Genomic DNA, 56,409 nt, shown 5'->3' with positions numbered 1-56,409 from the left:
GTACTGGACCCCATGCTCGCGGACGAGATCGACCATGACCACTGCGGTGGCGGCGGTGGCGGCCGAGATCATCGCCGGGCGCCCGCCCGTGAAGGCGATCGTGCAGGCGATGACCACCGAGGCGTAGAGCCCGACCTTGGGATCGACTCCGGCGATGACCGAGAAGCCGATCGCCTCCGGGATCAGCGCGAGGGCGACGACGATCCCCGACAAGGTATCGCCGCGGATGTTGGAGACCCACGGCCCGAGAAGGCCGGCGGTTCCGGAGGTGTTGCGTGGCATGAAAAATCCGCACGAGACGCGCGTCCGCACCGATGGCGGAGGAGGGAGCGTCTCGGATGCGTGGTCCGGCGGATCGGCGGCCGGAAGAGCCACCCGGGCTTTCACCGGGTCCTAGCGAATGCCGCGATCCTACGAAGCATCGCGCTGCGACGCAACATCGTCTCGTGTCAGGCCGCTCGCACCTGCGCCACGAAGCCCGCGACCTCGCTGCCCAGCCCGTCGGAGCGTCGGGCGATGTCGGCTGCGGCGTCGAGGACCTGGTCGGCGCTGGCTCCGGTCTCATGCGCGGCGTCGAGCACCTGCGACATCGTCTCGGTCACCGCGCGGGTGCCGCTCGCCGCCTCGGCGACGCTCCGGGCGATCTCCTGGGTGGCGACCTGCTGCTGCTCCACGGCCGCGGCAACGCCGATCGCGATGCCGTGGACCTGCTCGATCGTGCCGCCAATCGCCTCGATGGCGGTGACCGCTTCATGGGTCGCGGCGCGCATCGCGGCGATCTGCCCGGCAATCTCGTCCGTGGCCCGGCCCGTCTGGGTCGCCAGCGCCTTCACCTCAGTTGCGACCACCGCGAAGCCACGTCCGGCCTCGCCGGCGCGCGCCGCCTCGATCGTGGCGTTGAGGGCGAGCAGATTGGTCTGTCCCGCGATGGTCGAGATCAGCGACACCACCTGCCCGATGCCGTCGGCGCTGCGGGCGAGCGCCTGGACGCTGGCGCGGGTCCGCCTGGTCGCTTCCACGGCGCTCGCCGCTGCCTCCGAAGTCTGCGTCACCTGGACGCCGATCTCGCTGGCTGTCGCGGCGAGCTCTTCGGTGGCGGCCGCCACCGCCTCGACATTGTGCGCGGTGGTCTCAGCGGCGCGGGTCACGGCCCTGGATTGCTGATCGGAGCGCTCGGCATTGCCGGCCATCGCGGCGGCGGCCCGCTCCATGCCGGTGGCGGCATTGGCAAGGTGACCGACCAAGCCGCCGATGCTGCCCTCGAACTGGTCGGCGAGCCCGATCATTTCGGCACGCTTCAGGGTCGCTGCCTCCGCACCCGTGCGCTCGCGCTCCAGTCGCAGGTCTTCAGCCTCTCGCATCGTCCCGGCAAAGACCGTCATGCTTGCCCAGATCGCCCCGATCTCGTCACGGCCGGCCTTGACGGCCGGAAGCGTCAGATCGCCCCGGGAGAGGCGCTGGATCGCCTCGGAGACAGCCCGCAGCGGCCGGGCGATCTGGCGCTGCCCCACCAGGAGACCGAGGGCCCCGCAAGCGAGGGTGCCCAACAGGGCGAGCGCCAGCAGCAGGCGCATGCGGGCCTGGAAGAGATCCTGGGTTTCGGCTCTGATCGTGGCCATCTCGGTGCGGCCGTGGCTCACCAGCGCGTCGATGCTGGCCTGGAATGCCTTGCGGTTGGCCCGATTCACGTCGTTGAAGCCGAGATCGGCTGCAGCGCGGGGGCTTATCGTTTCGCCCGCTTTGGCGATGGCAGTCCGCATCGTCCGATAGGCATCGGCGTGACGCGCCATCGCGTCGAAGAGCGGCCGCTCGTCCTCGGTCACCAGGGGCGCCCAGGCCGCACGGAGCGCGTCCATGTCGGCGAGGCCCTTGCGGACGCCCGCGGCATATTTCGCCGCGTCGGACGTGTCGGCGGCGGCGTAGACCCCGCGCGAATCCATCGTCACCTCGGCGGCGAGGCGATTGAAGTTCGCGGCGTCGAGGGCGCGGGTCGATGCGCCCTCGACCTGCGTCAGAGCCTGCTCGAAGCTCCGAAGCGTGGCGACGCTCACACCCGCCACAACCAATGTCGTGAGACTGCAGGCGCCCACAAAGGCCAGGAGTTTCCCGCCGATTTTCATTTTAGGTCCAGGCCAAGCGTTTATTGGTCTGAGACTAGGCAAGATTGTTCAATGTGGCGTTAATCATCGCTCGGGGCCGATCAATCTCGAACCGCGGGCGACAGATGCGCTCAAGACTGGCAGATGCAGGCTAAGCCTGATCGAGCGCCTCGATGACGAGATTGCCGTTGGTGTAGACGCAGATCTCGGCGGCGATCGCCATGGCCTTGCGCACGATCGCCTCCGCGTCGAGGTCGCCGTCCTCGAGGGCGCGGGCGGCTGCCAGGGCATAGTTGCCGCCAGAGCCGATCGCCATCACGCCGCTCTCCGGCTCCAGCACGTCGCCCGAGCCCGACAGCAGCAGGCTGACCTCGCGGTCGGCCACCACCATCATCGCCTCGAGGCGGCGCAGGTAGCGGTCGGTGCGCCAATCCTTGGTCAGCTCGACGCACGCCCGGGTGAGCTGGCCGGGATACTGCTCCAGCTTGGCTTCGAGCCGCTCGAACAGCGTAAAGGCGTCGGCAGTGGCGCCCGCGAAGCCGCCGATCACCGCGCCCTTGGCCAGGCGGCGGACCTTGCGGGCATTGCCCTTCACGATGGTCTGGCCGAGGCTGACCTGCCCGTCGCCGCCGACGACGACGCGGCCGCCCTTGCGGACCATGAGGATCGTGGTGGCGTGCATCTGGGGCACGGAGCCCCTGTCGTCGTACCTGAAGGCGTCCTGGCTCACGATGGGGCTCCGATCTCGGTCCGGCCGAGATGGGGAGCTTTGCCGGCCGCGTCCAGCCGCAGGCTACTCGGCGACCGCCTCGGCGGTCTGCACCGTGCCGGCATCGTGCAGGATCGATTCGGCTGCGGCCTGGGCCAGCAGGGCGTAGCCGCCATCGGCCATGTGCAGGCCGTCCGAAGCGAAGAGCTGCTTGGCCGTCAGTTTTCCTTCACGAACCCAACCATGCATCAGGTCGGCCCGGCGAATCACCGGCACGTCGAGCTCGTCGCCGATCGCCCGCACCGCATCGCGGAACCGCGACGAGCCCGGCGTCGAATCGAGCTTCGGGCACCATTGCGGCTCCATCAGCACCACGTCGATACCGGCCTCGCGGATCCGCCGGATGGCGGCGGCAGTGGCCTCGTGAAAATGCTCGATCGAGACACCGCGCAGCGGATCGTTGCTGCCGGTCTGCCAGATGACGAGTTGCGGCTCGGCCGCGATCACGTCGCGGTCCAAGCGCTTCAGCATGTCGTCCACATGCTCGCCGCCGATGCCGCGGTTGATCACGGCCACATCTAAACCGTGCAGCTTCTTGCGCAAATCAACCTGAAGGCGCGCCGGGTAGGAATAGGCTGGGCTCGACGCGCCGATTCCCTCCGTGGAGGACGAGCCAAAGGCCACGATCTTGAGCGGCGCACCGATGGCGATCTGACGGGCGACGTGCGGCAAGTCCGGGCTGTCGTTCAGGTCGATGCCGAGGAGATCCAGGGAATCAGGCAGCAAATCCGTGTAGGCGAGCACCGCGGTAGGCACCAGCAGCAGGCTGCACACCATCAAGACATCGCGCAGCCGCTTGCGGCGCGGCCTGGCGGGACTGACGGATGTCGAATTCTGGGACACAGGACCGATTGCTCCGCCGCTCGTCGACGATAGATACAATCTGACACAGGGGCCTGAAAAGAGCGGTTCCGCGCGCGTGTTGAAGTCGAACTGAATTCGTAACACAAAATTAAGTCTGGGACGCCGCGCGGCCGGAACCACCTGGCGAATCCAGCAACGATGCCCGGATCAGCCGGCCGGCGGCGACAGGACCAACTTGCCGACGAACGGTGCGTCGCGCCTGTTATTAGCGGTGCAGGCGTAGCTGTGCTCCCCGGCATCGAGGGTACGCAGCTTGAGTGTCCCGTGGCCATTGGCTTTCACCGTGTAGCCCTTCTCGCTCATCACGTGCACGAGGTCGCCGTCGGCGTGCAGCAGGTGGCCCTGCTCGAACTGGCCTGCCGCCGTGATCGTCACCGGAACGTTGGCCTGGCTGACGACCTGCAGAACCACGTCGGTGTTGGCCGGCAGGCGCAGATCCGCCGGCGCGCAGACCGGCTTGCCGTCCTGAAGGGTAACGGTCAGCTCGACCGGCGGTATCGCGTCGCTCGCGGGCTTACCGAGCTGCGGGTTGTCGGCGGCGCCTGCCGAACCTGTGCACAGCGTGGCCAGAGCGGCGGCGATCAGGATGTTACGCACGGCTCGGGTTCTCCAACAGCTTCAGCGACAACGCTTTCAACGTCCGGGTATCTCGGCGGCAATGATGCGGCGGGAGACCCGTTCCGGTACGCGACGCCGTGGCTCAGATCAGGCGGACGCGCGTCGGCGATCGCGGCAGATACAAAACCGACGTTTTATTGCGCAGGCGGCGCGGCAGCGCAGTTTTCGGCATGATCGATGCGACCCGGGCGGCGCGGATCACCGAGCGGGCGGCGGGGATCCTGGTCCGGGACTTCACATGCGAAGTTCCGACCGGCTACGGGCCTCGGTGAGCCGTCCCATGGTCGACCGCTTGCGCATCGCGATCCTCACGCACTCGACCAATCCCCGTGGCGGCGTGGTCCATGCCCTGGCGCTCGGTGAAGCCCTGTGCAACCTCGGGCACGAGGCGGTGGTGCATGCGCCGGACCCAACTGGCCGCGGCTTCTTCCGCGATGCGCGCTGCCCGGTGGTCTCGGTAGCGGCCAAGCCGGTCAATGAACCGACCGTAGCGCTGGTCCGGTCCCGGATCGCCGATTACCTGTCGCATTTCTCGACGCCGGCCGCCTGCGACTTCGACATCTTCCATGCCCATTGCAGCATCAGCGGCAACGCGCTGGCGACCCTGACGCGCCGTCGCCTGATCCCGAGCTTCGTCCGTACGGTCCACCACATCGACACGCTGACCGACCCGCAACTCCGCCAGTGGCAGGAGCGGGCGATCGTGGATGCCGGGCGGCTGCTCTGCGTCAGCCGGACTTGGGCCGCGACCCTCGCGGCGGAATATGGGGCGCAGGCCGATGTCGTCGGCAACGGCGTCGACGGATCCGTCTACACGCCGGAGCCGGAACCCGGCGATGCGGAACTGCGCGTGCGCCTGGGGCTCGGCACCGGACCGGTCTACCTGAGCGTCGGCGGCTTCGAGGCGCGCAAGAACACGCTGACTATCATCGAAGCCTTCGCGCGCCTGCGCCGGCATATCCCTACGGCACAGCTGATCGTGGCCGGCGGTGCCTCGCTCCTCGACCACGCCGGCTACGAAGCCCGATGCTGTGCCGCCCTGGAGCGCGAGGGCCTTGAGGTCGGCCCGGGCAAGCCCGTGATTCGGACCGGGCCGATGGCGCAAGGCGACATGCCGGGTCTCTACCGGATCGCCGACACCCTGGTCTTCCCGTCACTGAACGAGGGCTATGGTCTGTGCGTGCTGGAGGCAATGGCCTGCGGCACGCCGGTCATCGTCTCGGCGCGGCCGCCGTTCACCGAGTACCTCGCCCCCGGCGAGGCTCTCTCGGTCGAACCTGACGATCCCGAGGTGATCGCCGCCGCCATGGAGACCAGCCTGGATCCGGCCCGGCGCGTCCGCCTGCGGGCCGGAGGCCTGGACGTTGCCCGGTCGCATGCCTGGGATGCCTGCGCTGCTCGCCACCTGACGACCTATGCGTCCCTGGTTCCCGGACCCGCGCCGGTCGCGACGATCGCCACGGGGTCGGCCGCCTGGAACACCACACGGATCCCCGGCGATGCCTGAGATGCGCTTCCACATCCGCTGGCCCGATGGCAGCCGCGACGCCTGCTACTCGCCGACCCTGGTGATCAAGGACCACCTCGCCGTCGGCCAGGATTACGCGCTCGACGAGTTTCTGGCGCTGACCCGCCTCGCGCTCGGCAGCGCCAGCGAGAAGGTGCGCGCGCGCTACGGCTTCCCCTGCGGACGGGCGGAGGCGCAGCTCGCCCGGATCGAGGAGGCCGCCCGCCGCCAGGTTCCGGGCACCGTGCATGTCGAGGCGTTCGAGGAGTGATTTTTTCGGATCGGAGCGCTGGGTGATTGCGGGACGATCCGCCCGGACCGGATCGCTTGGCGTGCGTGTATCCGTGTCGAACCGACACAGCGAGGATCCCCGCCCCGGCGGCGTTGTCCTCCGACACGATCGCTTCGAACCAGGCACACAGATGAACTTCCGGATCGCCACGGCTCTCATGGTGATCGCGGCGCCCGCCGTCGCGCAGACGCGCCCGTCGAGCACCGCGATGACCTGCCAGCAGACGGTGAGGCTGATTCAGACAAGCGGCGCCCTGGTCCTCGGGACCGGTGGCCAGACCTATGACCGCTTCGTTCGGGACCGGTCGTTCTGCGAAGTCACCGAGATCGCCCGGCGGGCCTTCCGACCGACCCGCGACAACTCGAACTGCCTGATCGGCTATACCTGCTACGAGCCCGGCACCGACGATTGGCTGGGCGAGGGCTTCTAGCTCCGGCGCGAGCGGTGCCGGACACTCAGTGTCTGGCGCCTTCCAGCGCCACGATCACCCGGCGGTCCCCGGTCCGGCGGCTGAAGCCGACGGCGTCGAGATGCTCCAGGAGCGGGATCGAGAATTTGCGCGAGATCCCCAACGCGGCACCGGCCTCCCGGGCCAGAAAGCCTGTCTCCGGCGTGGTGGCGTTGGGGAAGGCTTCCGCGAGGCGCGTCCGGGCGACCGCCACGGCCTCGCGGTGGAACAGCACCGCCCGGCGCTGCACCCGGTCGATCGCGCGGATCACCGTGCCGGCGCCCACCAAATAGGTCAGTGCTTCGCGTCGGCGGACGTCGCGGCCGACCGCCTCGGCCTCGTCGGGAGGGGTGAGGCCGGCCCGGCGAAACAACTGCTCGAGCTTGCGCGCGGTCTCGCTCTCGTTGCGGGCCGGATCGAAATCGGACCGGCGCCAGAGCGCGCCGGTCTGGACCGTGCCGCCCGTGCCCGCGAGGTCGCGCAGGACCAGGCCGGTCAGGGCTTCCGGCAGCGACAGCAGCTTGGCCAGACGCTCCACCGCGATGCCGTGCTCCATCGGGTTGTCGCGGTGATGCGCGGTCAGCGCCGCCAGGGCGCCGGTGCGCAGCGCCGCGAAGGCCGGGGCGCCGATATAGCGGTCGCCGATCTCGCGGGCGCCGGAGGCGGCGAGCATCTGCTGGGCGCGCTCGGTTCCGGTGCCGGCCGCGCGGGCGAGATCCGGCAGCGTCGCCCCGGCTGCAGCGGCCTGCGACAGGCGGACCGCCATGGCGTCCGTCGGCCTCCCGCTCGTCAAGGCGATGAAGTCGGCCAGCACGCGTGCATCGTGCCGCCGCCTGCGGCGGCTGACCGGGTCGAGGACGCGGCCGCCGGCCACGGTCTCGGCCGGGGAGTCGAGCCGGAGCACGAAGGGCTCGCGGGCGGGCACAGTGACCGGCTCGGCGAGGTGCAACTGTGCCGGCGCGGTCGCGCCCGGTTCCAGGACATCGCGATCGAGCAGACGCAGGCGAGCCTCGACCTCGGTGGTGCCGAACAGCAGCCGGCAGGCGCTGCCGCCGGCCAGGGGGGACCCGGCGCTGGCCGCTGCGGTCAGCACGACATCGAGCCATTGCGACGGCGCCAACAAGCCGGGTCCCGTGAGCGCGTCGCCGCGGGCGATCTCGTCGAGGCCGACGCCGCGCAGGGCCACGGCGGTCCGGCGTCCCGGCTCGGCGCGCGCGACCGGGCGGCCGTGGATCTGCAGGCTGCGCACCACCGCGCTGCGGCCGCCGGGGACGATCTCCAGGGTGTCGCCGACCGCCAGCGGACCGCGCCGCAGGGTCCCGGTGACCACCGTGCCGAAACCCGGCCGGGTGAAGACCCGGTCCACCGGCAGGTACGGGAAGCCGTCGTCGGTTCCGGGTTCCGCATCGGCCAGCAACGCGGAGAGAGCGCGCGCGAGATCCGGGACACCGGCGCCGGTGAGCGTGGAGGTGGCGATCACCGGCCCCGCGGCGATCCCGGCGCGCGACGCGGCGGCGGTGATCTCGGCGGCGCGCGCGGCGATCGTTTCGGGCGTTGCCAGATCCGCCTTGGTCAGCGCCAGCACGCCGCGGCGGACGCCGATCAGCCGTGCGATCTCGAGGTGCTCGACCGTCTGCGGCTTGATGCCTTCGTTGGCGTCGACCGCCAGCAGGACGGCGCGCATGCCGGTGGCGCCGGAAATCATGGCGCGGACGAAGCGCTCGTGGCCGGGCAGGTCGACCAGATCGATCTCACCCTGCTCGGAGGTCAGCAGCGCGAACCCCGGGACGATCGAGACGCCGCGGTCCCGCTCCTCCTTAAGCCTGTCGGTCTCGACTCCCGTGAGCGCCCGGACCAAGGCCGTCTTGCCATGGTCCACATGCCCGATCACACCGACCAGAAGTGTCTTCAAGGGAGCCACCGACCCGACGATCTCCGCGGCGCAACCGTCCACGCTGGGCGCACCGCATTCTCAGCTAGGGATTCCGTCTCGCTGGCACGGCGTCGTGCGGATCGCCGCCGAGCGGTCGGGGCCGGGGCGCAGGAGGCAGATGAATTGTGGACAATCGGTCTTGCCACGGCATCCCGGATTGGGAAAGTGGAAATGTGACGCGACTCTTTACGCAGGCTACGGGCCAGTCGGCTGCCGCCGTATGACGTGTCGACAAGGTCTTGCGTTCCTGTCGCTTCCGATTGCGGCGTCCTGGGGCGTGCGCCGTCGCAGTCGCGATCGGTTCGGCGGCAACCGTGCGGGTTGTATCAAGGACTTAGAGCCAGTCCCGATTGCATCGCCGCGGGGATCGGCCCTAGACCGTCTTTCAAGACGCTCGGATGCAACCCGGCGGGCGCCCAGCCGAGTTATGAACCGGACGTTTCTGAAGAGGAGAGCATGAGCGAGACCGATAGCCACGCCGTGGCAGCCCCCCGTGAGATCGAGCTGAAGCTCGACTGCGCGGGCCCCGATCTGACGGCACTCGCGGCACACCCGCGGCTTCAGGGAGCGGACAGCTCCAAGCCCGAACTCCTCGTCACCACCTATTACGACACACCGAATCAGGATTTGCGCGCGGCCGGGCTGACCCTGCGGGTCCGAGCCCAGGGCGGTCGGCACATCCAGACCGTGAAGGCCGGCAAGGGCGGAATCGGCCTGTTCGACCGGGCCGAGTGGGAGACCGAGATCGCGGGCGAGTCGCCGGATCCGGCGGCCTGGGCCGAAACGGCGGCGGACAAGGTTCTGCGCAAGGCGGGCGCGCCCCTGGAAAAGCTGTTCTCCACCGTGATCACGCGCCGGGTGGTCCCGGTGGAACAGGGCGCATCGCGGATCCTCGTCACCCTCGACGAGGGACGGGTCGAGAGCCCGGCCGGCGATACGCCGTTCTGCGAGCTTGAGCTGGAACTCGCGGAGGGCACGGCCGCCGACCTGTTCGCCCTGGCGCAGACGCTCGCCGAGACCGTGCCGCTGCGCTTGAGCGCGACCGCCAAGAGTGCCCGCGGCTACGCCCTGGTGGACGGGACCGGACCATCGGTGGTCAAAGCCGAGCCGATCGAGCTGCCCGAGGGCGCGAGCGCCGGAGACGTCTTCGGCCTGGTGGCCCTTGCCTGCCTGCGCCATCTGCACCTCAACGAAACCGTGTTCCTGGCGAGCCATGCGCCGGAGGCGCTGCACCAGATGCGCGTGTCGCTGCGGCGGCTGCGCTCGGCGCTGTCGCTGTTCGCTCCGATCCTGGACGCGGATCCGCGGGCGGTCAGCTTCGGCGACGAGATCAAGCGCGTCACCGAACCCTTCGGCCACGCCCGCAACCTCGACGTGTTCCTCGGGCAGACCCTGCCGAACCTCGTCAAGGACCGCCCGGACGACGCCGACCTCACCGCCGTTCGCGAACTGGCCGAGGCCGAGCGCGCGAAAGCCTACGACGCGGTGCTGGCGATCCTGGAAAGCCCGCAATGGCGCGGGCTGATCATCGACTTCGCCGGCTGGGTCGAAGCCGGGGCCTGGGCGGCTCAGGATGCCGCCGCCGAAGATGGTCCCGCCTTCGCGGCGCAGGTCTTGGATCGCGCCCGCGAGCGCCTGAAGAAGCGCGGCCGCGGCCTGAAGAAACTCGATCCGCATACCCGCCACCGGGCGCGGATCGCGGCGAAGAAGCTTCGCTACGGCGCAGAATTCTTCGCCGGGCTGTACACCAAGAAGAAGGCTCGTCGCCGTCAGGACAAGTTCGGCGCTTCGCTCTCGGATCTGCAGGATCACCTGGGCACGCTGAACGACCTCGAGACGGCGCGATCGATGATGGAGAGCCTGGGCGGCCCACCGATGCCCGGTCCGGACGACGAGGGCACCCGGGAGCTGCTGATCGCGGCCGCGGAGGCACGGGCCGAACTGCTCGACGTCAAGCCATTCTGGCGCTGAGGTCTTCTTCGGAGCGCGCGGCTCCGGACTGAAAAGCCAGATCCGCGCCCGGTCGCGACGCGATTCGGCACGGATCTCGCGAAGCGCCCTCGACCCGGAACGCGGCCGAGAGGCCGGCCTTCGGGCAAGAGACGGCGAGGAGCGCGGATGGCCCACGCCTACCGATTCGGGATCGAGGAAGAATTCTTTCTGGCCGATGCCCGCACCCGCGGCTCGCCGCGCGCCCGGCTGAAAGCGTTCCACGCCACCGTGAAGGCCCGGCTCGATACGGCCGAGCGCGAGCAGCTCCAGTGCCAGATCGAGATCGCATCGCCCCCGACCGCAGACAGCGCCGAAGCGCGGGCGCATCTGGCGGACCTGCGCCGCCGCTTGTCCGAGATCGGTGCCGAGCGCGGTATCCTGCCCTTCGCCGCCGGGACGCATCCGACCGCACGATGGCGCGACCAGAGCGCCACCGACAAGGCACGCTACCACGGCATCATGACCGACCTGCGCATGGTCGGGCAGCGCAACCTCGTCTGCGGGCTGCACGTCCATGTCGAAGTGCCGGATCCCGACGCCCGTATCGACCTGATGGGGCGGCTGCTGCCGTTTCTGCCGGTGCTGCTGGCGCTCTCGACCTCGTCGCCGTTCTGGCAGGGCGAACGGACCGGCATGGCCGGCTACCGGACCCGCGCCTACGCCGAGCTGCCGCGCACCGGCCTGCCCGAGCTTTTCGCCGACCCGGCCGTCTATGCCCACTACGTGGACGTGATGACCCGGAGCGGCGCCATCGCGGATGCGAGCTTCCTCTGGTGGCAGCTGCGCCCATCGCTGAAATACCCGACGCTGGAATTGCGCGTGGCCGACAGCTGCACGCGCCTGGACGACGCCCTCTGCATCGCTTCCCTATTCCGGTGCCTGGTGCGCCGGGTTGTCCGGGACCAGACCCTCAATGCCGGGATGACCGCCGCGTCCCGGGGCTTCATCCGGGAGAACCTGTGGCGCGCGGAGCGTGACGGCGTCCAGGCCACGCTGATCGACGAGGCCCGGGCGCAGGCGCTGCCCATGGCCGAGATGGTCGAGACCCTTCTCGCCGAGACGGCGGAGGATGCCGAGGCTCTCGACTGCGTTAAGACCTGCACGCGGGCCCGGATCATCGTGTCGGAAGGGTCGAGCGCCGACCGTCAGGTCGCGGTCTTCGCGGCGGCGCGCAAGCGCGGCGCCCGGGAACGCGAGGCGCTTTCGGCGGTGGTGGACCATCTCGCCCAGGAGACCGCCGTAAAAGAGACCGCCGTCGGAGCGGCAGACGCGGTTGTGGCCACCCGCGCACCGTCCCGACGGCGTTGAGCTGGAACCGGGCCCGCCTGAGGGGGGGGATAGCGGGCCTGGGATCCATCGGACCGCGCTGGGGACGCGGTTGAACATATCCCTCACATACGCATGTTGCCGGAGGATTTCTGGATCGCGGTGCATTCAAAATCCCGCCCCGAACCCCGAACCCGCGGCGCGTTGACCGGGTGCTCCCAGGCACCTTCCTTCCGCCCCGCGGTCTGCTATCCCTCCCGCTCCGGCGGACAGCCTCGAATTTTCGGCATGAGCTTTATCAGCGACATTTTCGGCCGTGTCGGCCGCACCGTGACGGCTTATGCCGGCGACAAGGCCCTGATGCTCGCCGCAGTCTCGGCCGCCGCCAACGTCATCGTGGCCGACGGCGAGGTGGCGAGCGAAGAGTTCGACGCGGCCTTGCACGGCCTGCGCGCCGATCCGGTCCTGGAGAAGGGCTACGACGCGCTGATGCTGGAGACGGAACTGTACGAGGGCATCGCTCGGGCGCGCACCCGCCTCGGCCGCGCCGAGAATCTGCGCCATGTCGCGTCCATCGTCGAGCGGCCGGTGAGCCAGCGCGAGAACGTCTTCCTGATCGCCGCCGACGTGGCCGATCAGGACGGGATCAGCGGCATCGAAGCGAACGCCCTGGGCGAGATCGCCAGCGCGCTGCAGGTCGACGGCGAAGGGCTGCTGCGCGCCAACCCGGTGCGGCGGCTGCCGGTCTGACCCGGCCGGCTGGCATCACCGTTGCTCCGGGCCGGCGCGTCGCCCGATAACCGTGATCGCGACGCTTGTCGCACGGCACCGCGCCGTGAGAGGACCCGCCATGGCCGAAACCAACCCGAGCAAGACCGACAACCTGCGCGCCAACGGCGCCCGCCTCTGGGCCACGATCCTGGAGACGGCCGCGTTCGGCGGCACGCCGGCCGGCGGCATTAACCGGCTGACTCTGTCGGCTGAGGACGGCCGCGTCCGCGACTGGTTCCGGGAGGCCTGCGAGGCCGCGGGGCTCACGGTCTCGGTCGACGCGCTCGGCACCCAGTACGCCGTGCGGCCGGGGCGCGACATGAACCGGGCGCCGATCGCGTTCGGTTCGCATCTCGATACGCAGCCGACCGGCGGCAAGTTCGACGGCGTGCTCGGGGTCCTGGCCGGGCTCGAAGTGATGCGCAGCCTGAACGATGCAGGCATCGAGACCGAGACGCCCCTGATGGTGATCAACTGGACCAACGAGGAAGGCTCGCGCTTCGCCCCCGCCATGATGGCCTCGGCCGCCTACGCGGGCGAGTTCACCACGGACGAGATCCTGGCCAAGCGCGACGGCGCCGGGATCACCGTGGCCGAAGCCCTCGACGCGATCGGCTATCGCGGCGACGAAGCCGTGGGCGCGCGCACGATCGGCGCCTTCCTCGAGCTGCATATCGAGCAGGGCCCGATCCTGGAGGCCGAGGGCAAGACCATCGGGGTGGTCGAGGGCGGCCAGGGCATCATGTGGTTCGACGGCCTGATCACCGGCTTCGAGAGCCATGCCGGCACGACGCCGATGCCGCGGCGCCGGGACGCGCTGCTGGTTCTGTCCGAGTTCGCCCTCGCGGCCGAGCGGATCGCCCTGGCGCACGCCCCCTCGGCGGTTGCCACGATCGGCGAGGCCCAGATCCTGGCGCCGTCCCGCAACGTCGTGCCGGGCCGCGTCGCCTTCACGGTCGACGTGCGCGATCCCCGCTCGTCGACGCTCGACGCCCTGGAGGCAAGCCTGCACGAGGCCGCCACCGAGATCGCCGAGCGGCGCCGGCTGGAGATCGCGCTCACCCGGATCTGGCGCAAGGAGCCGGTGCCGTTCGATCCGGCCATCGTCGCCGCGGTCGACGAGGCGGCCGAGAGCCTCGGGCATCCGCGGCGCCGGATCATCTCGGGGGCCGGGCACGACGCCTGCAACCTCGCGGCCAAGGTGCCGACCGCGATGATCTTCGTGCCGTGCAAGGACGGCGTGAGCCACAACGAATCGGAATCCGCCACGCCCGGCGATTGCGCCGCCGGCGCCGACGTCCTGCTGCAGACGGTGCTCCGCCTCGCCAACGCCCCACGGACGGCAGAACCCGCGCGATGATCTTCGCCCCGCGCATCCAGGAGCGCCTCGACGCGCTGGCGGCGATCACTGCCGAGCCGGGCGCGATCACGCGCTTCTACCTGACCCCCGAGCAGGCGCGGGCCGAAGCCCTGGTGGCCGGCTGGATGCGCGAGGCCGGCCTGAGCGTGCGGCACGACGCCGTCGGCAACCTGATCGGCCGCCTGGAGGGGCCGGAGCCCGGCGGCCCGGCGCTGATCGTCGGGTCGCATCTCGACACGGTACGCAACGCCGGCCGCTACGACGGACCCCTCGGCGTGATCACCGGGATCGCCTGCGTCGAGGCGCTGGCGCGCGATGGGGTCCGCCTGCCGCACGCCCTGGAGGTGGTGGCTTTTTCGGACGAGGAGGGTGTGCGCTTTGCCGCCACGCTCACCGGGAGCAACGCCTTCGCCGGCCGTCTCGACCCGGCGGCGCTTCGCGCGACCGATGCGGACGGGATCACGGTCGCGGCCGCGATGCGGGCTTACGGGCTCGATCCCACCGCGACCGCCACTGCAGCGCGCCGGCCGGATGAGATCCTGGGCTACCTTGAACTCCATATCGAGCAGGGGCCGATGCTCGAAAAGGCCGGCCTGCCGGTGGGGGTCGTCACGGCGATCTCCGGGGCCAGCCGCCTGGACCTCACCCTCACCGGCGAGGCCGGCCATGCCGGCACTGTCGCCATGAGCGAGCGGCGCGATGCCCTGGCGGGCGCCGCGGAATGCGTGCTCGCCATCGAGGCGCGCTGCCGCGGCGAGGCGCATCTGGTCGGCACCGTCGGCCGAATGCAGGTCGATCCCGGGGTGGGGAACACGATTCCCGGCGCGGTGCGCTTCTCCCTCGATCTGCGTGCGCCCGACGATGCCCAGCGCCTCGCCGCGCTCGCCGACATCCGGGCGGCGTGCACGGGGATCGCGGAAAGCCGCCGGCTGGATCTCGGCATCGAACCGACGCACCAGGCCGCGGCAGTGCCTTGCGATCCCGGCCTGACCGAGCTGATCCGCAACGCCATTGCCGCCGAAGGCCTGCCCGTCTTGGCCCTGCCGAGCGGTGCCGGCCATGATGGCATGGCGGTGGCTGCCATCGCCCCGATTGCCATGGTGTTCGTGCGCTGCCGGGGCGGCATCAGCCACAACCGCGCCGAGTTCGCGAGCGTGCCGGATATCGAGGCCGGGGCGCGGGTGCTGTTCGGGGCGATCAAGGCGTTCGGGGCACGCAACGGGGACTAGTCAACCTGATCGTGCGGTGGGTGTACGCCACCAAAAAATCCCGTACAGACGCGCCATGAGCGCGCGATCCCATCGCGACGCCCGGGGCCGGCCGCTGATCGCGGTGACGGGCCTCGGCGTCGTCTCCTCCCTCGGACAGGGCCAGGCCGACACCTTTGCGGCCATGAGTGCCGGCCGCTCCGGCATCCACGCCATCGGGCGGTTCTCCACCGAAGGCCTGCGCACGCGCATCGCCGGCACCGTCGATTTTCTGGATACCGAGCCGCTGATTGCGCCGCTCCTGTCCGAGCGCTTCGCCGCGGAGGCCGCCGAGGAGGCGGTAGCGCAGGCCGGCATCGGAACGAAGGGCGATTTCCCTGGGGCGCTGTTCATCGCGGTCCCGCCGGTGGAGATGGAATGGCCGCAGCGCCAGGCCTTGGCCGAGGCGGCGGGCGGCGACGGCGACGTCGATTATGCCGGCCTGCTCCGGGCCGCGGCGACCCGGCGCTTCGATGCCTGGCACGACCTGTTCATCTTCGGCACCGTGGCCGACCGCATCGCCGAACGGTTCGGGACCAAGGGCTCGCCGATCTCGCTCTCCACCGCCTGCTCGTCGGGCGCCACCGCGATCCAGCTCGGCGTCGAGGCGATCCGCCGGGGCGAGACCGCGGCGGCACTCTGCATCGGCACCGATGGCTCCGTGAATCCGGAATCGCTGATCCGGTTCTCGCTGCTCTCGGCGCTCTCCACCCGCAACGACGTGCCGGAAGAGGCCTCGAAGCCGTTCTCGAAGGACCGGGACGGCTTCGTGATGGGCGAGGGCGCGGCCGCCCTTGTCCTGGAGGATGCCGAGGCCGCGGTCGGTCGGGGTGCAAAAATCCTCGGCTACGTGCTGGGCTGCGGCGAGAAGGGCGACGGCTTCCACCGCACCCGCTCAAGCCCCGACGGGGCGCCGGTCATCGCGGCGATCCGGGCCAGCCTGGACGATGCCGGGCTCGGACCCGAGGCGATCGACACGGTGAACGCCCACGGCACCTCGACCCCCGAGAACGACAAGATGGAGGCGTTTGGCCTCGCCGCCGTATTTGGCGACCGCGCGCCGTCCCTGCCTGTGACCTCCAACAAGTCGATGATCGGCCACACGCTGACGGCGGCCGGCGCCATCGAGGCGGCGGTCTCGCTGCTGACGATCCGCCACGGACGCATCCCGCCGACCATCAACCACCGGGTGCCGGACCCCGCGATCGGCCTCGACGTGGTCGAGACCGCCCGGGACTTGCCGGTCCGGACCGTGCTGTCGAATTCCTTCGGGTTCGGCGGCCAGAACACCTGCCTGGTGTTCGGGGCGGAGCCGGCGTGAGCGCCGAGGCTGACGCGCGCCGCGTCCTCATCACAGGTGGCGCCTCGGGAGTCGGCGCGGCGATCGTGCGGGCGCTGGCCGGCGCGGGCTACGCCGTCGACTTCACTTATCGCTCCTCGGCCGACGCCGCCGAGGCCATGTTGGCCGAACTGCGCGCAGCGTATCCGGATCGCCCCTTCACCGGGCATGCCCTGGACCTCGCCGACAAGGCCGCCCTCGACGCCTTCTGCGACAGGGCCGAGGCGACCGCCTATCACGGGTTCGTCCACAATGCCGGACAGCCCTCCGACGCGCTCGCGGCGATGTTCGATCAGGACCGGGCCGAGGCGGCAATGCAGGTCAATTTCTTCGCCCTGACCCGCCTCGCCAAGGCGCTGGTCCGCCCGATGACCCAGGCGCGCGCGGGCCGCATCATCGCGATCGGCTCCGTGGCGGCGCTCCGCGGCAATGCCGGCAACGCCGCCTACGCGGCGACCAAGGGCGCGCTGATCGCCTATTGTCGGACCCTCGCGATCGAGACCGCCAAGCGCGGCGTCACGGTCAACGTCATCGCCCCGGGCTTCGTCGACACCGCCATGATGGCCCGCTACGCCGCCCACCGGGCCGGGATGGAGCGCCAGATCCCCGCCGGCCGGTTCGCCCAGCCCGAGGATGTCGCTGCGCTGGCCGCCTTTCTGATGGGCGATGCCGCGGCCTACATCACCGGGGCGGTGCTGCCCGTCGATGGCGGGCTCACCGCGATGATGGGCGTCCACCGCGCCTGATTTCTTGTGTGATCGCGTATCTCCCCCGCAGGCTCACGGCGATAGCGGCCGCCGTGATAAGTCCCGAGACCGGAATTCACTCTCACATGCGCCCTGCTTGAGCGACCTGCCGATGCGCGCCCGCCTCATCGTCCTCGCCGGCTTCTGCTTCGTGGCGCCCCTCGTCCCGGGCGGCGCCTGCGCCGAACCGGAAGTCTACCGGATCTCCGGGCTGCCCCCCGGCGAGCCCCTCTCGATCCGCGCCGAGCCGGATGCCGCGTCCGAGCAGGTCGGCGAGATCCGCACCCGCGCCCTGGTGTTCGGCTGCACCAACGACACGCCGAGCCGCACCACGTGGTGCCGGGTCAAGGCCGGCCGCGTCCTGGGTTGGGCGCGGCGGCGCTACCTGGCGCCGGAATAGGCCTTGTTGATCCCCCGGGCAGCGCTGGCTACCTCTGGGCCGGAGGTGTTCCGATGGCGACCATGATCCTGCGCGACGAGGTGCTTCGGGCGCGCCATATCGAAGGCGATCCCGAACTGGCCCGCGCGATCCGCAGCTTGTCACCCGACGAGCCGATCGTCCTGCGGATCGAGGGGCAGCCGATGCGGTTCCGTATGGTGCGGGACGGTGCGACCGGACAGCCGACCGACGCCATCAGCCCGGACGATCCCGAGGCGGCGACGTGGCGGCATCTGCAGACGCGCCGAGGCGCGACGATCACCGTCGAGCGCGAAGCGCCGCGAACCGATCCTTACCTGTTGCCCCTGAGCGCGACGCTGACCGAGTGGAACAGCCCCGAAGACGCGGCCGCCTACGATGGACTTTGAGCGCTACGATGTCCTGACCGCGCTCTTTCCCTTCATCGACGTGCCGGTTCGCAAGCCGCGCCCGGTCGTGGTCCTCTCGAACGGCAGCTTCAACAGCGCGCACGGGCAGGTCGTCGCCGCCATGATAACCACCGGCGCCGACAGCCACTGGCCGAGCGATGTCCCGATCATCGATCTCGCCGCAGCAGGCCTTCGGCACGGCTCGGTCATCCGGTGTAAGCTGTTCACTCCGCCGAACAGCCAGATCGGCCGCCGGATCGGGCATCTCGCCGAACCGGATGGCACCCAGTTGGCGCTCAATATGGCCGCAATCCCGGGCGTTCCCCATCGCGCCGAACCCTAATCAAACGTGCGGCTTCTGAAGCGCGCCGAGGACGACACGATCACGATGAAAGCCCTTCAGCTATTCGGCGACCGCGACCTGCGCCTGACCGAGGTCGAGGCCCCCGCCGCCCCGGGTCCGGGCGAGGTCCAGATCCGCATCCGCGCGGTCGGCCTCAACTTCATCGACGTCTGGGGCTTTCGCGGCATGGCGTTCGCCAAGCGCAAGATGCCGCTGATCGTCGGCGCCGAGGCGGCGGGCATGGTCGAGGCGGTGGGCGCCGACGTCGCCACCATGGCCCCCGGTGATCGGGTCGTGCCCTATGGGGCGATGACCTGCGGGCAGTGCCGCGCCTGCCGCGACGGCCGCGACAACCTCTGCGAAGACGTGTCCGGCGTGATGGGCTTCCACATCGACGGCTTCGCCCGCGAACTGGTCAACATGCCGGCTCGCCTGGTGGTGAAGGTGCCGGACGGGATCAGCGACACCGACGCGGCCTGCGCCGGCATCGCCTTCGGCACCGTCCAGCACATGCTGTTCGACAATGCCCGGCTGGAGCCCGGCGAGAGCGTGCTGGTCCATGCCGGCGGCTCCGGCATCGGCACCGCGGCGATCCGCATGGCCAAGGCGATCGGCTGCACCGTCTACACGACGGTCGGCGACGACGAGAAGGGCCGCAAGGCGGCCGAACTCGGCGCCGACCACGTCGTCAACTATCGGACTGAGCGGTTCGAGGGCGAGGTCCGGCGCCTGACCAAGCGCAAGGGCGTCGACGTGGTGTTCGAGCATGTCGGCGCCGATACCTGGAACGGCTCGCTGCTCTGCCTGAAGCGCGGCGGGCGGCTGGTGACCTGCGGCTCGACCTCGGGCGTCTCGGCGACCATGAACCTGATGCAGCTGTTCCAGCAGCAATATCGGATCACCGGCTCGTTCGGCTGCTCGCTGACGAATATCGGGCAGGCCCTCGACAAGATGTCCCAGGGCATTCGCCCGGTGGTGGATACGGTCTACCCGCTCGGCGACTTCGCGCAGGGGCTTGAGCGGCTCGAATCCCGCAAGGTCTTCGGGAAGATCCTGGTCAGCCTCTGAACCCTGCCTTGCCGGGTTCCGAGAGCCGACCGCAGCCCATCGGGACGATGCGCTATCGCACTGCGGGAGAGATCGGTTAAGCTTCGCCTTTCACGCGAATTGCCGGGCCTGCCCGCATCGTGCCCGGGAATCCAACGTGCTGCGCCTCGCCCTCATCCTTCGACGATCCTTCCCGCGGCTGGCGGGTTTCGCCATGATCCCGCTGATCCGCGCCCTGGTCTGGCTGGCCCGGACCCTCGGGCCGGATCGGTCGACGGCGCTCGGCGCCGCACTCCTGCGCAATGTCGGGCCGCTGCTGCCGGCCCATCGCACCGCCATGGCGAATCTGCGCGCGGCTTTCCCGGACATGTCGGAGGCCGAGCGGAGGCGGATCGCCCTGGAGGCCTGGGACAACCTCGGGCGGACCGGCGCCGAGTACGCCCATCTCGATACGCTATTCGACTTCGATCCCGACGCCTCCGGCCCGATGCGCACGGAAGTCGCGGGGATCGATCACTTCGCCACCTTGCGTGACGATGGCCAGCCGGGGCTGATCTTCTCCGCGCATCTCGGGAACTGGGAACTCCCGGCGATCTGCGCGGCCCGGTTCGGCCTGGACGCGACCGCGGTGTTCCGACCGCCGAACAACCCGGCCGCCGCCCGCCTCGTGCAGGAAGTCCGCCGCCGTTCCATGGGCGGACTGGCGGCCTCGACCCCTGGCGCCGTCTTCGCCCTACGCGACGTGGTCGAGAATGGCGGCCATCTCGGGCAGTTGATCGACCAGCATTTCACCCGCGGCGTCGTGGTCGACTTCATGGGTCGACCGTGCCTGGCAAACCCGCTCCTCGCCAAGCTCGCCCGGCACTACGATTGTCCGGTGCACGGCGTCCGCGTCGTCCGCCTGCCGAAGGGCCGGTTCAGGCTGGAACTGACGCCGCCGCTCGACCTGCCGCGCAACGCCGACGGGGTGATCGATGTCGCCGGCGCCATGCAGGCGATGACCGCGGTGGTGGACGGCTGGGTGCGCGAGCATCCGGGCCAATGGCTGTGGATGCATAGACGCTGGCGTCCGGACATGTTGCCTAAAGTGAGAAATACCCCCATTCAGACGCAACCGATGGTAGAAGATTCTCAAGCCAACGTGATTTCCCACCCGGCGTCCCAACCGCTCTGATGGTCCGATGACGCATCGGCCCCGCGCCCGTACCCGGACCGGCGAAATCCGCGCGCTCAGCGCCGCCGCGCTGCTCTGCGCGGTCTCGGCTGCGGCGCAGGCGCGGGCGGAGCCGGTTCGCGCCGTGGTGGAGCTGTTCACCAGCCAGGGCTGCGGCGCCTGCCGGGGTGCCGATCCGGTCATCCGCGACCTATCCCACCAGCCTGGCGTGGTCGCGCTTACCCTGCCGGTGACCTACTGGGACTACCTCGGTTGGAAGGACACCCTGGCGTTGCGGCCCCTGACTGAGCGCCAGCGTGCCTATGCCCGTGCGCGCGGCGCCCGGCAGGTGTTCACGCCGCAGGTCGTGGTCGACGGCAGTGGCTTCGCGGTGGGTTCCGACCGTCAGGCCCTCGAACGTTTGATGCGCGAGGCGACGCAGCGCGGCGGGCTGCCGATTCCGGTCCGCGGCGAGATGCACGGTGACCGGATCACCGTCGAAGTCGGCGCCGCTCCGGAGGTCCGAACCGAGGCGCGCGGCGATGTCTGGCTGGTGCCGGTGCTGCGCAGCCGGGCCATCGCCATCCAAGGTGGTGAGAATGGCGGCCGGACGGCGACCTACGTCAACGTCGTGCGCGGCATGCAGCGCCTCGGTCCCTGGACCGGCCAGCCGACGCACTTCGACGTGCCCTGCAATCTGGCGGAGATTGCCGAGGCCGACAGCTGGGTGATCCTGGTCCAGGGCACCGCGGAGGGACGCCCCGGCCGCATCCTCGGCGCCGCCAAGGGCCCGGGCCTGTAGGGCGTCCGCCTATCGCAGGGTGATCGGATCGAGCGGGCGCCGTCCCTGCCGGCGACGGCGCTCCTCCGAAGCCTGTGCAAGAGCGCCGAGCTTCGCATCCAGGCGCTCGGAGGATCGGCCAACGAGCCTGATGGTCCCATCGAGGAGGCGGCTGGTCAGGGCAACGGTGCCGGTTACGCCGCCCACGACGAGGGTTTCCGTGACGCGGCCAATCCAGGTGAAGATGCGCATTGTCGGTTTCGAGCTTTCGGGGATCCGGCGCCTGATGCACCGTTCCGGGCCCAGATAGAGCGGATTGATCCGCGTCCGCTGCGACCGAAGGCGGCGTCGCCTGCCGCGGATCGGACGGAACCTTCCCGCAGGAACTCCTCATCCAGCATCAACGACGGATCCGTCATTCTGGCGCGCCCCAGGCACGGTGCTCCGCGGCATCGAACCACCGCGGCGGCAGGCTCGTTGCATGCGTGAGGCCGTCGGCCGTACCGTGCGGGCGCCCATCACCGAGTGTCGGCCATGCGGCGACGCCATCTGCTGTCTGGGATGCTCGCCGCGTTGTCGCTGGCGGGCCGGCGGGCCGCCGCCGCCGAGACCGGGGTCGACGTTCTCCTCGTGCTCGCGGTCGATGTCTCGCTGAGCATCAGCGCGGCCCGGTTCGATCTGGAACGGCAGGGCTACGCCGAAGCCTTCGGCAATCCGCACGTCCTGCGGGCGATCGCCGAGGGCAAGCGCGGGCGCATCGCGGTGGCGTTGTTCGACTGGGCAGGCCCCGGGGAACAGCAGGTCGCGGTCGACTGGATGATCATTGCTTCGGCCGCAGATGCCGCCACCTTCGCGGCGCGCCTCGCCGCGGTGACGCGCCCGTTCTACGGCCGGACCGCCATCGGATCGGCGATCGGCTTCGCCTCCATGCTGCTCGACCGCTCGCCCTACCGCGCCGAACGGACCGTCATCGACATCTCCGGCGACGGGACCAGCAATTCCGGCCGCGCGATCGCCGAGGCCCGGGACGCCGCGGTGGCCTTGGGCACGACGGTCAACGGCATCGTCATCCTCACCGACCCCTTCGGGATGCCGGGCTACCTGAAGGAGCACACCAATCCCCCCGACGGGCTCGCCGCCTACTATCGTGAGACCGTGATCGGCGGCGAGGGGGCGTTCGTCATGACGGCCGAGAGCTTTGAGGCCTTCGGCCGGGCGCTCATCGCCAAGCTGGTCCGCGAGATTTCCTGATCCGACCGGACGACATCGCGGCCCCGGCGTCACCCGGGGCGCTCGCCCGGCGGCGGCGGCGGCGCTAGACTCGTTCGGCACGCGCCCTGCGAGGCGCGGCCCAGGGAGGAACCACGATGCGGATCGCGGCCGACAGGCTGTCCGCCTACGTGCGGGACATCTTCATGCGCGAGGGCTGCGCGGCGGACGAGGCCGAGCGGATCGGCCGCTTTCTCGTCGCCGCCAACCTCACCGGCCACGACAGCCACGGGGTCGTCCGCGTCACGCGCTACGTGGAATGGCTGCGGGAGGGCGAGGTCGAAGCCGGCCGAACGCCCGAGATCGTCAGCGACGCCCCGTCCTTCGCGCTGGTCGATGCGGGCTACGGGTTCGGGCAGACCGCCGGCCCCTTCGCCACCGATCTCGGCATCGCCAAGGCCCGGGACAACGGCGTCGCGGTCATCGCCCTCCGGCATGCCGGGCATCTCGGACGGATCGGCGAATGGGCCGAGCGGGCGGCCGCAGCCGGGCTGGTCTCGGTGCATTTCGTCAACGTGGCGGGCAGCCTGCTGGTGGCGCCGTTCGGCTCCGTGGAGCGACGCTTCTCCACGGCGCCGTTCGCGGCCGGATTCCCGGTGCAGGGGGCCGAGCCGATCATCCTCGATTTCGCCACCTCCCTGGTGGCCGAGGGCAAGGTTCTGGTGGCCTCGCGGGGCGGCAAGGCGCTCCCCGAGGGCGCCCTGGTCGAGCCGGACGGACGGCTGAGCAGCGATCCGGCGATCCTGTTCGGCCCCCTCGACGGGGTCGAGCGCGACAACCAGCGGGGCGCGGGCGCGATCCGTGCCTTCGGCGAGCACAAGGGCTCGGGCCTGGCGCTGATGTGCGAGTTGCTCGCCGGCGCGCTCACCGGCTCCGGCACCGCGGGGCCGGGCCGGCGGCGGATCTGCAACGGCATGCTGTCGATCTACGTCACCCCAAAAGTGTTCGGCACCGAGCATGCCATGGCCGACGAGGCCCGGACCTATCTCGAGTTCTTCAAGAGCGCCCGGCCGATGCCCGGCGCCGAGGTGCTGCTGCCCGGCGAGCCGGAGCGCCGCACCCGGGCGCAGCGCATCGCCGAGGGCGTGCCGCTGCCGGAACCGGTCTGGGAGACGCTGCTCGCCGCAGGCCGGCCGCACGGGCTGGACGGGGACGCCTATCGCGACTGACGCGACGCCGGCGGCGATACCCCGGCCATAACGGGGACGCCGCGCCGAAATCCGGGAGGATACGATGCCCAGACTGCGCTGGCTCATGATCGGCCTCTGCATGGCCGCCAACGCCATCAACTACATCGACCGCGCCAACCTGGCGGTGGCCGCGCCCGCCATGTCGAAGGAGTTGGGACTCAGCGCTACCGACATGGGTCTGATCCTGTCGGGCTTCTTCTGGACCTACGCAGTGATGCAGCTGCCCTTCGGCTACGTCGCCGACCGGGTCGGACCGCGTCTTTCGCTGGTGGTGGCGGTGACGTGGTGGTCGCTGTGCACGGCGCTGACCGCGGCCGGACGCGGCTTCCTCTCGCTGCTCGGCCTGCGGATGCTGCTCGGCGTCGGCGAGGCCGGGGCCTACCCGTCGTTTGCCAAGGTCGCGGCCTCCTGGTTCCCGCGCAGCGAGCGGAGCTTCGCCAGCAGCATCTTCGACAGCGGCTCGCGGGTCGGCTCGGCGCTGGCGATCCCCATGGTCGCGTGGATCATCGCCACCCTCGGCTGGCGCGAATCCTTCATCGTCACCGGCCTGCTCGGCTTCGTCTGGGCGATCGTCTGGATGTGGCTCTACCGCGAGCCGGAAAACCACCCCGATGTCTCGCCCGTGGAATTGGCCCGGCTCCGGGCGGCGCAGGAGCGGCCGCAGGCGGCCGGGGCTGTCGACGCCCAGGAGCAGGTGCCGTGGCTCTCACTGTTCCGCTACCGGACCATCTGGGGGATGATGGCCGGGTTCTTCTGCCTGAACTTCGTGATCTACTTCTTCATCACGTGGTTCCCGACCTACCTGGTGAAGGCCCGGGGCTTCTCGCTCGCCGAGCTCGGCACCCTCGGCAGCCTGCCGGCGCTGGCCTCGATCCCGGCGGGCTGGCTCGGCGGCTTCGCCTCGGACGCCCTCTACCGGCGGGGCTGGAGCCTCACGGCGGCGCGCAAGACCTGCCTGGTCGGCGGCATGCTGATGTCCTCGGTGATCACCCTGTCGATCATCGCCCCGAACGTCTACGTGGCGCTGCTGTGCTTCGCGGTGGCCTATGGCAGCCTGGCCTTCACGGCGGCCTCGATCTGGGCGCTGCCCGGAGACGTGGCGCCGACGCCAGCCCATGTCGCGTCGATCGGCGGCATCCAGAACTTCGCCTCGAACGTCGCCGGCATCGTGACCACCACCTTCACGGGGTTCATGCTGACGATCACGCAGGGCTCGTTCGCGATCCCCCTGATGGTCGCGGGCGGCTTCTGCCTGCTCGGCGCCGTTATCTACCTGTTCGTCGTCGGCGAGATCGCGCCGCTGCCGGTCCGGGAGGCCGGAGCGCCGGCCCTGCAATCCGAGGCTGCCCGGTGAGCCCCATGATCCACAACGACACGTCTGGCCCAGGTCTTCAGGAGCAAGCGATGTCCGCCTATCCCGTCATCACCTTGCGGCCGGACGACGGCGTCGTGGTCGCCAGGGCCGCGATCGAGCCAGGCACACCGGTGGCCCCGGGCGTCACCGCCGCCGAGCGGATCCCGCCCGGCCACAAGGTCGCGGTGCGCCCGCACCGCTCCGGGGAGGCGGTGACCAAGTACGGGCAGATCATCGGCTTCGCCAAGGACGACATCGCCGCCGGCCGGCATGTCCACGTGCACAACCTCGGCATGGGCGAATTCGCCCGCGACTACGCCTTCGGGGTCGATGCCCGGCCCACCCGGCTGATCACGCCGCCGGCCACCTTCCAGGGCATCCGCCGCCCGGACGGGCGGGTGGCGACGCGCAACTATGTCGGCATCCTGACCTCGGTGAATTGCAGCGCCCACGTCGCCGACCTGATCGCCGACGCGTTCCGGCGCCACCCGATCCTGGGCCTCGATCCGCTCGCCCCCTATCCGAATGTCGACGGCGTCGTGGCGCTGACCCACAAGACCGGCTGCGGCATGGCGATGGGCGAGCCGCTGAAGCTCCTGCGCCGGACGCTCGCGGGCTATGCCCGGCACGTCAACTTCTCGCACATCGTGATGATCGGGCTCGGCTGCGAGGTGAACCAGATCGGCGCCTTCCTGGAAGAGCAGGGCCTCGGCGACCGGATCCGCAGCATGAACATCCAGTCGCTCGGCGGCACCCGCAAGACCGTCGAGGCCGGCATCGAATTCGTCAGCGGCATTCTGGCCGAGGCCGACGTGGTCCGCCGGGAGACCGTGCCGGCGAGCGAGTTGATCCTCGCCCTCCAATGTGGCGGCTCGGACGGCTATTCCGGCGTCTCGGCCAACCCGGCGCTCGGGATCGCCAGCGACCGCGTTGTCGAGAACGGCGGCACGGTGATCCTGTCGGAGACCACCGAGACCTACGGGGCCGAGCACCTGTTCACCCGGCGCGCGGTCAGCCCGCTCGTCGGCCAGAAGCTCGTGGACCTGATGCGCTGGTGGGAGGAGTATACCCGCCGGGAGGGCTCGGAGATCGACGCCAACCCGTCGCCGGGCAACAAGGCCGGCGGCCTGACCACGATCCTGGAGAAGTCGCTCGGCGCCATGGCCAAGGCCGGCAGCACCAACCTGGTCGACGTGGTGCGCTATGCCGATCCGGTCACTGCCAAGGGCTTCGTGTTCATGGACACCCCCGGCTACGACCCGGTCTCCGCGACCGGGCAGGTGGCCGGCGGCGCGAACCTCGTGTGCTTCACCACCGGGCGCGGCAGCGTGTTCGGCTGCAAGCCGTCGCCGTCGATCAAGATCGCCACCAACTCGGCGATGTACAGGCGGCTGGAGGAGGACATGGACGTCAATTGCGGCACGATCCTCGACGGTGAGGAAAGCGTCGCGCAGGCGGGCCAAAGGATCTTCGAGCTGATCCTGCGGGTGGCGAGCGGTGAGCGGACCAAGAGCGAGCAGTTCGACTTCGGATCGTCGGAATTCGCGCCGTGGCAGCTCGGCGCGACGGTGTGATGCGAAGGCCGCTCAGAGATCCGTCCGCACGACGTTCGGAAACCCCAAGATGAAATCCGGCCCGAAGGCGGTGACCGGGGTTTGGAACCCGGCCGCCACGGCTCCGGAGGACACGCGTCGGGCGGATTCCAGGGCGGTCAGGACCGTCAGCGTGTAGCCCTCGGGGGTTTCCATGCGGCTCGCCGAGCGGTTGCCGGACGCGTCCCAGGCCTCGGCCAAAAAGGTGCTGCGCGCCGTCGCCCGCGCTGTCTCGGAGGGCCCCGGCGGCAGACGGTCGATGCCGCGGTTGATGAGGCGCTGCGCCGTGCCGCCGGCGATGATCCGCCTGAGACCGGCGGGCAATCCCGCGGCCGCCGCCATGGCGGGGAAGGCCTCGAAATAGACCGCGATGTTGGGCACCCGGGTCGAATACCACGCGCTCGACACGTCGCCCCAGCCGAGCCCGACGGTGCGCCGGGCGCCGCGGCCGAAATCGGCGTTGCCACGGGGCGGGCTCGGCAATTCGACGATGCGGCCGTCCCGGCGCACCCGCGTCCCCCAGGCGATGCCCTCGACCATGGTACGGGCGGTCCCCCGGCTGAAGCCACCGAATCCGCCGATCGAGATCCGCAGATGCGTGGCGCCGGGCAGCCGATTCGCGACGTGGGCGGCGAGGCAATCGCTCGGCACCACGTCGAATCCCGCCGCAGGCAGCAGGACGATGCCCGCCGCCTTGGCGTCGGCATCCCGGGCGGCGAGCGATTCCAGCACGTCGATCTCGCCGGTGATGTCGACGTAGTGCGTCTTGGCAGCGAGACAGGCCTCGGCCATCGGGAGCGCGGTCTTCGAGAACGGTCCGGCCGCGTGGATCACTGCGGCGATGCCGCCGAGCGCCTCCCGGAGGCGGCCCGGATCGTCGAGGGGGGCAGCCCGCCAGTCGAGCCCGAGCCGGGCGGCGAGCGGCCGCAGCTTTTCCGGGTCGCGCCCGGCCAGGATCGGGCGCAGGCCCTGCGCGGCGGCGTGTTCGGCGAGCAGCATGCCGGTATAGCCCGTGGCGCCATAGATCAGGATCGCGGTCATGGCCGCCTCTGTATCATGGCGCTGGCAGCCGCACCGTCTCGTCGTCCGGATCGCCCGGACCTGCGCGCGGATCCCGCGCCGGGACCGCGGCGAATGAGATCGCCGGGCGCGGCCCGGCGTCGCTTGGCGCCCCCTTAACCATCCGCGGCAACCGACGTAGCTTGGTCCGCGACGGCCTCGCGTTGCCGCAGCTCAAGGGACCAACCATGCCGCGATCAGGCGTTCTGGATCGTCCCTCGGCGGAGGAGGGCCACCCGTTCGCGGACTTCGCGGCCGAGGTGACGACCCTCTCGCCCCTCCGGGCCGCCATGGTCGCGGCCTGTCGGCGGCCCGAGCCGGAATGCATGGCGCCGCTCCTCGATCGCGCGCGCCTGTCCCCCGACGCGGCCGGGCGCGTCGCAGGCACCGCGCGCCGTCTGGTCGAGGCCCTGCGCCGCCAGCCTCGGCACGGCGGCGTCGAGGGGCTGATTCATGAATACGCCCTGTCGAGCCAGGAGGGCGTGGCGCTGATGTGCCTGGCGGAGGCGCTGCTGCGCATCCCCGATGCCGCCACCCGCGACGCGCTGATCCGGGACAAGATCGCCGGCGGCGACTGGGCGGCCCATCTCGGCCACAGCTCGTCGCCGTTCGTGAACGCCGCGACCTGGGGCCTGCTGGTCACCGGCCGGCTCGCGGCAACGCGCAGCGAGACCGGCCTGTCGGCGGCGCTCACCCGGCTGATCGGCCGCGGCGGCGAGCCGCTGATCCGCAAGGCGGTGGACCTCGCCATGCGGCTGATGGGCGAGCAGTTCGTCACCGGGCGCGATATCGCCGAAGCGTTGCGCAACGCGAAGCGCGTGGAGGCGAAGGGGTTCACCTACTCCTACGACATGCTCGGCGAGGCGGCGGTCACCTCCAAGGATGCGGAACGTTATCTGCACGCCTACGAAGCGGCGATCCGTGCCATCGGCGAGGCTTCGGCCGGGCGCGGGATCCTCCGGGGGCCGGGGATCTCGATCAAGCTGTCGGCGCTCCATCCGCGCTACACAAGGTCCCAGCGCGTGCGCGTGATGGCCGAGCTGGCGCCCCGGGTCCGGGACCTGGCGCGCCTCGCCCGGCGCTACAACATCGGCCTCAACATCGACGCCGAGGAGGCGGACCGGCTCGACCTGTCCCTCGACATCCTCGAGGTCCTGGCCTTCGACCCGGACCTCGCCGGCTGGGACGGGCTCGGCTTCGTCGTGCAGGCCTACGGCAAGCGCTGCCCGTTCGTCATCGACGGGCTCGTCGACCTCGCCCGGCGCAGCCGCCACCGGCTGATGGTCCGCCTGGTGAAGGGTGCGTACTGGGACAGCGAGATCAAGCGAGCGCAGGTCGACGGACTGCCGGATTTCCCAGTCTTCACCCGCAAGCTGCACACCGACGTGTCGTATCTCGCCTGCGCGCGCCAGCTGCTCGCGGCGCCGGACGCGGTGTTCCCGCAATTCGCCACTCACAACGCTCAGACGCTCGCCAGCATCGTCGAGATGGCGGGGCCGGATTTTCGGCTCGGCCAGTACGAGTTCCAGTGCCTTCACGGGATGGGCGAGCCGCTCTACGAGGCCGTGGTCGGGCCGGACAAGCTCGACAGGCCGTGCCGCATCTATGCGCCGGTGGGCACCCACGAGACCCTTCTCGCCTACCTGGTCCGGCGGCTCCTGGAGAACGGCGCCAACAGTTCGTTCGTGAACCGGGTCGGCGACGCCGCCGTGCCTGTAGAGGCACTGATCGCCGATCCGGTAGCAGCGGTCGAAGCGATGCCGGTTCCCGGCGCACCGCATGAACGGATCGCGTTGCCGCGCGATCTCTACGCTCCGGACCGCTCCAATGCCGCGGGGCTCGACCTCGCCGACGAGGCAGTCCTTGCGCTGCTAGCCGAACATCTGGACGAGAGCGGCCGGACATTGTGGCGGGCCGTGCCATCCGGGGCTGATCCCGATTCGGCCGATACGCCGGTCCGCAATCCAGCCGATCATCGCGACGGGGTCGGCAGCGTCCGTTCCGCATCGCCCGCTGAGATCGAGGCTTCGGTCGCGCGCGCAGACGCGTCCGCCGAGACCTGGGGCGCGACGGCACCCGAGGCCCGTGCCGCCTGCCTACGCGCCGCAGCCGACGCCTTCGAGGCGCGGATGCCGGTGCTGATCGGGCTGATCGTGCGCGAGGCCGGGAAATCCTTCGCCAACGCCGTGGCGGAGATCCGCGAGGCCGTGGATTTCCTGCGTTACTACGCGGCCGAGGCCGAGCGGACCCTCGACGGGACGCATGCGCCCCTCGGCCCGATCGTCTGCATAGCGCCCTGGAATTTCCCACTGGCGATCTTCGTCGGGCAGGTCGCCGCCGCCCTGGCGGCCGGCAACCCGGTCCTGGCCAAGCCGGCAGCCGAAACGCCGCTGATCGCAGCGGAGGCGATCCGGGTACTGCACGCGGCGGGCATCCCGGAGGACGCGCTCCAGTTCCTGCCCGGCCCGGGCGAGGTCGGCGCGGCGCTCATCGGCGATGCGCGGGTGCAGGGGGTGATGTTCACCGGCTCCACCGCAATCGCCAAGACGATCCAGCGCCGCCTGGCCGAACGCCTGACCCGCGACGGCGAGCCGGTCCCGCTCGTCGCCGAGACCGGCGGCCAGAACGCCCTGGTGGTCGATTCGTCCGCCCTGGCCGAGCAGGTGGTCGGAGACGTGATCGCCTCGGCCTTCGATTCCGCCGGCCAGCGCTGCTCGGCCCTGCGCATCCTGTGCCTGCAGGAGGAGATCGCCGACCACACCCTCGCGATGCTCAGGAGCGCCATCCGCGAACTGGTGGTCGGCGATCCGCGCCGGCTCGCGGTCGATGTCGGTCCGGTCATCACCCGAGCGGCGGCCGAGCGCCTCGACGCACATATCGCCGCGATGCGGGCACGCGGGTTTCCGGTCCACCAGGTCCCGCTGCCGGCCGAGGCGGCATACGGCACCTTCGTCCCGCCGACGCTCGTCGAGATCGCCCGCGTGGCCGATGTCGCGCAGGAAGTGTTCGGTCCGGTGCTGCATGTCCTGCGCTATGCCCGCCGGGACCTGGACCGGCTGCTGCGCGCGATCGACGCCACCGGCTACGGCCTGACCTTCGGCCTCCACACCCGCATCGACGAGACGACCGACCGGGTTCTGGCCCGCATCGGCGCGGGCAACCGCTACGTGAACCGCAACGTCATCGGCGCGGTGGTCGGCGTGCAGCCCTTCGGCGGGTCCGGCTTGTCCGGCACCGGGCCGAAGGCCGGCGGCCCGCTCTATCTCGGCCGCCTGCTGAAGCGGCCGCCGGCCGCCGCCCTCGACGGGCTGGCCGGCGAAGACGGCCCGATCCAACGCTACGCCGCGTGGCTGCGATCCCGTGGACACGGCCCGCTCGCGGAGCCCGTCGCGGCGATGCGCTCGATCCAGGGCGCCGACATCGAGCTGGCCGGACCGGTCGGCGAGCGCAATCTCTACGCCCTGCACCCACGCGGGCGCGTCGCCGCCATCGCCGAGACGGAGTGCGGGCTGCTCCTCCAGCTCGGCGCAATTCTATCCACCGGCAACCGCGCCGTTGTGCTGTGCCCGGACCGGATCTTCGAGGCCCTGACCGATCTTCCGGACGACGTCGCAGCCCGGGTCGAACGCGCGGCCAACCTCGCACAGGCCGGGGACGTTCGAGCGGTGCTGTACGAGGGCGATGCCGCAGGCTTGCAGGCGTTCAATCGCGCCTTGGCCGAGCGCCCCGGGCCGATCCTGAACGTTCAGGCCCGCACGCCCCAAGCGCTCGCGGCAGGCGATCTCTACGCGCTGCCCGGTCTCGTCGAGGAGCGCTCGACCGCGATCAACACCGCGGCCGCGGGCGGCAATGCCAGCCTGATGGCGATCGGATGAGGGCTCACGCCGACCGGCGCAGGTTCCAGAACAGCGGCAGGCCGGTCAGCATGCCCTCCAGATCGCGCCGGTAGGCGGTGGGCTGGAAATACTGGCCGCAGGGGATGTAGGCGCCGACCTCCAAGGCCCGGGCCTGGATCTTGGCGGCCAGCGCCTTCTGCCGGTCGAAGTCGGGGGCCGCGAACCACGCGCTGCGCAGTTCCTCCAGCGGTGCGTCGGTGAGCCAGCTCGGCACGCCGGCGCGGCCGTTGCCGCGGACCGCGAGGTGGTAGGCCGGCGAGATCATGTCGAGGCCGCCGGAGAAGATGCCGAACATCGACCAGCCGCCCTGGTCTAGGGGCTTCGCGTTGAGGATCCGCTGGTTCACCGTGCCCCAATCGGTGGCGACGACATCGAGGTTCATCCCGAGCTTGCGGCAGAGGTCGGCCATCACCTCGCAGACCGCGTTGATCCGCGGCACGTCGGTGCCGGCGAGCAGCACGACTCGCTCGCCGTTGTAGCCGGCCGCCGCGAGGGCCTTCTTGGCCGCGGCGAGGTCGCGCGGGCCGGTGAGCACGCCCATGCCGGCATCCGAGGCCATCGGGCCGCCGGCGGTGAAGATGCCGACCGGGCCGCGGCTGATCGCGGGGTCGCTGCCGGCGACGGCATCCATCATCTCGGTCTGGTCCACCGCCGACAGCAGCGCGTGACAGATCTTCGGGTTGTCGAAGGGCGGCAGGGTGTGGTTGAGCCGGATCTGGCCGATCAGGCCGGCACTTTCCACGAGTTCGACGCGCACGTCCCGCTGGCGCAACAGGTCGGGCACAAGATCGACCAGGGGTTGCTCCCACCAGTCGATCTCGCCCGAGCGGAGCGCCCCCGCCGCGGTGGCGCCATCGGGAATGGTGCGCCACTCGACCCGGTCGAAATGCGCGATCCGCGGCCCGGCGGTGAAGCTCGGCGTGCCGTCCTGGCGCGGCCGGTATTCTTCGAACTTGCGGTAGACGTTGAGCGAGCCTGGCACGCGCTCGGACGGGACGTACCGGTAGGGACCGCTGCCGACGATCTCCGATACCGCCTGGGTGGCCGGCGTCGCGCTTAGCCGCTCGGGCATGATCACCGGCAGGTAGGAGGTCGGCTTCGCCAGGGCGTCCGGCAGGAGCGGGAACGGCCGCTTGAGCCGGAATTGCACCGTTGTGTCGGACGGGGCGGATACCTCGTCCACCGTAGCGAACAGGGCGCCGCCGAAGGCATCGCGCGCGGACCAGCGCTTGAGGCTTACCACCACGTCACGGGCACGGACCGGTGCACCGTCGTGGAAGCGCAGGCCGTCCCGCAGGGTCAGGCGCCAGGTCAGGCCGTCCGGCGACACGTCGTGACCCGCCACCATCTGCGGCTGTGCGCGGTAGGATGCGTCGAGGCTGTAGAGCGTGTCGAACACCATCAGCGCGTGCGTGCGCGTGACGTAGTTGGTGGTGATGATCGGATCGAGGAGCGCTAAGTCAGCGTAGGGTACGAAGCGCAGCGTCGTGGCCGAGGCCGCCCGGACCAGGGCGGGTCGCGCCAGGGCTCCGGCCATCAAGGCGCCAGCGCCTTGCAACAGGGTGCGTCGCTTCATCCCGTCGTCCCGCTCTCGTATTCCGGGGTCGCCGACGCTGTCGCGCGCGGCCCACCATGGCTGCAAAGCCTACGCCAGCAACCGGCCGAGAGACGTTCTTGAGACGAGAAGACCGGTCCGATCTGGCGCCGGACGGCCCCGCTTGCGACGCATCAACGCCACACCGATCGCCCAAAAAAATCAGGCGGCGCGGGACCAGCGGATGTCGCCGAGGCTCTCGCGGAAGGCGAAACGGGCGAGGTGGTCGGCCACCACGTTCTCGAGCCGGGTGAGATTCACCGGGTCGGCGCTGTCGATGCGCATCACCAGGGCGTCCGGCTCGGCGTCGAAGGTGCAGACGCGGTCCTCGCCGAACGGCACGGTGCCGTGCTCGGGAGTCGCCTCGACCTTGAACTTGTGACTCCAGTGCCGGCACAGCTGCTGCAGGTAGCGGCTGGCCTCGGCGGTCTGCACGCGGGCCTGGGAGGTAGGCATTCCGTCGGTCTCCAGAAAAGGGAAAGGCTGTCTGTCGGTGGACGGCTCATCTCTGATCTCGCACATGCGAGATGAATGGTTCCTGAGCAAAGACCGTGCCTGGATGGGCGCGGGTGTCCCCGATGTCTGCAATGAGGGTCGGCCCGAAGCGTTAGCAGTCGCTTAACGCCCAGTCCGGTGGCGACGAACCGTGCCGTTGCGGCCACTCCTGCACCCGCCGCCGTGCCGAATTATGGCGCGCCGCACAAATTTCATGTCCTGCTGTTGAGATGCGGTTGGCGGTGTTCCCGCTCTAATGTGACCTGAACGGTTCGAACCAGATCCTGGGTCGGTGACCTGGGGACCCGCATCGGACGGTTGCGGTCAGTCCTGGACAGGCAATCGAAGTCGCTCGGCGACATCGGCGACCCACGGGTCTGCACGCCCATTTTGCATCGGCACGCGGCGGCAATCGTCGGCCCAGGCTCGGGCCGACGCGGCGCCGACGGCACGACCATGCTTGTCTCCTCGAAGCTCGGGACGGGTGACAACGTTCGCCAGGAAACCGTGGCACCCCCCTCCTTTCAGCTCCAATGCCGTGATGAGCGTGCGGGAGGCGGTGATGCGGTCGTGGTCATCGCACACGAAGACGCGGATGCCGCAGTCCCGTCTGCTCGCGACGCCGCTCAGACGTTCGGGCGCGCGACGACGAGAAACCGGAATCGGCAGGCGAGAAGTCCTTCCATACGAGCTCGATCGTGCAGACGGCTATGCTGGGTCCGTCGGGACGATTGCGGAGCCTCGCCTGCTGTGCCGCATGTTTTAACGGTCGCTGCCTATCGCAGGCGCGTTCGCCCGTGACCGGCCGCGCTTCCGCGGACAGCCTTTCCAGGACGGTGGGCCTGGGCGCAGTTCATCACGTTCTTGTTACGCGTATGTCTTCTATAGCCACGATCTGAACCATCTTTTCATCGTCTTCTTTCACACCGGTTTGAGAGATCGGTACGTAAAGGCAGCCTATGATCTACAGTGCCGTCTGGTTCGCTACCGACCATTCTTTCGGATTTGTTGTCACCGCTCTCGCCATCTGCCTTGTGGCGGGATGGTTGGTCGCCGCGCTGATGCGGAAGGTGGCCGAGGTGGGTCCGATGCGTCGATCGGGTTGGCTGGCGGGAACGGCGGTCGTCGCCGGACTCGGTGTCTGGACAATCCATTTCATCGCTATGCTGGGCTATCGGCCCGACATGATGCTGGGATTTGCCGGCAACATGACCATCTTGTCGGCGCTCGCCGCCATCTTGGTCGTAGGCTTGCCGCTCGGCCTCGCACCGGTTTTCCGGTCCTGGCGCGCGCGGGCCCTTGCGGGTGCGGTAGCGGGGTTGGGCATCGGCGGAATGCATTACATCGGCATGGCCGCGATCGAGGGATGCCGACAGACCCATTCGTCATCCATGAACGCTCTGGCAGCGAGCATCGGTGGCTGCAGCCTGGCGCTGGCCTGTGCGCTGCCGCCGCGTCTGGCCACGTCCCGCGTGGTGTGCGCTCTTTTCACCCTGGCCGTTGGCGGCACCCACTTTGTCGCCATCGCCGGCACGACGATGGGACGCGTCGCCGAATATGACGGCCTGCCGCACGAAAACATCACGCTCAGCATTTTTGTGGCGATCGGCGCCGGTGTGCTGTTCCTGGGAGCGTTCCTGACCATCCTGACGGCACAACGCTTCGAGGCACAAGAACGCGCCCATTCGGCGGTGCTGAGGACCGCTCTCGACAACATGTCGAACGGCCTGATCTATCTCGACGGCTCTCACCGGGTGCGTCTGTATAATCGGCGCTATCTCGAGATCTATGGCTTCACAGCCGATACCAAGCTGACGGGTCTGACCGCGGACCAGATTATCGAGCACGTCGGCGATCACCATGGTTGGAGTTTCGAACGGCGGGATGAGGCGCGCAAACGGGTGGATCGATGGCGCGGGATCGAAAATTTCACCCAGATCGATTATTTCATGGATGACGGCCGTATCATGCAGGTCGAGATCCGCCCCATTGAGGAAGGCGGCAGCGTCATCACCTTCGACGACGTCACCAAGGAACGCGAATCGCAACGGCGGATCGCGGAACTCGCTTTCAGCGATCCCCTGACCAAGCTCGCCAACCGCCGCGCACTGAATGCCAGGCTGGAACGGGACTTCTTTCCCAAACAACGCTTCAAGCTCCTGCTGATTGATCTCGATCGGTTCAAACAGGTCAACGATACCTACGGCCACGCGGTCGGCGATCATCTCCTGGTCCAAGTTGCCGAACGGCTGACGGGGATTGCGGGACCGGACGGGTTCGTGGCGCGGCTGGGCGGCGACGAGATGGCGGTGCTTGTCTACGGCGATCAGACCCAGGCGATGGCGGTCGCTGCCGAGGTGATCGCGGCGCTTGCCATTCCGTTCGGGATCGGGGAACTCACCGTGTCGGTCGGCTGCAGCATCGGCATGTGCTGCACGGATGATGCCCGCGACGCCGTTGAACTCATGCAGTTCTCCGACATCGCGCTCTACGAGTCGAAGCGGCACGGTCGGGGCCGGACGAGTTGCTACACCCACGGCATGCTGGAGATGGTCTCCGATCGAGCCCAGCTCGAAACCGATATGCGCACCGCCATCGAGCGTGGGGAAATGCATCTGGCCTACCAGCCGGTGGTCGCGCTCGCCGACGACCGGATCATCGGCTACGAGGCGTTGCTCCGTTGGGACCACCCGACGCTCGGGTCTATCTCCCCGGCCCGGTTCATTCCGCTGGCGGAGGAGACCGGGCAGATCAATCCGATCGGAGCCTGGGTTTTGCGGGAGGCCTGCCGACAGGCCGCGCAATTACCGGGCGATGTCTACGTCGCGGTCAACGTCTCACCGGTCCAGTTCCGCTCGCCCTCGCTCCTGTCCGACCTCGTGCAGGCGCTGGCCTGGAGCGGGCTGCCGGCCCGGCGGCTGGAGATCGAGTTGACCGAGACGGCGATCGTCGAGGACGGGCGCAAGATCGCGCAGATGCTGGACGCCATCCGCCGACTCGGAGTGACGGTGGCGATGGATGATTTCGGCACGGGCTACTCGTCGCTCGCGCATCTACGCGACCTGCCGCTCGATCGGATCAAGGTCGACCGCTCTTTCGTAGCGACGGCCGAAACGGACCGGCACTCGAAGGCGGTGCTGGAAGGCATCACGCATATCGCACGCGCGCTGAACGTCGTTATCCAGGCCGAAGGCGTGGAAACGCTATCGCAGCTTGAGCTCATGCGCGAGATCGGCTTCGACGCCATTCAAGGCTACCTGATTGGGCGGCCGCAGCGGCTGGTGGACACCGATGTGCCGATGGCACTCTCGGCGTAAGTTCTCGACCGATCCAATACGGTGCACGGATCTCGATGCCCGAACCGTGTGACATCGAGCTCTTACCCGTTGCAGGCTTTCGGAGGGTCCCTGTTCGGGCTGTTCATGAGCCAGCGACTTACGACCGGATCGGGCGGAAATCTTCCAGTCTGTTTCTAGGCTTTCAGGGTACGATTTTGTTAAAAAGCTCGGGGCCACGCCGAAGCCGCATCGCGAATCATAATGGCGCGAGACATTGCTATCGTTGAATTGGCAAGAAACACCTGCGTGCGTGAGATCGCACCCCCCAGCAGGGGATCAACGTTCTCCGACGCATTGCCCTGAGCGATGCTCGAAGCACCGCCTTCGCGTTTTTCAACAAAATCGGTCGAAACCGGGTCGCACCAAGCTGAAACCATCGCCCCCTAGGCCAGAGCGGCAGCGTCCGGGCCAGCAGGCTCAGAGAACCTTTCCTGGGTTCATCAGATCCGCCGGGTCCAGGGCCGCCTTTACCCGCCACATCAGGTCGAGCCCGACCGGGTCGCCGTAATGCGCGAGCTCGTCGCGCTTGATCAGGCCGACGCCGTGCTCGGCCGCGATCGAGCCGCCGAGTTCGTGCACGATGTCGTGGACGATGCGGTTGAACCGGCCCCATTCAGCCAGGAACGCAGCGCGGTCCATGGCCGCCGGTTGGGTCAGGTTGAAGTGAATGTTGCCGTCGCCGAAATGGCCGAAGCCGCAGGGACGCAGACCCGGCATCGCCGCGACGCAGGCCGCGCTCGCCCGCTCCAGGAAGGCCGGCAGCTTCGAGAGCGGCACCGAAACGTCGTGCTTGATCGAGGCGCCCTCGCGGGTCTGAGCCTCGGGCACGCCCTCGCGGAGGGCCCAGAGCGCCGTGTTCTGAGCGCCGCTGGACCCGATGACTGCGTCGGCGATCAATCCGGCATCCAGCGCGGCGCCGAGGGCGGCTTCCAGCTCAGCCCGTGTGTTGGCCTCCGGCCGCGCGGAGGACACCTCGATCAGCGCGTAGGCTCCGTGGTCTCCGGCGAGCGGCCGGACCGTGCTGGGGACATGCCGCAGCACGATCTCCAGGGCGAAGGGCGGCAGGTATTCGAAGGCCGTGAGGTCGCGGTCCATCCGCGCCCGCAGGGCCACGAACAGATCGAGGGCGGCGCGCGCCGAATCCAGCCCCACGAAGGCGACGCCGGTGGAGCGCGGCCGCGGAAACAGCTTCAGCACCGCCGCGGTGACGATGCCCAGCGTCCCCTCGGAGCCGATGAACAGCTGCTTCAGGTCGTAGCCGGCATTGTCCTTCCGGAGCGCCTTCAGCCCGTTCCACACCCGCCCGTCGGCCAGCACCACCTCCAGCCCAAGGACGAGGTCCCGGGCGTTGCCGTAGGCAAGCACCGCGATGCCGCCGGCATTGGTGGCAATGCCGCCGCCGATCCGGGCGGAGCCCCGCGACGCGTAGGAGAGCGGGAACAGCAGGCCGGCGCGCTCGGCGGCGTCCTGCACCTCCGAAAGGATCATCCCGGCCTCGACCGTGATGGTGGAATCCACCGGATCGAGCGCGCGTACGCGGTTCATCCGCTCGAGCGACAGGACCACGCCGCCCTGCGGGATGCCGGCGCCGGTGAGCCCGGTATTGCCGCCCAGCGGCACCACCGCGATGCCGGCCTGGGTGCAGGCCCGGACCGCGAAGGCGACCTCCTCGGTGCTGGCTGGCCGCAGCACCGCGAGCGCCGAGCCGGTGAACAGCTTGCGGCTCTCGACCAGGTAAGGTGCGAGATCGTCCGCCTCGGTCAGCACGTGCCGCGCGCCGAGCCCGTCCCGCAGGGCGCTGAGCAGCGTATCGTGGGTGAGGGCTGGGGGCATCATCGGCAAAATTTTGTAGACCAGGGCGTGGGCCTTGCAAGCGCCGGGATGGCGCAGGCCCCTGCACGCCTTACAACCCTTACCCACGCCAGGGACGGCCACGCGCCCGGATCAGGGCGCACCATTTGCAGAGGTTGCGATGCTTTCCGCCATCCAGAACCCGCCCCGCATTGCCCTGCCGATCGCCGGCAGCAGCGACTTGTTCCCGATACGCCGCGTCTACTGCGTCGGGCGCAACTACGCCGCCCATGCCCGCGAGATGGGCGCCGACCCGGATCGCGAGCCGCCGTTCTTCTTCATGAAACCGGCCGACGCCCTGCAGATCGTCGGCGCCGAGCCCACGCCGCACACCTACCCGCCCCAGACCGAAAACTACCATTTCGAGGTCGAGCTGGTGGCCGCGCTCGCTGGCGGCGGCAGCGACATCCCGGTGGAGTCGGCCCTCGACCAGGTCTACGGCTACGCGATCGGCCTCGACATGACGCGGCGCGATCTCCAGGACGAGGCCAAGAAACTGTCGCGGCCCTGGGACCTCGGCAAGGCGGCCGACGGCTCCGGCCCGATCGGCGCCCTGTTTCCGGCCTCGGCGATCGGCCATCCGGCCAAGGGGTCGATCACCCTCGCGGTGAACGGCGAGACCCGCCAGAGGGGCGATCTCGCCGACATGATCTGGTCGGTGGCCGAGCAGGTCGCCTACCTGTCGCGCTATTTCACCTTGCAGCCGGGCGACCTGATCTTCACCGGCACGCCCTCCGGTGTCGGCCCGGTGAAGCGCGGCGAGCGCATGGTCGCGGCAATCGCCGGCCTGGGTGAGATCACCCTCGACGTCGTCTGATCGCGCCAGACATGCTCCTCGACCGGCCGTTTCTGCGGCGCTTGTTCCACCTCGGGGCGCTCGCATCCCGGGGCATGACGCTGGGCGTGCGCGGCGTCGCCCTCGACCCGCACGGCCGGGTCGCCCTGGTCCGCCACACCTATGTCAGCGGCTGGCACCTGCCCGGCGGCGGCGTCGAGCGCAGCGAGACCGCCATCGCCGCCATGGAGCGCGAGTTCCGCGAGGAGGCGGAGATCGTCCCGGAAGCGCCGTTGCGCCTGCACGGGCTCTACCGGAACGCCGGGGCGGCGCCCCGTGACCATGTCGCGGTGTTCGTGCTGCCGGCCTTCGCGGTGCTGCGGGCCAAGACCCCCGATCGCGAGATCGCCGCCTTCGGGTTCTTCCCGGCCGACGCGCTCCCCGACGGCACCACCCGGGCGACCGTGGCCCGGCTCCGGGAGATCCGCCGGGGGCTCCCACCAGACCCGGACTGGTGAATCGACACGAACCGCAAAAGAGGTGCTTGCGTCGCCCGGCGGAATGGTGTTTAGAGAGCGCCGCCGGGGGCCGCCGGCACGGAAGTCCAGGCGGCCAGGCACTAGTGAGCGGGTGTAGCTCAGGGGTAGAGCACAACCTTGCCAAGGTTGGGGTCGAGGGTTCGAATCCCTTCGCCCGCTCCAGTTTTCTAAGACATATCAGAATTATCCTGCGACCGCCGGGTGCGAAGGCACTTGGCGTTGTCGCCTTGGTCACCATCGGGTCATCACCGTTGCGCCTGTTCGAAAGAGGCGTGTTCCCTGGTGACCGCTGCCTCGCCGCTTCACGTCGCTGATCTCGACATCCAGCGGCCTGTCGAGATCAAACGCCGCCTGCGCATATCGACCGACGTCAATGTTGTGCTGTCCGGTAGCGCCGCTTCGATCGCCGACGAGAGAACGGAAAGCGATTCGGAGACTGTTCCTCGGCGAAGTTGCGGCTCTTCCCAAACAAGGTTGTGCGACGTCGCCAACATATTGCAGCGGATGTCGAGTCCGCGACGGGGATGGCTTGGTTTCCGTAGCTCCTGCTGAGCCGCAGCACAGTTGCGCGGTTGGCCGGCATTCTCAGCTCATTTAGCAAACGCGCACCGCCCGCGCCGTCGCGTCGGGATGACGAGGCGGTCCGGATCCTGCTCGACGATGCGCTCGATGCGCCACTCGGCGATGGCGACGGGACTGTACATGCCTTCCACGGTGCGGAGCGCCGTTCACGCGATCACCGGCTCACGTCAATCCGCCACCTGATTCACGTAAAGTGAGCACCAGCCACAAACTGGGGCAATGCCGGTGCTGGGCATCACGCACTAGAGCACTCGCCGCCGAAGTGGATACCGGTTCGGCGTAAGCGAGCGCGTTACATCAAAGACTTAGAGCCGTTCCCCGTCGCAACGCGATCGGGAACGGTTCTAAAGCCGCGCCGACCCGGAGGTCGTGCTGCGCGGCTTCAACGCTGCCGAGAACGATCGCCGCCAGCGCGTGCTCAACGGTCTCGCGCCCGAGATCGCGCGTCGGCAGTGTCTAGACGCTGATCCCGCATCGGCCAACTCAACCTGCAGACCACCATTCCAAGCGTCAACGACCGCGCACTTCGTGTCGTCGCCGATGCCAAGGAGGTGTCGAATCCCGACACGAGCATGGATCGTCCGGCAGGGCGCGCTTCCGTCAGACGACGCTGATGCGGTTGTCGACCGCGGTCGTGCCCGGGGAGGCCCAGGCCGCCCCCACCGCCGCGCGCCGCTCCTGCATGGTGCGCACCGTCCCGCCGAGATGGACCATCCCGCCGTCGGCCGTGACGGTGACGGTCGCGGGATCGAACAGCCACGACCGGTCGAGCGCCTCGCTGATGTTCGCGCTCACGTCGGCGACGTCGACCTGGGGCAGGACGGTGATCCGATTGTCCACCGCCACCACGCCGGAGAGATGACGCAGCTCCCGCTCGGCGGCCTCGGACTGGAAGTGGCGGTCGACCGCGCCGGTCAGGGTGATGATGCCCTTCGACACCGTCAGGGAGATCCGGTCCGGCGGCACGGCCACGTTCCAGGCGAGGCGTGAGACGGCGGTCGCCGCGATCTCCTCGTCCGACCGCTTGAGGGCGAATGGTACGCGGACCTCGATCTCCTGGACGATGGCCCTCACGCCCCGCACGCGATGGGCGGCGGCCTCGGCGGCGAGCTTCTCGTCATAGTTCCCGACCTGGCCGGTCAGCGCGACGACACCGTCCTTGGCTGTGACGCCGATCTCCGATGAGGTCACCGCCGGGTCCCAGATGAGTTCGGCCGTGACGCGATGCTGCAAGCTGGTGTCGTGGGACATCATGGTCTCCTTGGCGATGCAAGATGGCCCGGCGACCGCGAACTCTTCGCGGACGGGGATGCGAGCCGCCCCGGTCAAGAGGGGATTTTCCGGTATTCGGCGAACCTAGGGGCTGGCGAAGGCGAGGTCTTTGATCCACCGCAAAGGAAATTCCGGTCCAGGATCTACGGTGAGGGCCACGCCCATAGGGTCGACGCGAGCCTCACGCCCGCTCAGGCCATGGCGAGAAGGAAACCGAGATGGTCTGTCCCCGCGCGGTCGAAGCCTTGACCTTGCAGCAACGACGCCTCACCGAATTGATCCGTAAGATGGACAACGGGCGGTGGTGGTCCGAGGATCAGGCCTGCCGGATCGACGAGCACGAGGTCTGCCAGCAGGCCGACGTGATCGGCAAAGCCCTGGACGTCGCCGAGCGTCTGGCCGCTGAGATGGCCGCGGAGGATGGCACCGGCACCGGCTCGCAGCTTGCCCCGAAGGTGAGGCAGGCCGCACCGGTCCCGGTCCATCACGCTTCCGAGAGCCCCGCGATCCCGGAGGATCTGGGGCCGTTCTCTCCGGGCCCAGTCGATCCGCATCCGGACGTGATCCACGAGGCCGGCGGATACGACCAACGGGCCTGGGGCTTGTCCGGCCGAGACCCGAAGCTGGCCTGACGATCCCCCCTTCCCGGTCTCACGGACTTGGGCGCGACGTCTCGATCCCGACACGGCGATCGGGAAGCTCGATCTGGACAGTCGACGATCCGGAAGCCTCGACGCGTCCGCGCATCTCGGTTCGGCCGCGGCGGGCGGTGGTGTCAGGCCTGTTTCCTGGGACGTTCCGCCGAAATCGATGCAGCGAGGACGGGGGGCGGCCGGAACGTGCAGGACGGGGCATCTTCATAGGACGAAGAAGCCGACGCTGGCGACGACCATGATCGCGGTGGCCAGCCAGCCACCGACGCGCATCGGCGTCGACAGGGTCAGACGTCCCATGATGCGGCCGTTGCCGGCGACCAGCATCACCGTGGCCATGACCGGGGCGGCGAGGATGCCGTTGACGACGGCGGCCCAGTACAGAGCCCTGACCGGATCGAGCGCGGTGAAGTTGAGGCCGACTCCGGCCAGGGTCGCCACCGAGAGCGTCGCGTAGAAGGCCTTGGCCTGCCTCAGGCGGCGGTCGAGGCCCCCGCTCCACTGGAAGGCTTCCGAGATTGCATAGGCGGCCGATCCCGCCAGCACCGGCACCGCGAGCAGGCCCGTCCCAACGATGCCGGCACCGAAGAGTGCGAAGGTGAAGACACCGGCGATCGGCCTGAGGGCTTCGGCCGCCTGCGCCTAGGTCTGGATGTCCGTGACCCCGTTCGCGTGCAGCGTGGCGGCGGTCGCGTAGATGATGAAGATGGCGATGACGTTCGAGACGCCCATCCCGACCACCGTATCGGTCCGGATACGGAGGAATTGGGTGCCCGAGTCCCGCGGTGTGCGGCAGAGCGGACGGGCTCCGCGCCTGCTCAGATCCTCGACCTCCAGCGCCGATTGCCAGAAGAACAGGTAAGGGCTGATCGTGGTCCCGAGGACCGCCACCAGCGCCGTCGCGTGGACGGTATCGAAGCGCAGATGCGGGACGAAGGTGGCGAGCAGCGCCTCGTCCCACGGGACGCGCACGGAGAACACCACGGCGACGTAGGCGAAAAGGGACAGCGTCAGCCATTTGAGCAGCCCGGCATAGGCGGCGTAGGGGATGAAGATCTCGGCGACGACGCACAGGATGCCGAATCCGACGGTGTAGAGCCTCGGATTACCGCCCAGGAGCAGGGTGAGCGCCGCGCCCATGGCCCCGAGATCCGCACCGAGATTGACGACGTTCGCCACGAGCAGCAGCGCCACGACGGCGCGCACGAGCCAGGACGGATAGTGCCGGCGCAGGTTCGCCGCGATGCCGCGGCCGGTCACGCACCCGATGCGCCCGCTGATTTCCTGGATCACGACCATGAACGGCAAGCTGAACAGCATGGTCCAGGCCAGGCCGTAACCGAACTGCGCGCCGACCTGGGAATAGGTCGCGATGCCGCTCGGGTCGTCATCGGCAGCCCCGGTGATCAGGCCGGGTCCGAGACGTCGGACCATGCCGATGGCGGACACTGAGGCAGGAGGCGAACTGATGCCGTCATCGGGCAACGTCGTCATCCGACCGATCCGACGTGCCGCGTGTGACGGGCCCTGTACGGTTTAGAGGGATCGGACACGTCCCGGAGGTTGGCGAGCGCCTCGCGTTCGAGGCAGGGGGGGCCTGGCATTCGGATGTTCCTTTGGTCTCGTCCGAAAAGCTTCCATGCCGTAGGGTGCCGGGCCCTTACCGACGTGCGGGCCGGCAGCGAGCGTGCATGCTTGGGAAACGGGACATCGGTTCGGGGCACGCCCTCGACGTGGCGGCCGGCGGTACCCCGGGCCCGAGCCGCGTCGGGTCCGCAGGTACGGAACAAGGTCCGAGGCGGTTGGGACGCCTGATCCGGACGGCATGCGCCGTCTCCGTCCTGTGCGGTGTCGTTCCCTCCGGCGGCCGGGCCCAAGGTTTGAACACCGGTGCAGGCGGTGACCCGCGCACGTCGGTCGCCCAGCCGGAGGTTTCGGGCAAGCCCTCGGCCGTCGCCACGACCTCGATCCAGTCGTCCCTGGGGATAGCCGGAGACCCGACCGGCCTGCGCCGATTCCTCTCGGATCACGGCATCATCTACAGCTTCAATGCCATCGCGGACATCTTGGGCGACACGAGCGGCGGCACCCGTCGGACCGCCACCGTCATCGGACGCCTCGACATGCAGCTCGACGCCGACCTCGACAGGCTCGCCGGCTGGGGCGGCGCCGCGTTCCGGGTCGAGGCCTACCAGATCAACGGGGCGGGACTGAGCAGGGCCGCCGTCAGCGACCTCGCCGTGGTGAGCGAACTGGAGGCCCTTCCCGCGACCCGCCTCTATGAGCTGTGGGTCGAGCAGCAACTCCTCGACAACCAATTGGCGATCAAGATCGGCCAGGTCGCGGCCGATACCGAGTTCCTCGTCAGCCAGACCGCGACGCTGTTCATCAATTCCACGTTCGGGTGGCCGACGATCGCGGGAACGAATCTGCCCAGCGGCGGACCGGCCTACCCGTTCGGCGCGCCGGCGATCCGGGTGAAATACCTCCCGAACGCGAACCTCTCGTTCCAGGTCGGCCTGTTCGACGGCGATCCTGCCGGTCCGGCGCGCGCCTGGAACGACCCGGATCCGCAACGGCGCGACCGGACCGGAACGAATTTCCGGCTGGACGACCCGCCGTTCCTGATCGCGGAGGCGGCCTACGCCTACAACTTCGCGAGCCGGGGCCGGAATGGCGCGCTCCTGGACGAGCCCGGGACGATCACGGTCGGTGGCTGGCACCATTTCGGGCGCTTCGATTCGCTGCGGATCGACAATACCGGCCGTTCGCTCGCGGATCCCGCGTCGAGCGGCGTCGCCCGCAGGTTCCGGGGGAACGATGGTCTCTACGGCATGATCGACCAGACCGTGTATCGGGAGCCGGACAAGGACGACGAGGGCGCCAGCGTGTTCGTGCGCGCCGTGGGCTCGCCCGGCGACCGCAACCTGATCGACCTCTACCTCGACGCGGGCGTCGGCTACCGCGGCCTCCTGCCGAACCGCTCGGACGATACGGTGGGCGTGGCCGTCTCGTTTGCCCGCGTCTCTCCCTCGGCCCGGGGGTTCGACCGGGACACTATCCTGGCGACCGGCAACGCGACGCCGCGCCGCCGATTCGAGGCCCTCGTCGAGGCGACCTACCAGGTCGTGCTCGCGCCCGGCGTCACGGTGCAGCCGAACCTGCAATACATCTTTCACCCGGGTGGTAACGTCGCCGACCCCCGTGATCCGAGCGGACAGAGGATCAGGAACGCCACGATCGTGGGCGCCCGGGCGACCTTGACCTATTGAGCTGCGGCCACGCCGCGCGTGCTTCGGCATGTTGATCCGGGCCCAATCACGGAATCTTTTTCCCGTCCGGATAGACGGCCAGCCTGCAGGCGCCCTGGCGACGCCTCGACGCCGGACCGACGAGTCATCCCTAGTACTGCAACGCTCCCGGCGGGTGTCACGTGTCCGGCAGATCATTCCGGGCCCGATAGGCCCTGCACAGGACGCGGGGATCGACCTGGCCCTGGCGATGCAGTCGTGCCTCGAGGTACGACATCGGACGAAGGAAGCCTCCGAGACGTGTCTCTGTGCTCGGCTTCGCGGCCGCCGATCCAGGGGGCATCGTCGGTCACGACGGGGCGCTCGGTGGAGGAGGCTAGGACACCGTCCGCCGCCGTGTCGGCGGACCGCAAGGCGTAGCTCCCGGCGGTCGCGCAGGCGAGGTCCTGTTCCGAGGATGCATCCCCGAAAACCCCGACGGCGCCGATCAGCGCGCCGTCCCGTCTCAAGGGAACGCCGCCACGTTCGTGGAAGGCCGCTGTCCCTTCAGCCTCGACGAAGGAGGTCCAGACGGCCTCCCCGGGCCTGCGCAGGACCTCGCTCGGCTCGCCCGAGAGCGCCGAGGCCACGGCCTTCCCGATGGCCCCGCGTGCGGTCATGCAGCCCGCGCCGTCCATCTTCGAGAAGGCGACGAGGCGGCCCTGGCCGCCGCAGACGGCGACGCTCACGGCGACCCCGAGGCGACGGGCCTCCGCGATGGCATGCCCGACGACCCCGGAGGCTTCGTCCAGCGTCAGGTCGCCGTCGGGCCGTGTGGAAAGGCTTGCGGTCATCACAGCTCGTCCCGGTTCAGCATCTCGCGTCCCAGCGCCAGCAATTGTCCGTCCGTCGTCGCCGAAAGATCGACGTTCGCGGTTGCGACGACGCGCCCCTGCGTCTCGTGATGGTGCTCGCGGAGGCGCCGCGAGAGAACTGACATCGCGCTGCTCTTGCCGGTGCCGTGGCCGACGATGGCGATGCGCGGCGCATCCCTCACCGACGCGACGATCCCCTCGTAGAAGGCTACGTCCTCCGGGGCGCGCTGACCGCGAAAGGTCCCGCCTTCCTTGTGGGCGAGATGATGGATGTGCCCGCGGGGATCGTACGGCCGCAGGGTGGTCTCGGTCGTGTCACCGATGGTTGCGGGATCGAGGCGATAGATCCGCGCCTCGTGATGGTCGACGACGATCAGGGCGTCGGACTCGAAGGCGGCCGGGGTGGGCGTCAGCAACACCGTGGAATGCGCCGACAGGCCGGCTCCCTGCATCAGGTGCCGCAGCCGCTCGACCTCGCGGGGGTCCATGTCCTTGTGCGGCGGCTGGGGGAAGGTCCACATGCGACCGCCCAGGCGCAGGGTCCAGTTCCCGTCCGGCTTCTCCTGGGTGCTCCCGATCCGGTCGACGAAGGCCACGACCTCCCGCCATTCCAGGTTCTCGCTGGTCGGATGGTTGAAGATCAGGGCCAGGGTGGTCCGGTCGTGGCCGTGTATCCGGGTCTGAATCATCGATCGGGCGCTCCTGAGGGCGGTCGCATCGGGCGATGCGAGGGAACCGCCCAATGCGTCGAGGTTCGGGGCGGCCTCAGACGACGCGAATGTCGTTCTCGACCGTGGTGGCGCCGGGAGCACCCCAGGCTGTCCAACCGGCCATCTGCCGGTCGTACCAAGTGTCCACCGTGCCGGTCAGGTGGACCGTGCCGCCGCTGGCGCTGACGTTGATCGTCTTCGGGTCGTACCAGCTCCGGTGCAGCGCCTTGGTGATATCGGCGCCGATGCTCACCGCGCTGGGCCGCTCCTTGATCGTGATCCAGTTGGAGATGCCGACCACGCCAAGCATGCCGCGAATGTCGTGCTGCGCGGCTTCCTTCTGGAACTGCCAGTCGACCGCGCCGGTGAGGGTCACCCAACCCTTCTCGACCTTGACCTGGACGGCCTTGTCGGGAACCGAGACGTTCCAGTCGAGGCGCTGCAGGAGCGCCACCGCGATCTCGTCATCGTTCCTGCGGGCATGGGTGGGGAGGCGGACCTCGATCTCCTCGGCGACGGCGCGCACGCCCTTGACGCGGCCGGCGGCCCGCTCGGCGGCGTACTTCTCCATGTAGCTCTGCACGTGCCCGGTCAGGGTGACGATGCCGTCCTTTGCGGTGACGCCGATATGCGCGGCGGTGACGCTCGGCTCCCAGTTGAGTTCCGCGAGGACGTTGGTCTGCAAGGTCTTGTCCATGGTCATGGTGCGTTTCCTCGATGGTGGGAGATTTATCCGGCCGCCGCCGTCGCCTGGGCGAGCCGGATCGCGACAGCGAAGACTTCCGGTGCTGGCGACCGCCGATGGCTGTCCCGGCAACGGCTCGTTCCGTCCGTGCCGATGGAGCGAACCCTATTCCCCGGGCCCGTCGCGTCCTTGATCCAGCGCAAAGTCCGTTGGTGGTGTCGCGCGCATGCTGGCCATCACGTGGGGCGGCCGAAACCGGCGTCCCGGGGATGAGGAAGCCCGGACAATGTCAGGAACACGCAAGACCATGCTCGCCGCCCTGGGGGCGTTTCTGGTCGCGACGACGGTCCGGGCGGCGCCCACGGCGGGCGACCAGGCCGGGTCCAACGGCCCGAACATGCCGCATTCGGAGGAGGTCGTACCGGGCGATATCCGCCCACGGGACCCCGTCGACACGGGAACCGTGCAGGCCCCCGGCACGTCCGGCGCGCGGTCTCGCTGGCAGGACATCAAGCGACCGCCGGTGCGCCCCCCGGGCCTTTAGGCGGCCTCGCGCGGGAGGATCAATGCGCCGACATCCGTGCGAGGCGGTCATGGTCCACGAGGCGTACGCCGCCCGGCACGATCAGGATGCAGTGGTCCCGGTCCAACCTGGAGAATGTCCGGCTTACCGTCTCGATGGTCAGGCCGAGATGGTCGGCGATGTCGAGACGCCCCATCGGCAGTTCCAGGGTGACCGAGGACCGCCCGATCCGGACGTATCGCTCCTGCAGTCCCATCAGGAACGTCGCGATCCGCTCGTCCGCGGTCCGCCGCCCGAGCAGCATCATCATGTCCTTGGCCCGGGACAGCTCATGTCCCATGATCTCGTGCAGGTGCATCATCAGGCCGGGCTGCCCGCGAAGCAGGTCCATGAAGGCCAGCCGTTCGAAGCGGCATGCCGTGACTGGCCCAAGGGCGTCGGCGGAGACAGCGAACCGGTCGAGCATGGAAAGCCCGAGGAAGTCCCCGGGGAAGGCGAACCCGGTGACCTGGCGTCGTCCGTCAGGAAGGATGCGGTACAGGCGAAGGGCGCCGGACGTGACGTTGAAGACCGAGACCGCGGGCTCGTCCTGTCCGTAAAGGGTCTGCTTCTGGTCGAGGGCGACGCGACGGCTCAGCGGCTCCAGCGCGTCGCGCTCCGCCAGCGGCAGGTCCGTTGCCAGGCTGATGAGACGGACCTTGTCGACGCCGTCGCACTGGTACGCAGGCGCGACGGCCGGGAAGGGTACGGGCCTGACCGGGATTGAATGGATCGACATGGGCCTGTCCTTCCGGTTCGGTGCGGTCTCGTCGAAGACGTTGTGGGAGACTTCGGCTCAGCTGCCCCTCCAGCGGTCGGTGGCCTGCATCCCCTCCTGCTGCCGAGCGAGATCGGGGAAGGCATCGCGTGCTTCCTCGTCGAGCCGGAAGGCGCACTGCAGGACACCGGCGGCCAACCTGACCGACACGTCGTCCCGGGAACGGCCGTCGCTTGCCCGGTCACGAACGGTCACGACCGATCTGGCGAGATCGGAGTAGGCGTCGGCTTCGAACATCGTCACCTCCCGGTTTGGGCTGCCGACGTTGGGCGTCGCATCGGGACAACGCGCCCGCGACGACACGGAACGGAACCGAATGCGGCGACCGGAGGTGCAGATTTGCAGGGCATGGCGCCCAGGACGCACGCATTGCGGTCAGCCATCCCGGGAAATGCCGTTCAGGGGCGCCTCGGCCGTGAAGTGAATGCCGGCTGCGTGGTACGCGATGTCGGCAGCCCCGCCGATCTCGATGGCCAACGCGCGCTCGATCATGCGGGAGCCGAAGCCCGTCCGGGTCGGCGGAACGACGAGGGGCCCCCCGGACTCCTGCCAGCGGAAGCGCAGCCGGTCCGAGCCGACCCCGTCGAGGATGTTCCACGTCAGCAGGACGCTCCCGTCATCCATGGACAGCGCGCCGTACTTGACCGCGTTGGTGGCTAGTTCGTGCAGCGCCATGGCGAAGGCGAGTGCCACCCGGGACGTCAGGTGCACGGTCGGTCCCTCGGATCTGAACCGATCCGCCTGCTCGGCCCCGAACGGACGCAGGGTCACAGCGACGACGTCGGCGAGGGTCGCGCCCTCCCAGGTGTCGCGGATGAGCACGTCGTGGGCGCCCGCCAGTGCCATGATGCGGGCATCCAGGGTGGCTTCGGCATCCTCAAGCGAGGCGGATGTCCTGAGCGTATGGCGGATGATCGACTGAACCGTCGCGAGGGTGTTCTTGACCCGGTGGGCCAGTTCCTTCGCCAGCAGGTCGCGGTGATCCTCGACGCGCTTGCGGTCGGTGATGTCGAGCGAGATGCCGGCGATGGTCAGGGGCGTGCCGTCCGGTCGGTAGGAGGCGTGTCCCCTTGCATGGATCCAGTGGATCGCGCCGCCCGGGTAGGTGATCCGGAACTCGTGGTCGTATCGGGTCCGCCCCGCGATGGCGTCCGAGACCGCCGCCTTCATGCGTGCCCTGTCATCGGGATGGACCCCCGCGATCCAGGCCTCGTAGGTGAAAGCGGCGTTCGGGTCGCGACCGAAATTCGCCTTGCAGCCCTCCGAGGCGTCGAGCGACATCGTCGCGAGATCGAGGGTCCACGATCCGATGCGACCGGCTTCCTGGGTGAAGCGGAGGCGTTCCTCACTCAGCGCCAAGGCGACCGTATGGGTCTTCGCCTCCGTCACGAGACGGTCGAGGTCCCGCTCGTCGAGCGCTTCCGGATCGGGCCTTGGTCCGAGCGACGGGATCGGTCCCCTTCGTTCTCCCATCCGCCGGACGAAACGGTGTCCCATCGCGAAGAGGAACGAGGTCGCGGTCATGTCCGTCCTCGCTTCAGCCGAGGGTGATGGGTGCGAGGGCGACGTCGAGGTGGACCGGGTTGTGGAGGGTGTTGGCCACCGGTGACCACAGCACCGTGTGCTTGATCAGCGCCGCCAGAGCCTTTCGCGATGCGTCCGCATCAATGCTGACGGAAACCCGGATGACTTCGAATCCGATGGTCTTCGGGCCAAGGTCGCCGCTGCCCCAGACCGAGGTCATGTTGATGTCGGCCTCGACGTTGAGTTCCAGCGAGCGGATCGGGATGCCTTGTGACAGGGCGTTGGCGTGGATGCCGATGGACAAGCACGATCCCAGGGCGGCGAGCAGGGCCTCGGAGGCGTTCGGGGCGGTGCTCTCGCCGAGCAGGCCTTCCGGCTCGTCCTCCATCACCGGCTGCGGTGGCAGGTTCCGGATGTAGTTGAGCTGGTGAAGCCGCCCCTGCGCGACCGTGCGACACCGCAGGGTCCGGACCGCGGTCGGATCGGCCTTCGCCTTGGCCACGACGACGTCGAGCTCGCGCTTGCTCACGAGGGACGGCTTCGGGATGTCGGGCGTGTGGGGTAGCTTAGCCATGCGAAATTCCATTTCTTGATTAGCATCTCATCCCGACCGACTTTCGGGCGGAAATATTTGCTCGATATGCATCTCGTATTTTCTAGTTTAGGCTTTTGGGCCTCCGATGAGGTCACCAAATATGACGACGAGGGCCGCAGAATTGGCGAGGTTCGCCGAATGCTAGACTGGGATGACCTGAGATTTTTCCTGGCCCTGGTGAGGCACGGGAGTCTGTCGGCCGCCGCCCGGGTGCTCCATGTCTCGCAATCGACGGTCGGCCGACGCCTCAACACGTTGGAGGCGACCCTCGCGGTACGCCTGCTGAACCGCACCCCCGAAGGCTACGTGCCGACGCTGGCGGGAGAGGAGGTGCGCGAGAAGGCCGAGCGGCTTGAGGCCGAGGCCCTCGCCCTGGAGCGGGACGTCACCGGTCGCGATACCCGCCTGCGCGGGCTGGTGCGGGTCACCTGCGCCGAGACCATGGCCGCGCACCTGCTGGCACCGAGCTTCGCCAGCCTGCATGCCAGGCATCCCGACATCATGATCGAGCTCATTCCCAACCCACGGGAGCTGAGCTTGGCGATGCGCGAGGCGGACGTCTCCGTGCGGATGAGGCAGCCCGAGCAGCACGACCTCGTGGTGCGGCGCATCGGCGGCATCGCCTTCGGCCTCTACGCCACGTCGGACTACATCTTGGAGCGCGGCGAACTGAACTTCGAGGAGGGCTGCCCTGACCACCACCTCATCACGCAGATGGAGGACAGCCAGGAGATGACGCAGTCGGCCTGGCTGACCGAGATGGCCCCGATGTCCCGTGTCGTCCTGCAGACGAGCAGCCACGAGGCCGCCGTGCTTGCGGCCGCCAACGGCGGGGGGCTGGCCTGCCTGGCCCGGTTCCGCGGCGACGAGGAACCTCGGCTGATCCGCATGGAGGTGCCGACCGAGCCGCCCAGCGCGGACATCCTGCTGCTGGTCCACAAGGACAACCGCGACACGCCGAGGATACGGACGGTGCTGATACACATCACGGAAAGCATCCACGCGCTCGCCCACGTGCTCCAACCCACGGGTTCGAACGAGGAGGACGTTCAAGGCGTGGGCGTCTGACCCGTTCGGCGTCGCGCGACCGATATCGACATTCGCCGCGCCCTTGGCACCAGCGGGGGTTCGCCGGCATGATCTGGTTTGATCCAAATCAAATTTTGACGACAAAAAACTCCACCGCAGTCATCGCCGGATTGATGATCATTGGCATGGCCAGCGGTCGGGTCGTCCTTGCATAGCTAAATCTCATAATTGCTGGGCGCATGTATTGGGCCGGGACGCTAGCTTGCCGTCGAGCAGATCCACCGGCCCACCCGCCGTCCGGATCGCACCGACGAGGGGGAGCCATCATGATCACCGACGAGAGACTGACGCAGGACGTGGCCGCCGAGCTGGCCTGGGACCCGAGCGTGACCGCGACGGATCTCGCCGTGACGGCCAAGGACGGCATTGTCACCCTGACCGGGCGCGTGACCAGCTTCGCCCAGAAGCACGCTGCCGAGGCCGCCGCCCGCCGGGTCAACGGGGTCAAGGCCATCGCCGAGGAGATCGCGGTGGACCTGCCGTTCGAGCATCGGCGCACCGACGAGGACATCGCCGCGGCCGTCCTCAACCGGCTCGACTGGGACGCCGCGATCCTTCCCGATACCATCACGGCCCAGGTGCAGGACGGATGGGTGAGCCTGGACGGGGCCGTCGACTGGAACTTCCAGAAGGACGCCGCGGCCATCGACGTCCGGTCGCTGCTTGGCGTCGTCGGTCTCTCGAACCGGATCACCATCAAGCCGCGCGCCAACGCCCACGACATCGCCCAGGACATCAAGGTCGCGCTGGGGCGCTCCTGGTTCTTCGATCCCAAGCGCGTCGGGATCGATGTCTAGGGCGACCACGTCCGTCTCACGGGCAGCGTCCACACCGAGCACGAGCGCCGGCTCGCCGCCACGACGGCGTGGAGCTCCCCGGGCGTCGGCATCGTCGAGAACGACCTCACCATCGTCTGACGAACGCCCGCGGCCTACCCATCCCACCGAGGAACCTTCCATGCGCCGCCTCATCCGCCCCCTGACGTTCGGGGCCTGCACCGCCCTCGCCCTCGCAAGCCCCCTCCGTGCTGCAGAGGAGCCGAAAGTCGGTCCGCTCACGGAGACGGACGACAAGCCGGCCCAGGTTTGCCTCGACCATCTCAAGGTCTTCGACGCCCGGATGGAGAAGGACGGATACTGGCTCGGCGGATCGGGCTACGGCTACGGCTACCCGCTCGGCGGGTATTGGGCGGGCAGCCTGGGGTCCGACGCCGGCATGGCGATGGGCGCCGCGTCCGCGATGATGCGTTACGCCAGCGCCCGCCCCGGATACGAGGTCCGGGTCCTGCTGGCCGGCGCCGACATCCTGGCACGCCACGGCAGGCAGCAGCCCTGCGAGGACGTGCTGGTCCAGATCCGGGCCAGCTACGATGCCTACAAAACGGACCTGCAGGGCCGCGATCTTCGGGTCGCGAACGCCCTCGGCTTCCGCAAGCAGGAACTCGCGCTCGCCAAGCCGGTCGCGTCGCGCATGACCGCGTTTCGCTCCGACGATCTGCTCGGGAGCGAGGTGCGCACCGCCGGCAACGTCGCGCTCGGCAGCGTCGACGACATCGTCATGGGGCCGGAGGGCGGCAGGATCGCCTACCTCGTCGTCGCCCGGGGCGGCGTGTTCGGCCTCGGCGAGCGTCACATCGCCGTCCCCTGGGACCAGTTCAAGGTCACGCCGAACCTGAACATCCTCGTCCTCGACACGAGCAAAGAAGGCATGGACCAGGCCCCGCGGATCACCGAGGGCCGGTTCACGAAGGCGGAGCCGTTCGCCCAGCAGACCGCGAAGGCGGACGCCTACTGGAGCGCCGCCGCCAAGACCCCAGGGACGGACTGAGCCTCGCCGCATCGACCGGCCAACGGCCGCTGCCTTTCCCCGACAGATGAATGAGATGTCCCATGAGAACGATCACGGTCCTGACGGCGACGGTCCTCGCACTGTCGACGATGACCACGGCAATCGCGCAAACGCCGATGGCACCTTCCGAGGGGGCCGCGGCGACGATGCGGGAGGCTGGGCGCGAGGCGAGCCAAGCCGCCGATGCCGCCCATGAGGCGGCCCGGCTTGCGATGCAGGCCTCGAAGGCGGCGCTGAAGGATGCTCCGAAGCAGTCCTCCGACGCGATCGGGAAACTCGCCACCGACGCCGCGGAGGCCGCCACCCGCGCCGAGACCAAGATCGCCGAAGCCAACCGAGCTGCGGGGGGCGCGGCGAACGCCGCGATGCGCAAGGCTGCCGATTCCGCACGGAAATCCGTCGAGGCGACCCAGCTGGCGGTCCACAAATCCCAAGATGCGGTCGCAGTCTCGATCAGCGCGAACGTGGCGGCGATGCGCCAGGCGGCCTCCGGCGCGCGCGCGTCCATCGTGAGAGCCGCGACGGCCACTGCGAACGCCGCACGCGCCGCCCGCGAGGCTGCCAGGACCACCTGGGGCCGCGAGATGGCTCAGTCGCAGGTCCACAACTGAGACGGCCTGGACGGGACCGTCGGAACGCGCTCTGCGAGGAGATTTGACGATGTCGATGACCGAGATGGAACGAGCCTGCGCGAAGGCTGCCCATCAGCATGAGCGGGCCGCCGCCCATTATCGGCATTCGGCCCGGCACCTCGCCAAGGGCGAGCACACCGCCGCGGTCAAGGAGCGGGACCTCGCCCTGGACCACTCGGAGAAGGCACGGATCGACGAGGTCGTGCTCCGGCCCGACGGCAAGCTGCCCGAAGGACGAAACACGGCCGAGGCAGCCTGGCATTTCATGGGCTGAAGCCCTCGTCCCGCGATGACCGTGCCACGCGTGGCGATGCAACTTCGATCGGATCGACACCTGACACCGGCATCGAACGGATCTTGACGACTCCAGTCTCGGGCTACGGGGCGCGGTCCTTCGAGGATGCGCTGGCGCCCTAACAAATCCCGCGCCCTGACCTGTGCGTCGACGATGTCGCCCTCGACATCCTCTATGGCGGCGTCCGTCGTTCCGAAGTCCATAGCGTCCGCAACGAGGGCGACGGCACCACATATCCGATAGTGCCGGGCCGCAAGATCACGGCCGGCGCCCTGAAACGAGAGAGGGCCCCGGCAACGCCCCAGGGCCTCTCTCTGGTCTCCACCCGAACCGGGCGCGGTCGAGGAAGTCGCCGTCCGTGCGCGCCATCGGCCGGCAGGCCATCCGCGCCTGCGCAGCGCTGCAGCTGGGGCATCCGACCGGCACAGGTCGGCCGCCGGAGCGTCCCGCCCGCCGCGGGTTCAGAGCCGACGACCTCGGGCGATCGTCCGTCTCCAAGAGCCATGAAGAGCCCTGACGCGTCCTGACGCGTCCTGGCACGGGCCCTCGGCGACCTCGGACAGGCTCGGCGGCGATGGCGAGCCGTCCGCGGCCGCGGTCTGGGTCAGAACCTGACCGTGAACGCGCCCCTGGCGGCGTGGTCCTGGGCGCGGGCGCCGATCTGGCCGGTGTAGGACACGCCCAAGGTGGCGGCCGGGGTGAGCAGCACCGCCAGCCCGGCCTCGGCGACCACGGCGTCCCGGTC

General features: G+C 69.2%; 51 protein-coding genes, 1 tRNA gene, 2 pseudogenes and 1 other annotated feature (1 of these 55 only partly in view). Of the genes and pseudogenes, 33 read left to right on the top strand and 21 right to left on the bottom strand.

The features are described from left to right. From MKL11_RS24545 to MKL11_RS24520, 6 genes and pseudogenes are all read right to left on the bottom strand, one after another. Positions 1-282, bottom strand: a pseudogene (locus MKL11_RS24545) (SulP family inorganic anion transporter); it reaches 1,216 nt to the left of the window's first position. A gap of 59 nt (positions 283-341) precedes the next feature. Continuing rightward, positions 342-397: a sequence feature (sul1 is cis-regulatory element that is thought to sense ions involved in sulfur or methionine metabolism; They are found in Alphaproteobacteria), on the bottom strand. Between the two features lie 52 nt (positions 398-449). Continuing rightward, complete coding sequence (locus MKL11_RS24540) at positions 450-2,120, bottom strand: methyl-accepting chemotaxis protein (protein ID WP_243948075.1); 1,671 nt, start codon at positions 2,118-2,120, stop codon at positions 450-452. 130 nt (positions 2,121-2,250) lie between these two features. Continuing rightward, entirely contained in the window at positions 2,251-2,781 is a 531-nt protein-coding gene (gene hslV / locus MKL11_RS24535; RefSeq protein ID WP_243948126.1) for an ATP-dependent protease subunit HslV, read from the bottom strand. Between the two features lie 111 nt (positions 2,782-2,892). Then, positions 2,893-3,645, bottom strand: coding sequence for an SGNH/GDSL hydrolase family protein (locus MKL11_RS24530; protein WP_243948124.1), 753 nt, complete (start codon positions 3,643-3,645; stop codon positions 2,893-2,895). Positions 3,646-3,879: 234 nt separating this feature from the next. Next, positions 3,880-4,329 carry a cupredoxin domain-containing protein gene (locus MKL11_RS24525; protein ID WP_243948073.1) on the bottom strand — a complete coding sequence of 150 codons (450 nt, stop codon included), beginning with the start codon at positions 4,327-4,329 and terminating at the stop codon, positions 3,880-3,882. Between the two features lie 103 nt (positions 4,330-4,432). Further along, positions 4,433-4,588 carry a hypothetical protein gene (locus MKL11_RS24520; protein ID WP_243948071.1) on the bottom strand — a complete coding sequence of 52 codons (156 nt, stop codon included), beginning with the start codon at positions 4,586-4,588 and terminating at the stop codon, positions 4,433-4,435. A 42-nt stretch (positions 4,589-4,630) separates the two neighbouring features. On the opposite strand from MKL11_RS24520, the gene MKL11_RS24515 reads away from it, so the two are divergent. The 3 genes from MKL11_RS24515 to MKL11_RS24505 all read left to right on the top strand — a co-directional run bounded on the left by MKL11_RS24515 (position 4,631) and on the right by MKL11_RS24505 (position 6,579). Then, on the top strand, positions 4,631-5,857 hold the full coding sequence (locus tag MKL11_RS24515) for an MSMEG_0565 family glycosyltransferase (RefSeq protein WP_243948069.1): 1,227 nt from the start codon (positions 4,631-4,633) through the stop codon (positions 5,855-5,857). After that, the gene (locus tag MKL11_RS24510) at positions 5,850-6,128 is read left to right on the top strand and encodes an MSMEG_0570 family nitrogen starvation response protein (protein WP_243948067.1); all 279 of its coding nucleotides are present in this window, start codon (positions 5,850-5,852) and stop codon (positions 6,126-6,128) included. Before MKL11_RS24515 ends, MKL11_RS24510 begins: the two co-directional genes overlap by 8 nt. A 151-nt stretch (positions 6,129-6,279) precedes the next feature. Next, positions 6,280-6,579: a hypothetical protein gene (locus MKL11_RS24505; RefSeq protein WP_243948065.1), complete on the top strand. Its 300-nt coding sequence runs from the start codon at positions 6,280-6,282 to the stop codon at positions 6,577-6,579. A gap of 25 nt (positions 6,580-6,604) precedes the next feature. Here MKL11_RS24505 and selB read toward each other — a convergent pair whose 3' ends face one another. After that, on the bottom strand, positions 6,605-8,551 hold the full coding sequence (gene selB, locus MKL11_RS24500) for a selenocysteine-specific translation elongation factor (RefSeq protein WP_243948062.1): 1,947 nt from the start codon (positions 8,549-8,551) through the stop codon (positions 6,605-6,607). A gap of 435 nt (positions 8,552-8,986) precedes the next feature. Between selB and MKL11_RS24495 the strand changes: the two genes are divergently transcribed. From MKL11_RS24495 to MKL11_RS24435, 13 genes are all read left to right on the top strand, one after another. Beyond that, positions 8,987-10,501: a CYTH and CHAD domain-containing protein gene (locus tag MKL11_RS24495; RefSeq protein WP_243948060.1), complete on the top strand. Its 1,515-nt coding sequence runs from the start codon at positions 8,987-8,989 to the stop codon at positions 10,499-10,501. A 147-nt stretch (positions 10,502-10,648) separates the two neighbouring features. Beyond that, positions 10,649-11,830 carry a carboxylate-amine ligase gene (locus MKL11_RS24490; RefSeq protein ID WP_243948057.1) on the top strand — a complete coding sequence of 394 codons (1,182 nt, stop codon included), beginning with the start codon at positions 10,649-10,651 and terminating at the stop codon, positions 11,828-11,830. 246 nt (positions 11,831-12,076) lie between these two features. Continuing rightward, entirely contained in the window at positions 12,077-12,538 is a 462-nt protein-coding gene (locus MKL11_RS24485; RefSeq protein ID WP_243948056.1) for a tellurite resistance TerB family protein, read from the top strand. 100 nt (positions 12,539-12,638) lie between these two features. Next, a complete protein-coding gene (locus MKL11_RS24480; protein WP_243948053.1) occupies positions 12,639-13,919 on the top strand; it encodes a Zn-dependent hydrolase in 1,281 nt (426 codons plus the stop codon). Beyond that, on the top strand, positions 13,916-15,148 hold the full coding sequence (locus tag MKL11_RS24475; RefSeq protein ID WP_243948052.1) for an allantoate amidohydrolase: 1,233 nt from the start codon (positions 13,916-13,918) through the stop codon (positions 15,146-15,148). The genes MKL11_RS24480 and MKL11_RS24475 overlap by 4 nt, the downstream gene beginning before the upstream one ends. A gap of 55 nt (positions 15,149-15,203) precedes the next feature. Then, on the top strand, positions 15,204-16,487 hold the full coding sequence (locus tag MKL11_RS24470; protein ID WP_243948050.1) for a beta-ketoacyl-ACP synthase: 1,284 nt from the start codon (positions 15,204-15,206) through the stop codon (positions 16,485-16,487). Beyond that, the gene (locus MKL11_RS24465; RefSeq protein WP_243948048.1) at positions 16,484-17,251 is read left to right on the top strand and encodes an SDR family NAD(P)-dependent oxidoreductase; all 768 of its coding nucleotides are present in this window, start codon (positions 16,484-16,486) and stop codon (positions 17,249-17,251) included. Before MKL11_RS24470 ends, MKL11_RS24465 begins: the two co-directional genes overlap by 4 nt. A 112-nt stretch (positions 17,252-17,363) precedes the next feature. Further along, positions 17,364-17,651, top strand: coding sequence for an SH3 domain-containing protein (locus MKL11_RS24460; RefSeq protein WP_243948046.1), 288 nt, complete (start codon positions 17,364-17,366; stop codon positions 17,649-17,651). A 53-nt stretch (positions 17,652-17,704) separates the two neighbouring features. Next, the gene (locus MKL11_RS24455; protein WP_243948045.1) at positions 17,705-18,058 is read left to right on the top strand and encodes a hypothetical protein; all 354 of its coding nucleotides are present in this window, start codon (positions 17,705-17,707) and stop codon (positions 18,056-18,058) included. Beyond that, positions 18,048-18,401, top strand: a complete 354-nt coding sequence (locus tag MKL11_RS24450; RefSeq protein ID WP_243948044.1) for a type II toxin-antitoxin system PemK/MazF family toxin — start codon at positions 18,048-18,050, stop codon at positions 18,399-18,401. Before MKL11_RS24455 ends, MKL11_RS24450 begins: the two co-directional genes overlap by 11 nt. Before the next feature lie 45 nt (positions 18,402-18,446). After that, positions 18,447-19,469 (top strand): zinc-binding dehydrogenase, encoded by a 1,023-nt coding sequence (locus MKL11_RS24445; RefSeq protein WP_243948043.1) that lies wholly within the window; start codon positions 18,447-18,449, stop codon positions 19,467-19,469. A gap of 136 nt (positions 19,470-19,605) precedes the next feature. Beyond that, positions 19,606-20,622 carry a lipid A biosynthesis lauroyl acyltransferase gene (locus MKL11_RS24440; protein ID WP_243948042.1) on the top strand — a complete coding sequence of 339 codons (1,017 nt, stop codon included), beginning with the start codon at positions 19,606-19,608 and terminating at the stop codon, positions 20,620-20,622. A gap of 7 nt (positions 20,623-20,629) precedes the next feature. Then, positions 20,630-21,403: a DUF1223 domain-containing protein gene (locus MKL11_RS24435; protein WP_243948041.1), complete on the top strand. Its 774-nt coding sequence runs from the start codon at positions 20,630-20,632 to the stop codon at positions 21,401-21,403. Between the two features lie 9 nt (positions 21,404-21,412). On the opposite strand, the gene MKL11_RS24430 is transcribed toward MKL11_RS24435, so the two are convergent. Then, positions 21,413-21,634, bottom strand: coding sequence for a hypothetical protein (locus MKL11_RS24430; RefSeq protein WP_243948040.1), 222 nt, complete (start codon positions 21,632-21,634; stop codon positions 21,413-21,415). Between the two features lie 282 nt (positions 21,635-21,916). Between MKL11_RS24430 and MKL11_RS24425 the strand changes: the two genes are divergently transcribed. The 4 genes from MKL11_RS24425 to MKL11_RS24410 all read left to right on the top strand — a co-directional run bounded on the left by MKL11_RS24425 (position 21,917) and on the right by MKL11_RS24410 (position 26,769). After that, the gene (locus MKL11_RS24425) at positions 21,917-22,633 is read left to right on the top strand and encodes a DUF1194 domain-containing protein (RefSeq protein ID WP_243948039.1); all 717 of its coding nucleotides are present in this window, start codon (positions 21,917-21,919) and stop codon (positions 22,631-22,633) included. 116 nt (positions 22,634-22,749) lie between these two features. Next, on the top strand, positions 22,750-23,820 hold the full coding sequence (locus tag MKL11_RS24420; RefSeq protein WP_243948037.1) for a malate/lactate/ureidoglycolate dehydrogenase: 1,071 nt from the start codon (positions 22,750-22,752) through the stop codon (positions 23,818-23,820). A 64-nt stretch (positions 23,821-23,884) separates the two neighbouring features. Continuing rightward, a complete protein-coding gene (locus MKL11_RS24415) occupies positions 23,885-25,195 on the top strand; it encodes an MFS transporter (protein WP_243948035.1) in 1,311 nt (436 codons plus the stop codon). 50 nt (positions 25,196-25,245) lie between these two features. Then, positions 25,246-26,769 carry a UxaA family hydrolase gene (locus MKL11_RS24410; RefSeq protein ID WP_243948032.1) on the top strand — a complete coding sequence of 508 codons (1,524 nt, stop codon included), beginning with the start codon at positions 25,246-25,248 and terminating at the stop codon, positions 26,767-26,769. Positions 26,770-26,781: 12 nt separating this feature from the next. Here the strand turns inward: MKL11_RS24410 and MKL11_RS24405 are convergent, their stop codons facing one another. Further along, positions 26,782-27,828: a saccharopine dehydrogenase family protein gene (locus MKL11_RS24405; protein WP_243948030.1), complete on the bottom strand. Its 1,047-nt coding sequence runs from the start codon at positions 27,826-27,828 to the stop codon at positions 26,782-26,784. A 206-nt stretch (positions 27,829-28,034) separates the two neighbouring features. Between MKL11_RS24405 and putA the strand changes: the two genes are divergently transcribed. Next, positions 28,035-31,721, top strand: coding sequence for a trifunctional transcriptional regulator/proline dehydrogenase/L-glutamate gamma-semialdehyde dehydrogenase (putA, locus tag MKL11_RS24400; RefSeq protein WP_243948027.1), 3,687 nt, complete (start codon positions 28,035-28,037; stop codon positions 31,719-31,721). 4 nt (positions 31,722-31,725) lie between these two features. On the opposite strand, the gene MKL11_RS24395 is transcribed toward putA, so the two are convergent. After that, positions 31,726-33,318: an ABC transporter substrate-binding protein gene (locus MKL11_RS24395; RefSeq protein ID WP_243948025.1), complete on the bottom strand. Its 1,593-nt coding sequence runs from the start codon at positions 33,316-33,318 to the stop codon at positions 31,726-31,728. Positions 33,319-33,498: 180 nt separating this feature from the next. Continuing rightward, positions 33,499-33,792 carry a DUF2218 domain-containing protein gene (locus MKL11_RS24390; protein WP_039902563.1) on the bottom strand — a complete coding sequence of 98 codons (294 nt, stop codon included), beginning with the start codon at positions 33,790-33,792 and terminating at the stop codon, positions 33,499-33,501. Between the two features lie 998 nt (positions 33,793-34,790). Between MKL11_RS24390 and MKL11_RS24385 the strand changes: the two genes are divergently transcribed. Further along, entirely contained in the window at positions 34,791-37,148 is a 2,358-nt protein-coding gene (locus tag MKL11_RS24385) for an EAL domain-containing protein (protein WP_243948023.1), read from the top strand. Positions 37,149-37,586: 438 nt separating this feature from the next. On the opposite strand, the gene MKL11_RS24380 is transcribed toward MKL11_RS24385, so the two are convergent. Then, positions 37,587-39,002, bottom strand: coding sequence for an FAD-binding oxidoreductase (locus tag MKL11_RS24380; RefSeq protein WP_243948122.1), 1,416 nt, complete (start codon positions 39,000-39,002; stop codon positions 37,587-37,589). A 139-nt stretch (positions 39,003-39,141) separates the two neighbouring features. Here MKL11_RS24380 and MKL11_RS24375 point away from each other — a divergent pair, with 139 nt between their 5' ends. From MKL11_RS24375 to MKL11_RS24365, 3 genes are all read left to right on the top strand, one after another. Beyond that, on the top strand, positions 39,142-39,837 hold the full coding sequence (locus tag MKL11_RS24375) for a fumarylacetoacetate hydrolase family protein (RefSeq protein ID WP_243948021.1): 696 nt from the start codon (positions 39,142-39,144) through the stop codon (positions 39,835-39,837). 11 nt (positions 39,838-39,848) lie between these two features. After that, on the top strand, positions 39,849-40,313 hold the full coding sequence (locus MKL11_RS24370) for an NUDIX domain-containing protein (RefSeq protein WP_243948019.1): 465 nt from the start codon (positions 39,849-39,851) through the stop codon (positions 40,311-40,313). Positions 40,314-40,421: 108 nt separating this feature from the next. Further along, positions 40,422-40,496, top strand: a tRNA-Gly gene (locus MKL11_RS24365). Positions 40,497-41,516: 1,020 nt separating this feature from the next. On the opposite strand, the gene MKL11_RS24360 is transcribed toward MKL11_RS24365, so the two are convergent. Next, entirely contained in the window at positions 41,517-42,245 is a 729-nt protein-coding gene (locus MKL11_RS24360; RefSeq protein WP_243948017.1) for a BON domain-containing protein, read from the bottom strand. A gap of 161 nt (positions 42,246-42,406) precedes the next feature. On the opposite strand from MKL11_RS24360, the gene MKL11_RS24355 reads away from it, so the two are divergent. Further along, positions 42,407-42,820, top strand: a complete 414-nt coding sequence (locus tag MKL11_RS24355; protein WP_243948015.1) for a hypothetical protein — start codon at positions 42,407-42,409, stop codon at positions 42,818-42,820. A gap of 225 nt (positions 42,821-43,045) precedes the next feature. Here MKL11_RS24355 and MKL11_RS24350 read toward each other — a convergent pair. After that, positions 43,046-44,275: pseudogene (locus MKL11_RS24350) on the bottom strand (NRAMP family divalent metal transporter). Between the two features lie 407 nt (positions 44,276-44,682). Here MKL11_RS24350 and MKL11_RS24345 point away from each other — a divergent pair. Further along, the gene (locus MKL11_RS24345) at positions 44,683-46,113 is read left to right on the top strand and encodes a carbohydrate porin (RefSeq protein WP_409565908.1); all 1,431 of its coding nucleotides are present in this window, start codon (positions 44,683-44,685) and stop codon (positions 46,111-46,113) included. Positions 46,114-46,286: 173 nt separating this feature from the next. Here MKL11_RS24345 and MKL11_RS24340 read toward each other — a convergent pair whose 3' ends face one another. The 3 genes from MKL11_RS24340 to MKL11_RS24330 form a co-directional block, all read right to left on the bottom strand. After that, complete coding sequence (locus MKL11_RS24340) at positions 46,287-46,925, bottom strand: GlcG/HbpS family heme-binding protein (RefSeq protein ID WP_243948011.1); 639 nt, start codon at positions 46,923-46,925, stop codon at positions 46,287-46,289. Continuing rightward, positions 46,925-47,635: a hypothetical protein gene (locus MKL11_RS24335; protein ID WP_243948010.1), complete on the bottom strand. Its 711-nt coding sequence runs from the start codon at positions 47,633-47,635 to the stop codon at positions 46,925-46,927. The genes MKL11_RS24340 and MKL11_RS24335 overlap by 1 nt, the downstream gene beginning before the upstream one ends. Positions 47,636-47,711: 76 nt before the next feature. After that, positions 47,712-48,359 (bottom strand): BON domain-containing protein, encoded by a 648-nt coding sequence (locus MKL11_RS24330; RefSeq protein ID WP_243948009.1) that lies wholly within the window; start codon positions 48,357-48,359, stop codon positions 47,712-47,714. A gap of 268 nt (positions 48,360-48,627) precedes the next feature. Here MKL11_RS24330 and MKL11_RS24325 point away from each other — a divergent pair, with 268 nt between their 5' ends. Further along, positions 48,628-48,885 carry a hypothetical protein gene (locus MKL11_RS24325; protein WP_243948008.1) on the top strand — a complete coding sequence of 86 codons (258 nt, stop codon included), beginning with the start codon at positions 48,628-48,630 and terminating at the stop codon, positions 48,883-48,885. Between the two features lie 19 nt (positions 48,886-48,904). Here MKL11_RS24325 and MKL11_RS24320 read toward each other — a convergent pair whose 3' ends face one another. The 4 genes from MKL11_RS24320 to MKL11_RS24305 form a co-directional block, all read right to left on the bottom strand. Beyond that, entirely contained in the window at positions 48,905-49,642 is a 738-nt protein-coding gene (locus MKL11_RS24320; RefSeq protein WP_243948007.1) for a helix-turn-helix domain-containing protein, read from the bottom strand. 57 nt (positions 49,643-49,699) lie between these two features. Continuing rightward, positions 49,700-49,918, bottom strand: coding sequence for a hypothetical protein (locus tag MKL11_RS24315; RefSeq protein WP_243948006.1), 219 nt, complete (start codon positions 49,916-49,918; stop codon positions 49,700-49,702). A gap of 138 nt (positions 49,919-50,056) precedes the next feature. Next, complete coding sequence (locus MKL11_RS24310) at positions 50,057-51,205, bottom strand: sensor histidine kinase (protein WP_243948005.1); 1,149 nt, start codon at positions 51,203-51,205, stop codon at positions 50,057-50,059. Between the two features lie 13 nt (positions 51,206-51,218). Further along, positions 51,219-51,779, bottom strand: coding sequence for an OsmC family protein (locus MKL11_RS24305; protein WP_243948003.1), 561 nt, complete (start codon positions 51,777-51,779; stop codon positions 51,219-51,221). Positions 51,780-51,938: 159 nt separating this feature from the next. On the opposite strand from MKL11_RS24305, the gene MKL11_RS24300 reads away from it, so the two are divergent. From MKL11_RS24300 to MKL11_RS24280, 5 genes are all read left to right on the top strand, one after another. Further along, positions 51,939-52,868, top strand: a complete 930-nt coding sequence (locus MKL11_RS24300) for a LysR family transcriptional regulator (RefSeq protein ID WP_243948001.1) — start codon at positions 51,939-51,941, stop codon at positions 52,866-52,868. 287 nt (positions 52,869-53,155) lie between these two features. After that, positions 53,156-53,686: a BON domain-containing protein gene (locus MKL11_RS24295; RefSeq protein ID WP_243948000.1), complete on the top strand. Its 531-nt coding sequence runs from the start codon at positions 53,156-53,158 to the stop codon at positions 53,684-53,686. Between the two features lie 160 nt (positions 53,687-53,846). Next, a complete protein-coding gene (locus MKL11_RS24290; RefSeq protein WP_243947999.1) occupies positions 53,847-54,716 on the top strand; it encodes a PRC-barrel domain-containing protein in 870 nt (289 codons plus the stop codon). A 62-nt stretch (positions 54,717-54,778) separates the two neighbouring features. After that, on the top strand, positions 54,779-55,348 hold the full coding sequence (locus MKL11_RS24285) for a hypothetical protein (RefSeq protein ID WP_243947998.1): 570 nt from the start codon (positions 54,779-54,781) through the stop codon (positions 55,346-55,348). 49 nt (positions 55,349-55,397) lie between these two features. Continuing rightward, on the top strand, positions 55,398-55,643 hold the full coding sequence (locus tag MKL11_RS24280; protein ID WP_243947997.1) for a hypothetical protein: 246 nt from the start codon (positions 55,398-55,400) through the stop codon (positions 55,641-55,643). Positions 55,644-56,409: the final 766 nt, after the last annotated feature.

This window comes from Methylobacterium sp. J-077, from assembly GCF_022829365.1.
Taxonomy (GTDB): domain Bacteria; phylum Pseudomonadota; class Alphaproteobacteria; order Rhizobiales; family Beijerinckiaceae; genus Methylobacterium.
The sequence above is the reverse complement of the archived record's forward strand: the minus strand, read 5'-3'. Positions and strand labels throughout refer to the sequence as shown.

Coding starts and splice junctions, on each gene's coding strand:
- hslV (WP_243948126.1), bottom strand. CDS start 2,781: ATGCACGCCACCACGATCCTCATGGTCCGCAAGGGCGGCCGCGTCGTC.
- MKL11_RS24495 (WP_243948060.1), top strand. CDS start 8,987: ATGAGCGAGACCGATAGCCACGCCGTGGCAGCCCCCCGTGAGATCGAG.
- MKL11_RS24485 (WP_243948056.1), top strand. CDS start 12,077: ATGAGCTTTATCAGCGACATTTTCGGCCGTGTCGGCCGCACCGTGACG.
- MKL11_RS24335 (WP_243948010.1), bottom strand. CDS start 47,635: ATGATTCAGACCCGGATACACGGCCACGACCGGACCACCCTGGCCCTG.
- MKL11_RS24330 (WP_243948009.1), bottom strand. CDS start 48,359: ATGACCATGGACAAGACCTTGCAGACCAACGTCCTCGCGGAACTCAAC.
- MKL11_RS24420 (WP_243948037.1), top strand. CDS start 22,750: ATGCGGATCGCGGCCGACAGGCTGTCCGCCTACGTGCGGGACATCTTC.
- MKL11_RS24460 (WP_243948046.1), top strand. CDS start 17,364: ATGCGCGCCCGCCTCATCGTCCTCGCCGGCTTCTGCTTCGTGGCGCCC.
- MKL11_RS24410 (WP_243948032.1), top strand. CDS start 25,246: ATGTCCGCCTATCCCGTCATCACCTTGCGGCCGGACGACGGCGTCGTG.
- putA (WP_243948027.1), top strand. CDS start 28,035: ATGCCGCGATCAGGCGTTCTGGATCGTCCCTCGGCGGAGGAGGGCCAC.
- MKL11_RS24475 (WP_243948052.1), top strand. CDS start 13,916: ATGATCTTCGCCCCGCGCATCCAGGAGCGCCTCGACGCGCTGGCGGCG.
- MKL11_RS24285 (WP_243947998.1), top strand. CDS start 54,779: ATGAGAACGATCACGGTCCTGACGGCGACGGTCCTCGCACTGTCGACG.
- MKL11_RS24355 (WP_243948015.1), top strand. CDS start 42,407: ATGGTCTGTCCCCGCGCGGTCGAAGCCTTGACCTTGCAGCAACGACGC.
- MKL11_RS24530 (WP_243948124.1), bottom strand. CDS start 3,645: ATGGTGTGCAGCCTGCTGCTGGTGCCTACCGCGGTGCTCGCCTACACG.
- MKL11_RS24380 (WP_243948122.1), bottom strand. CDS start 39,002: ATGCCCCCAGCCCTCACCCACGATACGCTGCTCAGCGCCCTGCGGGAC.
- MKL11_RS24425 (WP_243948039.1), top strand. CDS start 21,917: ATGCGGCGACGCCATCTGCTGTCTGGGATGCTCGCCGCGTTGTCGCTG.
- MKL11_RS24390 (WP_039902563.1), bottom strand. CDS start 33,792: ATGCCTACCTCCCAGGCCCGCGTGCAGACCGCCGAGGCCAGCCGCTAC.
- MKL11_RS24310 (WP_243948005.1), bottom strand. CDS start 51,205: ATGACCGCGACCTCGTTCCTCTTCGCGATGGGACACCGTTTCGTCCGG.
- MKL11_RS24430 (WP_243948040.1), bottom strand. CDS start 21,634: ATGCGCATCTTCACCTGGATTGGCCGCGTCACGGAAACCCTCGTCGTG.
- MKL11_RS24540 (WP_243948075.1), bottom strand. CDS start 2,120: ATGAAAATCGGCGGGAAACTCCTGGCCTTTGTGGGCGCCTGCAGTCTC.
- MKL11_RS24505 (WP_243948065.1), top strand. CDS start 6,280: ATGAACTTCCGGATCGCCACGGCTCTCATGGTGATCGCGGCGCCCGCC.
- MKL11_RS24385 (WP_243948023.1), top strand. CDS start 34,791: ATGATCTACAGTGCCGTCTGGTTCGCTACCGACCATTCTTTCGGATTT.
- MKL11_RS24325 (WP_243948008.1), top strand. CDS start 48,628: ATGTCAGGAACACGCAAGACCATGCTCGCCGCCCTGGGGGCGTTTCTG.
- MKL11_RS24370 (WP_243948019.1), top strand. CDS start 39,849: ATGCTCCTCGACCGGCCGTTTCTGCGGCGCTTGTTCCACCTCGGGGCG.
- MKL11_RS24490 (WP_243948057.1), top strand. CDS start 10,649: ATGGCCCACGCCTACCGATTCGGGATCGAGGAAGAATTCTTTCTGGCC.
- MKL11_RS24315 (WP_243948006.1), bottom strand. CDS start 49,918: ATGTTCGAAGCCGACGCCTACTCCGATCTCGCCAGATCGGTCGTGACC.
- MKL11_RS24445 (WP_243948043.1), top strand. CDS start 18,447: ATGAAAGCCCTTCAGCTATTCGGCGACCGCGACCTGCGCCTGACCGAG.
- MKL11_RS24405 (WP_243948030.1), bottom strand. CDS start 27,828: ATGACCGCGATCCTGATCTATGGCGCCACGGGCTATACCGGCATGCTG.
- MKL11_RS24280 (WP_243947997.1), top strand. CDS start 55,398: ATGTCGATGACCGAGATGGAACGAGCCTGCGCGAAGGCTGCCCATCAG.
- MKL11_RS24435 (WP_243948041.1), top strand. CDS start 20,630: ATGACGCATCGGCCCCGCGCCCGTACCCGGACCGGCGAAATCCGCGCG.
- MKL11_RS24395 (WP_243948025.1), bottom strand. CDS start 33,318: ATGAAGCGACGCACCCTGTTGCAAGGCGCTGGCGCCTTGATGGCCGGA.
- MKL11_RS24375 (WP_243948021.1), top strand. CDS start 39,142: ATGCTTTCCGCCATCCAGAACCCGCCCCGCATTGCCCTGCCGATCGCC.
- MKL11_RS24515 (WP_243948069.1), top strand. CDS start 4,631: ATGGTCGACCGCTTGCGCATCGCGATCCTCACGCACTCGACCAATCCC.
- MKL11_RS24305 (WP_243948003.1), bottom strand. CDS start 51,779: ATGGCTAAGCTACCCCACACGCCCGACATCCCGAAGCCGTCCCTCGTG.
- MKL11_RS24450 (WP_243948044.1), top strand. CDS start 18,048: ATGGACTTTGAGCGCTACGATGTCCTGACCGCGCTCTTTCCCTTCATC.
- MKL11_RS24300 (WP_243948001.1), top strand. CDS start 51,939: ATGCTAGACTGGGATGACCTGAGATTTTTCCTGGCCCTGGTGAGGCAC.
- MKL11_RS24470 (WP_243948050.1), top strand. CDS start 15,204: ATGAGCGCGCGATCCCATCGCGACGCCCGGGGCCGGCCGCTGATCGCG.
- MKL11_RS24290 (WP_243947999.1), top strand. CDS start 53,847: ATGCGCCGCCTCATCCGCCCCCTGACGTTCGGGGCCTGCACCGCCCTC.
- MKL11_RS24480 (WP_243948053.1), top strand. CDS start 12,639: ATGGCCGAAACCAACCCGAGCAAGACCGACAACCTGCGCGCCAACGGC.
- MKL11_RS24340 (WP_243948011.1), bottom strand. CDS start 46,925: ATGACCGCAAGCCTTTCCACACGGCCCGACGGCGACCTGACGCTGGAC.
- MKL11_RS24455 (WP_243948045.1), top strand. CDS start 17,705: ATGGCGACCATGATCCTGCGCGACGAGGTGCTTCGGGCGCGCCATATC.
- MKL11_RS24320 (WP_243948007.1), bottom strand. CDS start 49,642: ATGTCGATCCATTCAATCCCGGTCAGGCCCGTACCCTTCCCGGCCGTC.
- MKL11_RS24510 (WP_243948067.1), top strand. CDS start 5,850: ATGCCTGAGATGCGCTTCCACATCCGCTGGCCCGATGGCAGCCGCGAC.
- MKL11_RS24295 (WP_243948000.1), top strand. CDS start 53,156: ATGATCACCGACGAGAGACTGACGCAGGACGTGGCCGCCGAGCTGGCC.
- MKL11_RS24415 (WP_243948035.1), top strand. CDS start 23,885: ATGCCCAGACTGCGCTGGCTCATGATCGGCCTCTGCATGGCCGCCAAC.